Raw genomic sequence first — 57,671 nt, 5'->3', positions numbered from 1 at the left:
GGCCAAAGCAGTGTAGACCAGGCAGGATTGCAGCAGGAGTTTCCCTTAGAAAGGATAGTTGAGCGGTTCAAAACCCTGCCGTTCCGTTTCAGCCCCGGAGAACAATCTGAACCGAACAGCATGGGCTACTATCTGCTGGGTATCATCATAGGCAGGGTAACCGGCATCCCGTACGCCTATTACCTGGAGCAGGAATTGCTGCAACCCTTGGGCTTAAGCCATACCAGATACGAGTATGACCAACGCATCATTCCTGACCGGGCCAAGGGATACACGTTCAGTGGAAACCAGTTGCTGAATGCTCCCTATGCCAGTGCGCAGGCAGAAGGCGCGGCAGGCGCTCTTTGCTCTACCGCTGAGGATCTGGTTAGGTGGACATACCTCTTACACAGCGGGCAGGTAGTTTCCCAGGCTTCGCTGCAGCAGATGATGGCTCCCACCGTGCTGATTACGGGAGACACAGTGGGGTATGGTTACGGGATTTACCTGGATGAACTAGCCCGCCACCCCAAAGTGTACCAGGAAGGGTCAAGTGCTGGTTTCGGGGCGTACCTGTCGCACTATCCCGCAGACGGTCTCACCATTGCCATTCTTACCAATTCTGGGCTGGGGAAGGAAAAGGCCGCCGAGATAGAGGAGTTGCTCGCCTGTGAAATACTCCGGGTGCCTGCGCCTTCCCAGCAACTCACGGTCCAGACGATGAACCTGACGGAACAAGCTGCTTACGCCAATCCTGCCTCTCCTGAATGCACAGAGTTAAGCGAGCTCCAGAGAGCAACCTTTCTGATTGAATCCGGGGACAACGGCAGAAAAGTCCGGCCTCGGTATTGAGGCAACGGCTGTGGGCCATATCGGCTAATTTGCCCTACAAACTTCTTTTACCTGAATTCAATGCTTATAAATCTTTAGTTTTAATCGGTTCTAACCCTATCAAATATGTCAACAGAACCTCTCGTATCGCTTGGTTTAAATCGTTTCTACATGAAAGAATTGGTACATACGCCTTCAAATCTGAACAAAGCAGAATTCTGGGCTGCTACTTTCATCTATATAACCGCCGTCTTTTACCTGAATATAGATGCTCCGGGGTCAAATGAGCACCTGTTTGATGAGGCCGGTATCACCTTCCATTATTATTCAGATTACTTTTTCCCGCAACTCATCAAATACACCTGCGTGTACCTGGCGTTTCTGCTGCTCAATTTCAAGGTGGTGCCCAAACTGCTGACCAAAGAAGAGCTGTTCAAAAACATCTCTATTCTAACAGCTACTTTCCTCTTTATCTGGCTTGTTTTTGGGGTACTAGACACCTATGCCAAGAATTACCTGTTCAACCGGTTTGAGACCGAGGACGAGACCTATGACTACATTTTCACGGAGAGCGCGGTGGCCACTTTCCGGCTCCTGCTCATAATGGGTTTCTACACGTTCATCAAGTACACGGCCCTGTACCTGCTCACCAATACAGAAGCCATCCAGTCCAGGTACAGGATCATTACCAAAGACGCAGTGTCGGCTTTTGTGCTGTGGATGGTGAGTATGTTCCTGCTCATGATCATAGACGCCGAGGGGGAGTTGATCATTGGCTGGGGAGTGGTGGCCCCGTTTGGAATACTCCTATACTGCTTTTGCTTTTATTACCTGATTCCGCTATCGTTAGGAAACCAGAAACCTTTGCGGGCTTTCCTTTTAAGGGTATTTCTGGTGCTGTTGGTAAGCATTGTACCGGTGGCGTTTGTGGGCATCCTGATCACGCATGATCCTGAGTACGGCATGGGCCTGAGTACCTTCAACTCCTCGTTCCATTTCCTTATCACGGTGCCCTTGGTGTGGGCGCTGTATAAACGCCAGATGAAGGGCAAAGCCGAAATCCATACCCTTAAAAAAGAACTAGGCCACTCCACCGCCAGCTTTGATTTCCTGCGCTCGCAGATCAATCCGCACTTCCTGTTCAACGCCCTGAATACCATCTACGGCACCGCCATCCAGGAAAACGCCGAACGCACCAGCGAGGGCATTGAAAAACTGGGCAACATGATGCGGTTTATGCTCCAGGAAAACATGCAGGAACGCATTTCCCTGGTCCGCGAGATTGAGTACCTGGAGAACTACATCAGTTTCCAGCGGCTGCGCACTGATCCTAACCCCATTGTAGAGATCAAGTCGCAGATTGAACAGCCGGTAGCCGCGGTGCAGATCTCGCCCATGTTATTGATCCCGTTTGTGGAAAATGCCTTCAAACACGGGATTAGCCTGCGGGAGCCCTCGCACATTTACATCACCCTGGAAGTGAAAGACAAAACGCTCTATTTTGACGTGCACAACAGCAAACACGAGAAGCAGGGCACTGACCCCGAGCGGGACAAAAGCGGCATTGGCCTGATCAATGTAAGACAGCGTCTGCAATTGCTGTACCCCAACAAACATGAACTCATCATCAGAGAAACCGGGAGAGAATTTTTCATCCACCTCACAATCCAGTTAACTTAGGGAAGCCAAACAGCAAGCAGTACCATGTCCCTGATGAAAGCCATAGCCATAGACGATGAACCCATAGCCCTGGAGATAGTGCGCTCCCATGCCTCCAAAGTGCCCTACCTGGACCTCAAAGCCGAGTTCTCAGATGCCTTTAAAGCGTTGGAGTACCTGCAGAAAGAGAGCGTGGACCTTATTTTCCTGGACATCAAAATGCCGGACATTTCTGGGATAGATTTCTTCAACAGCTTAAGCAAAAAGCCATTGCTCATTTTTACCACGGCGTATTCTGAGCACGCCGTGACCAGTTTTGAGATGGATGCCGTGGATTATCTCCTGAAGCCATTTTCTCTGGCCCGGTTTATCAAAGGTTGCAACAAAGCATTTGAGCTGTTCAATTTCAGGAATACCTCTGAGACCATAGATCACCTGTACGTGAAGACCGGGTATGAGCAGTTCAAGGTGCTGTTTGAGGATATTCTGTACCTGGAGGCCACCGGCAACTACGTAACCTTTGCCCTGAAGGACAAAAACCTGCTTTCGCGCAGTACCTTCAACGAGGCTATCAACCTGGTACCCGCTGATAAGTTTGTGCGGGTGCATCGGTCTTACGTGGTGGCTTTGAATAAAATCGATAAAATTGAGCGACACCAGGTCACCATCCAGAAAAAGGAAATCCCGTTAAGCGAGGCGTACCGCCAGAACCTGACCGCGGCTCTTAGCCGATAAGCAGGCTACGGCATTGGAAAGGCAATACCTGTCAAACGGGCACACTCTTCCAGAAAACGCTCCTGAATCTGTTCATCTTTGGCAGCGGGTAAAGGCGCTCTCAGCTTTTGGTGGTAGAAGTATTTTCCTGAGACCAGCGCCGCGGGATCATTGCTAACCGTCAGCCAAGCCTGCGTTATGGGGCCTTCCTCCAGGCTGTCTGGCGCACCGGAGCCGCCCATCTTAGTGGCTACCCAGCCCGGTTCCACAGCATTGGAGAGAACATCGGGCCACTTGCGGGCCACGGCAAAGGCCAGCAGGGCATTGTGCAGTTTAGAATCTGCGTAGGCGTTGAACCCGTTCCAGGGCCGGTTGCTCCAGGTCAGGTCTTTCAGGCTCACATCCCCGCTCTGGTGCAGGCTGGAGCTCAGGTACACCAATCTTTCTGGTTTCTGAATCAGGCAGGTGAGGATGTAGGGCGCCAGGCTGTTCACCGCAAAAACGTGCGGAAACCCTTCTACCGTGGCAATCCGGCGGGGTTCCCGGTACCCAACGGCCGCATTGTGAATCACGGCATCAAACGTACCCAATTGGTTGACCTGCTCGGCTACCTGTATGGTTTCTGCCTTGCTGGATAGGTCTCCAATGATTACGGTCTGGGCGTTGGGCACAGCCGCCAGGGCTTCTTTGCCTCTCTGTTTGTTGCGGGCGTGCAGTACCACCTCATGTTCTTCTTCTACCAACAACTGAGCCGCCATTCTGCCCAACCCGTCTGCCGAGCCGGTGATAAAAACCCGTGCCATTCTGTTTCTATATAACTCTTGGTTCCTGTTGTTAGCAAATACGCAGAAACGGAGGTTTAGACCGAAAGTAGGGTATCAACTTGCCTGAAATCAGGAGAAAGAATTTCTTTGAGATACGTTGAAATCCGTTTTTAGCTTGTTTTACCTAAAGCAGCCATAAAACGGATAGTTCAACGTTTGAAGCCCACACACTGGCCGAGGGCTATTAAGTTTATCAAGGTAAAGAATCACTTATGAAACAGAAAACCCTGCAGATTTCATGACCTGCAGGGCTTTCTGTTTTGCTTGCTTTTTGGTGAATTCAGGCAGAAAACAAATGTGTATTCAGTTCTCAGCCTACAAAGTACAGGCTAGTGCTTCACCATTTTATAGGCTTTGACCTGATCCCGCTGGCTTACTTTCAGGACATACATACCAGGAGTAAGTTTTTCCCCGAACGCAACTTTGTCAGTAGCCGATCCAGATTCTACCAGGGTGCCGGTACTGCTGTATACCTGGTAGCTGAATTTACCCGCCAGCTCAAAGGTGAAGGAGCGGTTAGATGGGTTTGGATAAACCGGAGTAGCAGTCTGGAAGATTTCATCCTCTATGCCTGTTACGGTTGATTCCTGCGTGCAGAAAGGATAACCAACATCGGGGCGGCCGGAGATGTACTGTCTCAGCCAGGTCATGGCCGGACGGTCCTGCCCCGAGGCGTTCAGTAGGTTGGTGTTGGCTTTCCAGGTTTTGCCGGCCTCATAGCCCCACAGCGTGATCCCGGCCACGGCGGGGTGCTCCCAATACACCGGAAACACCGTCTGGTAGCGGGTTCTCTGGATATTGTCGTCTCCGGAGATGTCCAGCTCAGTTACGTAGATGGGCACCCCGGCATTGTCCATCAAGTCCAGGGCATTTTTCACCTGGGTGGCTGTAAGCGTGTTGATGTTGAATTCGTGCGCCTGTGTCCCAAATCCGTCAATGAGGTTGCGGTCGCGCAAGACTTTGATCACCAGCAACTGCTCGTTGATGGCGGGAAGGTCGTTCTCCAGGCCGTAGTCGTTCAAGATCAACTTTGAGTTGGGGAAGTACTGGCGGGCCTTGGTGAAGAGCCACACAATCCAGTCATAACCTGTGGCGCCGGCTCCGCCCAACCCAGTTCGGAATGCTTGCGTGGCAACTGCGTGGGTTCTCAGGTTCTCGTTGAGCACGTCTATCTGGTCAATGCCGTTGGGGTATTTGGCTGCCACTGCGGCCATGTATTCCTCCATCTCGGCCTGGAATTCTGCTGGACTGAGCAGCAGGTTGTTGCTGGAGCTGATGGCCCAGTTAGGAAACTGGCTGCCCCAGGCAAACACGTGGTAGCGGAACGGCAGGTAGTTGTTATTGGCGTGGTTGTAGGAAATGTCGGCCCCGGACCAGTTCATGACGTCGCGGGTTTGCTCCACCACGCCCCATTTGGTGTTGTTTTCGGCGGTTACGCCGTTCCAGAGGGACAAGAAGTTGGATGGTACGTTACCGGCGATGATGTTGGCCAGGTATTTCCCTTTGCAGGCGCTCAGGCCGCGGCTAACGGCCGGGGATGTTCCTACGGTCACCACCACGCCCGCTGAGGTACTGACGGTGTTCTGGTTGTCGGTGGCTTTGGCGATGAGGGTATAGGTACCCTCGGCCAGGGGAGCCCACACAAAAGAATAGGTGTTGTTGGTGGCGGTGGTTGCCTCTCCCAGTTTAGAGGTGCCGTTGAAGAACTCCACTTTGCTCACGGTACCATTAAAGCTTCCGCCTATATCAGTGGCGTACACCCGAATGGTCATGGCCTTGCCCGCCTGGAAGTAGGCGTTGTTATGGGGAGCGGTGATCACGCACGAAGGAGGCGTGTTGTTCTGACCCTGCGCCTGCAAAGACACCAGGGTGAGCACAAAAAGGAAAAGAGAGAGTAAAGGTTTTGTCATGTGAAAAGGCTGGAGATTAAAAGCTAGTTTAGCTTGAAGATACGCAAAAGGAAAGTTCAGTGGGTAGTCTCATGCCAACGTTTGCATAAAAATTTTTCTGGAATAGTGCTCAGTAGCTGGTAAAGGAAAAAACCAGAAAGTCATGGGGTTAGCCAATAACTTTCTGGTTTCTGGTATAGCTTATTGAATCACCAGTTGCTGCTTGGCCAGCACCTTTGAGTTGTCTTTTACTTGCAGGAAGTAAGTGCCGGGTTTCAGGCGGCTAGTTACCTGGAGTTCTGCGGCTGCATTTTCTATTTTGCTGTAAACCGTTCTGCCCAAAAGATCGGTTACCTGTATGAGCAAGTCGCCCTCGGTTTCCTGATTTTCCAACCTGATTCTGAACTGCCCGTTAGCAGCCGGGTTGGGGAATACCACCGACCGGGAAGTTGCTAATTCTGAGGCCGAGGCAGCAGAAGTGGCAGCGATGGCTAAGGGAGCCACGCTGATTTGGAACTCAGAAGCCTTTAACCGGTCCACAATCACTTTGCCTCCCTCAGTAGGAATGCTCACGCGGCTGTACAGGTTACCCACGCTGCTGTAGGAGTACTGCACCATGGCGGGTTTGGTCACTTTGGCGTTGGATACCTCCACAGTGTTCCCTACAATCACTGCTGTGGCGGTTTGGAAACGGCCGCTGGCATCGGCTACCTTAAATTCTCCGGGAGCCAGGCCGTTGTCTGTAAACAAGCCATTGCCAAGGTGTTTCCACTTCAGGATGACCTTGTTGCCTGAGACGTAAGAATTTGGGATATCCCGGATGGGAGCAGAGTAGGGGATGTTATCGCCATACACTAGTCCTCTGGCGCCAATAGCGGTACGGATGCCTACCGGTTTTTTCTCAGTGGGGTGCAGGGCGCCGCCGGGCAGGTCTCTGATCACCACCAAAAAGCAGCTGGGCTCAGTGTCTGCCACCTCTAACTGCGCGTTGCGGGCTCCGTTCCAGCCAGAGCGGTAAGCCAATTGGATAATCCCGAAGGGCAGGCTGGCCTGTCCCCAGTCAGAGCGCCACTCCCGGATCATGTTGGTGAGTTTGGTGCGGTAATCGGTATCGCCGCCGTTGCTTTCGCCCTGGTACCAGGCCACGCCTTTCACCGCAAAAGGCTGAATGGATTTCACCATGGCGTCATAGTCAGTTCCTACGCCGCCGCTGGTGTGCTGCCATTGGTCAATGGCGGTTCCGTCGTGCGTGGCCTGAATCAACCCGATGGGCACATTCACCATCCACTGAGACAACTCAAGGCCCATCCAGTAACCCACCGCCGAGAAATTTGCCACATTGGTAGAATTAGACACTTTCCAGGTAGTGGTGCTTGGGCCGTTGCCCGCCGTCATTCTGAACAGGCGGATGTTGTGGTTCCCGGCATCGGCAATGGCAGAAGCGCTGTTGTTAGCCTCTGATAAAGACCAACCCATGTTGGACTGCCCGCTGCACAACCATACTTCACCCACCTGTACGCCGGTTAGCGTCACCGTCTGGGCACCGGAGGTGATGGTCATGCTGCTGGGGGCGGCACTCGCGGTCATACTGGCCAGGTCTATGCGCCATTTGCCGGCGGCATCGGCTACGCCGGATTTGTTCTGACCCAGGAACTGCACCATGACGGTAGCTCCCGCAGTGGCAGTCCCGAATACCGGCACCGTGGTACCGCGCTGCAAGACCATGTCTGACCCGAAGATAGGAGACAGCGACAAGGCCGCGAAAGCCGATGGCACACCCAGTAAAGTGACTACAAGAAAAGCTAAAATCTTAGATAGAATTCTATTCATATACAATGTCTTGTTTAGGTTTGATGATATGTTCAGAGAGTTTCTGGGGTGAGTTGAAAAGGGCTATGGAGGTTTTCTAAGGCACATTTCATGAAAGGGGTTTAAGTGAAACAAAAAGGTGAAAAGCTGCTGCCAACTTGGGAGCAGGTCTGTTTTGGGCCTTTTTTGCGAAAAGCAGCCTCTAAACAGACCTGCTGGCTTCCAGTTGGCACTACAGGAAGGGGAAAGTGCTGTTACTTCTGGTTGCGGCTGTTAATCTCTGATCACCAGCTTCTGCTGCGAGACTATCTTCTGGCTGCTGCTGAGGCGTACCAGGTAAAGACCGCCGGGCAACCTGGTATTCACGTGCAGTTCCCGCTGATTGGCCACCCGCTGGCTAAATACCGTTCTGCCCTGGCCGTCTATGATGTACAGGATCTGGTTTTCTTCCGGAGCAATACTTCCCAGATCCACCTTAATGGAGCCAGAACTAGATGGGTTAGGATAGATTCTGAGTCCTGCAGAGGTCTCTTTAACCGGGAGGGAAGTCGCTTTGGCTAGGGTTGAGGCACCAGCCACCGGAGTGGCTCCGCTTATTTTGATGTAGTCAATGTCTCCGCCTGCCGTGCCGCCGCGTTCCATGTAAATCCGGATGGTGTTTTTACCCGCCACGAAATTGGTGGTGAACTGAAGGTTGGTGAAAGTGCTGGAGGCCGGGAAGCTCAGGTTCTTCTTCACTACGCTGCCGTTTACCCGAACTGAGCGGGCAATGGAAACATCAGACGCATACCTGATGACCAGGGGGAAACTGCCGCCCGTAGCCAGGTTCGCGTTCATTTCCACATAGTCGCCGGAGGCATCAAAACCAGTGGCATACCCAGTGGCGCTAAAGCCGGTTCGGGTGCTGGCAACAGTGGTGCCTCCCAGCAGCCCGGCTTCGGCCTCGGCCAGCACCTCAGAAGTTACGCCATCGTTGGCATTAAAGTATTCGTTCTTCAGCCATTTGAAAGCGGCCCGCTCCGTGGTATCATCAATGAGGCGGACCTCCATGGTCTCTGAGCCGGTGGTGCCCCGGGCCCGAACGGTAATGGTGCCGGTACCGGCCGGAAACTCAATGTAGCCATCGCAATGCAGTAGCTGGCTGTAAGATCCGCCGCATTTACCGGTCCAGACACCGGTGTTCACGGCCATTTCCTCAGCCTGGTAAGTAACGCCGTTTACGGTGAGGTAGTCAATCTCCAGGTCGCGGGCATTGTCCAGGTGGTCGTTGGTGAGGTGTACCTGTATCTTGCCGGACCCGCTGAAGGTATAGTCCTGAAACGTGGTGGAAAGGGTAGCAGTACCCACCGTGGTGGTTTTGCCCAGCAGATAGGCGTTGGGTTTCCAGATTTCGCCGGCCAGGTAGCCCCACAATGTCACGGCCGTTACACCAGGGTGCTCATACAGGAGCGGAAACACCCGTTGGTACATGCTGAGCTGGGTGGCATCGTCGGCGTGTTCCAGGTCCAGTTCTGTCACATAGATGGGCACGCCGGTCTGTTGCAGGCTGTTCAAACTGCTGGTGATCTTGGTGGATTGGGCGTATTCCAGCCCGTGGCCCTGCACCCCGATGCCGTCAATCAGGTTTCTGGCTTTGAGCAGGTTGATGATCTTGAGGTAGTTGGTGGTATTGGTGGTGTTGCCCAGGATGCTGTAATCGTTCAGGATCAGCTTGGCGTTGGGGAAATACTGCCGCGCTTTCTGGAACGACCAGATAACCCAATCCCAGCCCGTTGCACCCGTGCCACCGATGGCATTGGCAAAGGAAGGGATCACGTGCAAAGGCTCATTCACCACGTCAATCAGCTGGGTGTTAGGGTACCGTTGGCTGAATAACTGGAACCATTCCTCCAGTTCGGCGGCTTGCTCGGCGGGGGTAAGGCTGGCGACCCAGGCGGGTTCCTGCATTCCCCACACCAGCGTGTGCGCTTTGAAGGGGATGTTCTTAGACTGGGCGTAGTTGTAGACCACGTCCAGATCGGCCCAATTCATGACCCCGCGGGTACCTTCCACGGAGCCCCACTTGCCAGCATTGCCGGGTGTTACCTGGTTCCAGTAGGTACTGAAACTGCTGGGCACAAACCGGTCAATCACGTTGCCCACGAACTTAGGTTTCCCCTTGGCCAACTGGGCAACGGAAACCAGCGGAGTCCATAGAATGAAGAGAAAGGACAGGAAGGCCGTCCTATAAAGGGTAGAGATTTTCTGCATACTTTATTTTTTATGGGTGAATAAAAAACAAGGGCAACCTTCCTGTTTCCAGGCCGGGAAATGAAAATCAAAGCGGTAAGGGTAAATGGCCAACCAACGCTCCTTTGGGAAAGCACTGCAGAGTATTGGTAGGAAAGGGTACTCGTAGGAAAAAATTAGGTGTCTGGAAGCGCTGAGAACCTTCTTCAGAAGGAAGGGGGAAATCCTTCATGAATACTAATCCGGGAGGCTTCTGTAAAAGTGCCCCAAAAAGAATGTTTTACGCCTTTCTTATGGAGCTAGAGCCTTTTACGATAAAAATATAAAAACGACGGTGAAATTGAGAGTTGTTTTATCGAAATGATAAAAATAAAACCCAAGATGATTTCCGGGGAGTCAGTCAATACTTCAAAACGCAGCGGCTTGGCTCTCTGAACTTTTTTGAGGTAAAAACCCGAGGTTCTGTTTCAAGGCTGATTTCTGTAAAGTAGGGCAGAAACCAGAACCTGAGAAGCTCTATTGCCGCCAAGTCGTTTTAAGGACGTTTCCCTGAAACAAGGCTAAAAACAGCGGACTCATTCTTCCTCCAGCAAGTGGAGATAGTGTTTTCAGGAGGGTAAGCATAGCCACAGGCGAAATAGCTCAGATTTGCCTTTGGATATAATTAATAGTAACTTAAATTAAATCCACTTTAAAGGGGTTTTCAGTGAGGAAAGGCACCTGTCTTACCGGCCTTCCCTGATCTTAAGTTTGGCAATCCCTGCCAAAAAATGTCTTTCCGGGCTACACGCATCAGTCGTGTCATGTAAGTTTCTTTTCCTGCCCATCCTTCTTTACCTGAAAAGTCATGAAAAAGTCCGTTTTACTCTTTCTCCTCTATCGGTGTCTGGCCGCAGGATTCCTGTTTCTGCTGTGCTTCCCTGCGCTGGCCAGGCAAGAAGGAACAAATGAGATTCCCATCACCACCAAATCAGCCGAGGCCCGCCAATACTTTCTGAAAGGCCGGGAGCACATGGGCAACATCAAGTTTGAGCAGGCCACCGTGGCCCTGGACAAAGCCCTGCAGCTGGACCCAGATTTCGCCTTCGCCCATTTGCTCAGGGCCCAAGCCTCAAGGCAAGACCGGAAAAGTTTTTTCGACCATTACAACAAAGCCCTCGCCCTGAAAGGAAACACCTCTGAAGGCGAGCAGCTGATGATCAGCCTCATGCAGGCAAATGTGGAGAACAGACCCACCGATGCCGTGAGTACCCTGAATAAACTGGCGCAGCGCTACCCCAATGACAAGTACGTGCACCTGATCAATGGGCAGTACGCCTATACCCAACACAACACCGACAAGGCCATTGAGCATTTCAACAAGGCCGTGGCTTTGGACCCCAACTTTGGAGCAGCCTATAATCTTTTGGGCTACGCCTACACCGAGAAAGAAGACTACGCCAAAGCCGAGGAGGCGTTCAGGAACTACATAAAAGCCGCCCCAGAGGAAGCCAACCCGTATGATTCCATGGGCGATCTGCTCACCAAGCGGGGCAAACACCAGGAAGCCATCCAGAACTACAAAAAAGCGGCCTTGCTGGACCCTGGTTTTAACGTTTCCCTGACCAAAGTGGGACATAATTACCTGCTCATGGGCCAGCCCGAGGAAAGTCGTAAGGCCTACCAACTGGCCGAAAGCAAAGCCACCAACTATATTGACAAAGTGGACAATATGATGGCCATGGCCGAGTCTTACCTCTACGAAGGCCGGTACAAAGAAGCCCTGCAAGCCGCTGACCGGGGCATCAGGCTCCTGCAACAGAACAAGAACAACAATTACCTGGCTTGGGTCTATCTGCAACAAGGCGAAGTGTACACCCAGATGAATGACCTGCCCAAAGCGAAAAGCAGTCTGGCTCACCTCAGCACCCTTAAAAACAGTGCTGACCTTACCCCTTACCAAAAAGCCAACCTGCAGAACCGGCAGTTGTTCGTGGAAGGCCTGATGGCCCTCAAAGCCAAGGATTTTGCGCAGGCCTCGGCCAAAGCTGAGCAAATGAAGACGAACGCCAACATGGATCAGCTGCTGGAGTACCACAAACTGATGGGCATGATCGCCTACAAACAGGGAGACATCCAAAAGGCCCTTACCCACCTGGCCCAAGCCGACCAGAACAGTCCGCGCGTGCTGTGCTATCAGTCCCTGGCCGAAGCCAAAGCCGGTAACGCTGAGAAAGCCGCCCAACTGGAGCAGAAACTGAACAACCTGAATGAGCCCGGCCCAGAGTTCGCGTTGGTCAAAGGTTCCATGGCCAAAGCAAAATTGGCGTCCACTAAATAACGATAGTTGAAGGTCAAGGTAGTATTTGTTCCCCATTCCTGTGAAAGAATAGGAGTGGGGCTGCTGCCTTTTGTTACTTGAAAAGTAGGGTTCAGAAATGGCAGGGGAAAAATACTAGAATCTTAAAGTTTTAGTTTGCTGCTACTCTCCCGCAACCCGTGCCTGGATCTCAGGAATACCTTTTTTTACCTTTTTACCACCAAAAATTCCCCTTCTGTATTTACGTGCGCCACGCTAGGTAGTACCACCTGGAAGATGTTCTGACTTGGTTTCACCCACTCTCATCTTAACCAAAAGAAGTATGCTTCAAATACCTACATTCCAACGTAAAGCAGTTGGTTTTGCCCTGAAATGGATAAAAGGGATTCTAATCGCGTTTGCTCTGCTGCTCTTCTCCTGCGAAGAAGAAATTCAGCCCGATCCGCTTCCTGATCTGCAAGCCGAAGGGCTGTCAGAAGTGAGAGGCGGGCCCTTTACCATTGTGAAACCGGGCAGGTCCATTCAGAAAACCGTGGACAATGCCTCGGCGGGAGATATCATCCTGATTCTGCCCGGCCTTTACCGCGAAGCCATCACCGTGAACACTCCCAAACTCACTTTGATTGGCAGCGGGAAAGTGGTGATAGAGAACCCAGGGGAGGAGGAGAACGGCATCACGGTGCAGGCGAACGGCGACGGGTTCAGGTTGTACAACGTGACTCTCCGTAATTTCGAAAGCAACGGAGTCTTCATGATCCGGGCCGATGATTATGTATTGAGTTATGTCACCACCGTCAACTGCGGGGATTACGGGTTGTTTCCGCTTCTGTCTAACCATGGCCGCATTGAATATTGCGTAGCTAAAGGCCACACCGACAGCGGCATTTACATTGGGTTGAGCGAGGACACGGAACTGCGCTTCAACAAAACTTACGAGAACGTGATCGGGCTGGAGATTGAGAACTGCACCCGGGTAGTGGCCCAGCATAATTCAAGCTATAACAATACCGCCGGTATTTTGGTGGTTTTGCTCCCCGGGTTCAGCGTTACCAGTGCGTCAGACATCCTGCTCCGGTACAATCGCGTGGTAGACAACAACTTGCCTAACTTCTCCGTGCCGGGCGGAGGGTTTGAGAACTTTGTGCCCACCGGAGCAGGCATTCTGGTGGTGGGCACAGATAATACCACCCTGGAACGGAACCTGGTGATGAACAACAATTTTCTGGGCATTGCGGTGGCAAGCACCCGCTTACTGGGCGGTTTGGCCGGATTACCGCCTGAAGCCTTTGACCTGATTGACCCCGACCCCGACGGAACCCGCATCCGCTACAACGTGGTCCTCAAGAACGGCGCTTCCCCGCCCACGCTGCCCCTGCCCATTCCCGGGGTAGACCTGTTCTGGGACGGCTCCGGATCCAATAACTGCTGGTACGGGAATCAATACGACACCAGTTATCCGGCCTCGTTGCCCAGTTGCCAGGGAATTTGAAAGCCTGCGAGATGTTCAGCCCCTTCGTGAGACACTTGCCGAAAGTGCAGCGCGAAGGGGCAATAATTCTATGACTTCCTTCCTATCCGGCAGACGTACAAAAAACGGCAACGAGGCAGTAGCCCTGTCTTGGCTATCGCCTGGTCTCAGATAAGTTAAGGCCGCAGGTCATCTGGGGGAGAGTACAAGTGTAAAAGGTACAGGATAGGATCTTGTGTCACCGAAGTGGCCCTTCTTAGAGTAAAAAAGAATTTTATTAAAATATAATAGGATATAATCTTGTATTTTGATAGAAAGTATTAAATTAGTCCTGTAGAATATAGCTTTTCACAATATTTCTGGCCGGAAATATTGTGCCAGTACCCGTTTGCGCCGAAAGGTGCAGAAAAGAAATAATTATATTCCTTTCGGCAAAATACCAGGTGTAAGCAGTGAGCAATTTCTCTGCTTCGGGATTGTTTTGCCGTTGAGTTGAACTTCTCCTTCCGTTCTCACCGGAAGATCCGCCCCGCCTCCTCCACCCGGAGGAACGCTCCTTTCAGACTTTCCTTCGTGTATGACTTTCTTTCGCTGCGCTCCTTATTGAAGAGAATGGGCTTTATGTCGTTCCGGTTCATAGTGTTTTTAGGCTGTTTTGGGTAAAAGAGCCTAAAAACGTTCTCGGGGTAGTACAAGGTCAAACGCAGTACCTGATCCCTGCCCAGAAAAGGCCACCCCATCAGAAGGAGAGGGGCTTTCTGGAGGCTTATAGCATGAAAACGATTCACTTGTCCGGTTCCTTAACCTTTGCCGTCTGTGATTTCCCACGCCCTCAAGATTCTGGTTTCTGAGCTCAATACCTTCTTTGAGGGCATACAACCGGCCGTGGAAGACACCGTGGTGCTGGGCAACATCGCTACCATGGAATCGCCCACGGGCACAGACAATGCCGAGATACGAGACAAGGTAGTAGTTACTTTGGTAAACCTGCGGGAGGAGAAAACCCTGAAGAATTCGCCTTACTCCTTCGCCAACAGCGCCACCTTGAAGACCGAGTATTTCAACCCGCCGGTATTCGTGAACCTGTTCGTACTTTTCTCGGTCACGGCCAGCAAATACGAAAAGGCTTTGACGTACCTGTCGCGGCTCATCCGGTTTTTCCAGACCAAGAACATTTTCACCCACCTCAACAGCAATATTGGCGTGAACGGTGAATTCATTGACTATGACCGCCTGAGTGAGTTCAAGCTGATTGTGGACCTGTACTCGCCCACCTTTGAGGAGCTGAACCACCTTTGGGGCACCTTGGGTGGGAAGCAGTACCCCTCGGTATTATACCTGATGCGCCTGCTGGAACTGAAACAGGAAACCGTGACCGAAGGCGGCTCCCTGATTTTGGAGACAAATGAGAAAATCGGCTATAAAACGCACTAACCTGAACGCCCGTGGAGACCTCTAGCCGCCGCTTCCAGAAACTCCTGGCCATGGATATCTTCCACCACTTCTTCCTGGACGAGGGCGGAAAAGTGTTTGACGGAACCCAACCCCTGCCGCCGGTGCGCCTGGCGCAGAAACTGAAGGTCTATGACGTGCGGGAGTGGCTGCAGATAGAGCCCGACGAGGCCACCCGCAAAACCCTGCAAACCCATGGCCTTCTGCTCAAACCCACCAAAACCGGCTTCCAGGTACTGGCCCAACTGGCCGATGTGCTGCCCGGGACCCGCAAACCCCAGGTGAAACTGGAGAAAGTGACGCTGGGCTTCTGGCTGAAGTGGAGTAACCCCAACGTGCCGGCCCAAACGGCCCTGGCGTACCGGACCAAGCCGACGGGAGAGAGGGGTTTTTACCTTTTCGGGAACCAATGGGCCCGGGTCTTGGGGGGAGCTTACCCCAACCTCGGTTTGCCTTTGCCCACTTACCGGGCCGAGGAGGAATACCTGCCCGGCGACCTGGTGCGGAAAGATGGGAAACATTACCTGTCCATTGCCAAAAGCAAGGGTGCTGCCGTTACTGATGCCGCTTTCTGGAAACCCACCGATGCCAAAATCAGCTACGCCAGTCGGCAGAGCCTGCGCACCCCGGCCGATGCCCTGCCGCAAGACGTGTGGGGCAAAATTGAGATTTCGGGCCAGCCCGGCCTGAGCAACTACAGCCTCCTCACTGGCACCGGCGACCTGAAGAACTCCCAGGTGTACAAACTCCATTTGGACAAGATGTGAAACTGCACGAACTCTAAAACCAGTCCTTAACCCAACCCAGCCATGTTGAACCTTTCTACCCTGCGGGTGCCCGGTGTTTACATTGATGAGGTCCCCAAATTCCCGCCCTCTATTGCGGCCGTAGACACGGCGGTGCCGGCGTTCATTGGCTATACCCAACGCACCACCTTCACGGGCAAGGACTACGCGCTCACCCCGGTGCGCCTGGAGTCTCTGGTGGAGTTTGAGGAAATGTTCGGGGGCAGTCCGCCCTTGAATGTGGCGGGCGTGGACCTGAGCGTGAACAACACTGTGAAAACGGCTACTGTTGAGAGCACTTATTACCTGTATGACAGCCTCCGGATGTATTTCCGTAACGGAGGCGGCAAGTGCTACATCGTCTCGCTGGGGAAATTCCTTGATCCGTTCGTGGCCGCTGACCTGGCCACCGGCGTAGAAAGCGCTCTGGCCGAGCTGCGGAAAGAAGACGAACCCACCCTGATACTGTACCCAGATGGCATCAAACTAGCCCCGGACAAACTGGGCGATCTGCACAAGGTCACGCTGGAACAGTGTTTCAACCTGAAAGACCGGTTCCTGATTGCTGATGTGAAGATCGCGAACCCCTCAGACGAAAAATACCGCAAAACCGACATTGACACCTTCCGCACCAACATTGGCATGGGCAATCTGCAGTTTGGGGCCGCGTACTATCCGTATCTGCGGGTGAATTTGCCCCGCCAGGTGCGCTACCGCGACGTAAAAGGGAAAGTTACCAAGTTTGGAGCCACAGTTGACTGGGCTGCTGAATTTGTGGACCCCGCGGATGGTACCACCAAGAATAACCTCACAGAATTAGATAACATTGTCACCAGTTCTCAAAAACTAAACAGTGCCTTAACCACCTTCCTGGGTACCAATTCCTCGCTGGAGGAGATGTACCAGGTGCGCAAAGCAGACTTTTACAGCGCCATTACCGCGCTGGCCGGCAACTACGCAGACATCACGGCGGTGAAAACGACCTACACTGCCGTCTGGGACTTTACGTACCAGATCATTGACCGATTCATTGACCAAAGCCTAAGAACCGACGCATCGGCTTTGCTATCTGGCTCATTGAAGACAGATTTATTATCCCGTGTGATCTCGGTTACCAATACGCTCCCGCTGTACATACAGCAACTGTTAGGGGTGGAAGTGCTTTCGCGGGATAAAAAAATAGTCGGAAACCCAGGTATAGCTAGCATAAATGACCAGGGTGGCCGCGCCTGGGACACAGTTACCTTGAAAACTGCCATTACCACTGGTTTAGCAAACCCAACCGACTCCACTGGGTTCACCTTCACCGCCGATGCCTCAGGCAACACAAACGTAGACCGCGAAGACGCCGTGAAAAACCTACGGGAAATCATAGAAAAACGAGGCGATTCCATTTTTAACGGCCTGTACACGCTGCTCACCAACCTGCTGCGTGATGCCCAAACCTCAGAAGAAGCCGCTGAGGCAGACATTCTGCGCCGGATTCCGGTATTAGGCAACGTGATAACTTACCTGAAGGAACAAACCGCCCTGTTGCCACCCTCCGGGGCTATTGCCGGCTTGTACGCCCGTGTAGATGCCGCCCGGGGTGTCTGGAAAGCACCCGCCAACGAGAGCCTAGTCAACGTGGTGGGACCATCTGTGAAGCTGGAGGAGTTGCAGAACGGGGAGCTGAACGTGGATGTGAACTTCGGGAAGTCCATCAACGTGATCAAGGCCTTCACCGGTAAAGGCACGCTGGTGTGGGGCGCCCGCACGATGGCCGGTAACAACAACGAGTGGCGATACGTGAGCGTGCGCCGCTTCTTCAACATGGTCACCGAGTCCAGCAAGAAAGCCACTGAGCAGTTTGTCTTCGAACCAAACGATGCCGGTACCTGGGTGAAGGTGCAGGCCATGATCGAGAACTTCCTGACCACGCTCTGGCGGCAGGGAGCCTTGCAGGGCGCCATCACCGAGCACGCCTTCTACGTGGCCGTGGGCCTGGGCAAAACCATGACTCCGCTTGACATTCTGGAAGGCCGTATGATAGTGGAGATTGGCCTGGCGGTGCTGCGACCCGCCGAGTTCATCATCCTGCGGTTCTCCCATAAAATGCCAGAAAGTTGATCTCCTGTGCCTCAGCACTAAGTTCCGGTAAAGGTCTTTACTACTTACCCTTTATTTTTTAAGCAGAAATGAGTGAATGTGAAGGCAGGTTTCGGGGCTGTTTGCAGGAAAATAGCCCCAAAACGGCTTCTCCCCAATTTCGGCAGTTACCTCAGAAAATGCCCTGCGGCGCACTGTCAAGGCAATGGCCGAAGCTCCAGATTCGAAATGCAGTCTGAGGCTGTTTTGAGGAAATCGGCCCAGAAACGTGAGTACTAACAGATTTTCCCGCTGATCACCAAACGTAAACCAAGAGAAAGAGATGGCCGAGTATCCATTACCCAAGTTCCACTTTGAGGTTGAGTGGGGCGGGACCAAAATTGGCTTCACCGAAGTCACGGGCCTCACCACGCAGTTAGACCCCATAGATTACCGCGAGGGGCACAGCCGCTCGTACGGCAAAATTTCCCAGCCGGGCTTGCCCAAAAACGAGAAGATCACCCTCAAGCGGGGCACCTTCCAGGGCAAAACCGATTTCTACGACTGGTTCAACAAAACCAGCCTGCTAGGCAAAGTAGAGCGGCGCGACATCACCATCAAGCTGCTGAACGAAACCCACGAGCCCGTCTTTGTCTGGAAAGCCCTCAACGCGTTCCCCACCAAAGTGCAGGCCAGCGACCTCAAAGCCGACGGCAACGAGGTCGCCATTGAGACCATTGAAATCGCCCACGAAGGCCTGAGTCTGGTGAAATAACAAGTTGCCATGGAAGGGTACTATCCGCCGGTAGGGTTCCATTTCAAGGTGGAGTTCACCAACGTGAGCAACGTAGACAACGACACACGTTTCCAGTCGGTGACGGGTTTGTCGGTGGAGTTTGACACTGAGGCCTTCAAGGAAGGCGGCGAGAACCGGTTTGAGCACGTGCTGCCCGTCCGGACCAAGTACCCCGATCTGGTGCTCAAGCGCGGCTTCCTCACCAAGGATTCCAAGATCTTTGCCTGGTGCCAGGACGCTTTCCAGCGGCAGACGTTTATGGGCGCCACGCTTTTAATCACCCTGCTCAACGAACAGCATGAGCCGCTCAAGAGCTGGAACGTGGTGAATGCCTGGCCCCGCCGGTGGTCCGTCACCGATTTCAACGCCGAGAACAACAGCCTGGTCATTGAGACCCTGGAACTGCGCTACAACTACTTCACCGTTAACTAACCCGCCCATGCCGGTAGAGATAAGAGAACTGCACATCAAAGTGGTGGTGACAGAAGGCGCCTCGGGGAGCACGGGTGCTGGATCTTCCGGGGCGGCGGGCATGGCTACTTCGGCCATGGGAGGGGAGGACCGCGAGGCCTTGATCGCCGAGTGCGTGGAGCAGGTGATGCATTTGTTACAGGAACGGGAGGAACGCTAACGTTTGGCACCTATGGCAGACACCGGCAAACTGGAGAAACTCAAAATCATCGCCTACCGCGACGCGGACCTCAACGACGGCTCCAAAGTAGGCGAGTACAATGCCTTGGTGAACCCCGAGACTTACCAGCTGGACTACAAGATTGAGTACAACGACGGCCAGGGGCAGGGGACCAGTGGCGCGCAGCCCAAGTACAAGCACACCAAACCCGAGGAGTTCTCCTTTGAATTCCTGTTTGATGCCACTGGCCTCATCGAGGGCAGCCCCTCCGGCGACATCTGGGGTGAGCTGAAGAACTTCAAACAGCTGCTGGTAGATTATGACGGCGCCATCCATCAGCCGCGCCACTTCAAGCTGGTGTGGGGCGTGAGTTTGTTTAAGTGCCGCCTGACCTCGCTGCAGATCACGTTCAAGCTCTTCAAACCCGACGGGACGCCCATCCGGGCTGTGGCCAAAACTCAGTTCAAGGGCAGCGTAGAGGAGAACCTGCGGGTGGCCAAGGAGAACAGCCAGTCCCCGGACCTCACCCACGAACGCCAGGTACTGGCCGGCGATACGCTGCCGCTGCTGTGTTTCCGACTCTACGATGATCCCCGCCGCTACCTGCAGGTAGCCAAAGCCAACGGCCTCACCAATTTCCGGCGGCTTGCCGTCGGGCAGACCCTGTTCTTTCCGCCCGTAGCCAAATGACCAGCCCCCGAACCTTGCCCACCTCAGCCTCGCCCGATGTCTGCACCTTCCAGATTTTCTCCGAAGGCACACAGGTATCGGAGACCGTGCACATGGTGTCCATCGTGGTGAGCAAGGAAGTGAACCGCATTTCCACGGCCACCCTGGTGATGCTGGACGGGGAGGCCGCCGCCGAAACATTCGCCCTCAGTGACCAGGACCTGTTTGTGCCGGGCAAAAAAATTGAGATCAAGGCCGGGTACCGGGGGAAGGACGACACCATTTTCAAAGGAATTGTGATCCGCCACAGCATCAAGGTACGTAAAAACGGTTCTTTCCTGACGGTGGAGTGCAAAGACGAAGCCGTGAAAATGACCGTGGCCCCGCGCAGCCAGTACTACCATGACCAGAAAGACAGCCGGTTGGCAGAAGATTTGCTCAAAAAGCACCGTTTGGCCAGAGAGGTGGAGGAAACCAAATTCACCCATCCGCAACTGGTGCAGTACCACGCCACCGACTGGGACTTCCTGCTCTCCCGCCTGGACCAGAACGGCCTGATCTGCCTGGTAAGCGACGGCAAGGTAAAAATTGAAAAGCCGAAATTAGAGCAGGAACCGGCAGTGACCTTGCAGTTCGGCGCTACCTTGTTGGAACTGGATGCCGAGATAGACACGCGAGTTCAGCCTACGGGGCTCAAGGTGCAGGCTTGGGACCCAGCTTCGCAGGAAATGAAGCAGGCGGAAGGCATGGAGCCTAAAAGCAAGTTGAACGGCAATCTTACTTCAAGCCAGTTGGCCAAAGTGGTGAAAGCCGAGCTGCAACCCGAGCCGCAGAGTGGTCATTTGCCGGAGCCGGTTTTGCGCGACCTGGCCAACGCCAAACTGCTGAAACACCGGCTGGCCAAGATCCGGGGACGGGCGCGGTGTCAAGGTTTGGCGCAGTTGCTGCCGGGCCAAGTGGTGGAGCTGAAAGGAGTGGGTGATCGGTTCAAGGGGCCGGCTTTCGTGTCGGGGGTGCGGCACCAGATCTCCAACGGCAACTGGGAAACCGATGTACAATTGGGCCTGAATCCCGAGTGGTTTGCCCAGACCGCCCACCCGGCAAACGCGGCGCAGCCATACCTGGGTATCACAGGCTTGCAGGTGGGCGTGGTGACCCAACTGGAGAAAGACCCGACTGGTCAGGACCGAATCAAAGTCCGTTTGCCGGTGATCAGCCAGAAAGACGAAGGCATCTGGGCCCGATTGGTCACCCTGGATGCCGGGGAAAACCGTGGCACCTTTTTCCGTCCGGACCTCAGGGATGAAGTGGTGGTAGGTTTTTTCAACGGCGATCCCAACCAGGTGGTGGTGCTGGGCATGTGCCACAGCAGCGCCAAACCGGCCCCGCTCCCCCCCGCGGATCTGAACCACGAGAAAGGCTACGTTTCCCGCAGCAAGATGAAAGTGCTGTTCCATGACAAGGACAAGACGCTCACCATTCAGACACCGGAGGGCAATTCCTTGCTTTTGAGCGAGAAGGAAAAGCGGGTGCAGTTGCATGACCAACACGGAAACCAACTGGTGCTGGACAAAAACGGCATCACCCTCAGCAGCATCAAGGACATCATGCTCAAAGCCACCGCCGACGTGAAACTGGAAGGAATCAATATCTCGGCCAAAGGAAAATCGGCCTTCAAGGCTGAGGGCGGGAGCGGCAACGAACTCTCGGCGGGCAACGGCATGGCCATCGTGAAAGGAGGTACGGTCATGATCAACTGAAAAAAATAGCCAGGTTAAAGACTTGAAATGGACCCACCCATTTTTCCCCTGTTTTCCGGAAAATGGCCCGGAAACGACTGCTTTGCTTTGAATAACCTCACAGACCAACCCTTGAAATATGCCACCTGCCGCCCGAGTCTCTGATCTGCACGTCTGCCCGATGTCCGATGGACCTAAGCCCCACGTGGGCGGTCCCATTTTGCCGGCCGGGGCGCCTACGGTCCTCATCGGGGGAATGCCCGCAGCCCGGTTGGGGGATCTGGCCACCTGCGCCGGTCCGCCCGATGCTATCATCAAAGGCTCAGGTTCGGTCTTGATCGGGGGCATGCCCGCGGCCCGCATGGGTGATTCCACGGCCCACGGCGGCACCATCACCATGGGGTTCGTCTCGGTGCTGATCGGCGGCTGAGAGGAACCTGAAATCGACCTACTTTCTCGAAAACAGCTTAAAAACCGAACTGCCTGAGATAGACCTCTAGACCAATGCGCTGAGAACCTATGGCCTTCACACCAACCCAAAACTTTCTGGGCCGCGGCTGGAGCTTTCCACCCACCTTTGACCACCTCAGCGGCCAGGTGGACATGCTGGAAGGCGTAGCCGATATCCAGAGCAGCCTCCACATCCTGCTCACCACCATGGTGGGGGAGCGGCTTATGCAGCCTCGGTTTGGGTGCAACCTGGAGGAGATGATCTTTGAGTCGCTGGACACCACGCTCAAAACCCAACTCACAGACAAGATCGAGACAGCCATTCTCTACTTTGAGCCCCGCATTGACCTGGAACGGGTATTCCTCAACACCACCCGCGAGCTGGAGGGACTGCTGCTTATTGAGGTAGACTACCGGGTGCGCACCACCAACTCAAGGTTCAACTTCGTGTTCCCCTTCTACAAAACAGAGGGTACCGAATTGCTGCATTTCCTCACCAACCCGCTCCAAACCGATAACGCCCTATGAGCTCGCCCTGCGCCCATATCGTCCATCCGCAGATGGTCTCCCGCGAGGGCACGGATCAACCCGGCCGGACCAGCGCGGCGCTTGCGCCTTCCTCGGTGCCGGTGGAGGAACACGGGGTGGCGGAATGGCTGGTCTACGCGCAGAACCTAAGCGAGCACCTGCGGTTTTACGGACCCGATAACCAATACCGTAACCAGAACTGGAAAGCGTTTCTGGGGAATGATGTCTCAGCGGTTCTGGCTTTGGCGGCGGTCCAGAACGTGGATGCCTACCGGAATCAGCTCAACGGTTTGTTGAACAAAGGAATCCGGCAGGAATTGGGAAAACAGCCCGTAAACGAAGACAACCTGAAAAAAGCCTTTGCCCAGGTCTTCAGCTACGTAGCCACGCTGGCCTGGAGTCTAGATAAATTGTGGCAGCGGTTGCCTGCCTCGGTACCGTTGAAAGCCACGCTGCAAAACCTCATCCAGAGCAAACTGGCCCTGGAACTGCAGAAACTCAAAGCCTTCCATGTCGCCGCCGAAGCGGAGGATTTGTTCGATGAGACCGAGGTGCCGCAGTGGATGATTCTGGGCGAGCAGCTGGCCCCGGCTTCCCAGACGCTGGCCCAGCCTTTCTCCGTGCTCTGGACTTCCGCGGCCGTGGTAGATGCCCAGATTTTCGGACCTACGGCTCCCGGCGAGACGGCCCGCAAGATCTACTTCGCCATCAATCATTCTTTTTTCGCGGCCACGCTGGACCAGTTCCTGCGGGTCTATGCGCGGGTGGTTTCTGATGCCCAGCAGCAATTCCAGGCTTCCCTCACGTCCCGCGAGGACCATGCCCCGCAGATGACGCTGCTGCTGGCGTTCCTGCAGTTGCTGCTCTATAACCGGGAGCACCTGAACACGCTTTCGGCGCGGCACCTGGATTTCTATTACCAGGAAGTACTGCAACTCACGCGCAAACCCGCCCAGCCCAGCCAAGCGCACGTGGTGGTGGAAATGGCGCGGCACGTCACACACGAGATCCTGCCCAAAGGCACTCTGTTCCAGGCCGGGAAAGACAGTAGGGGGCAGGAAGTGGTGTTTGCCTTGACGGAAGACTTCGTCCCGAACCAGGCCCGGCTGACTTCATTCATATCCATGTACCAGGCCACCGAGGAAGATGAGCAGAAGAAAGGAACCGGGGTAAACTTGCAGAAAGGTTGGCTGTATGCTTCCCCAGCCGCCCATTCTCTGGACGGGACGAGCAAGGAACCCGTGCCGCCGGAGCAGGGCTGGCCTTTTTTCGGGAACAAACAGTACCGCCACGGCAAACTCACCCAATTGGCCATGCCGCCGGCTACCATCGGGTTTGCCGTGGCCTCGCCGCTGCTGTACCTCACCGAGGGAACCCGCACGATCACCCTCAAGCTGTTTCTCACGGGCGCCGCACTCAGTCTGGAGGATTATTCCGCCGCCATCAAGGCCCAGGTGACCACGGCCGAGGGGTGGCACCCGCTCTCGCTCATCAGTCCGTACTTCTGTTTTCAGGAGGAATGCGGGAACAAGCTGCTGGTGTTGAAGGCGAAGTTGCAGCCCGATGAACCCGCCACCGCTCCCTTCCACCCCGAAATCCATCAGGCGGCTTATGACACGGCGCACCCCGTGTTGAGTGTCCATATCCAGCCCCAACCTGGGAAGGAGTACCTGTACGAACTGGTGAAAGATGCCACGTTGACCAAAATAGAACTCACGGTGGAAGGGCAGGGGCTGCGGAACCTGCAGCTGTACAATGATTTCGGGATGCTGGACCCGGCGCAGCCGTTCATGCCATTCGGGCCACTGCCCCAGAAAGACGCCTCGCTCATCATCGGGCACCCCGATGTGTTTCTGAAAAGGAACGCCACCATTTCGGCACTCAGCATCAACTGGAAAGACAAACCCAGTGCGGTCTCCACCAAGCCCATCACCATCCAGAGTCTGCAGCAGGGACAGTGGCAAACCAAAACTGCCTCGGCGGACCTGTTTGAGCTGCCGGCCATTTCGCTCTCGGCTGAGGACCAGTTGCCGCTGGAGTACGGTCTTCGGCCCGACTACACTGCCGCCAGCGTGAAGGGATTTCTGCGCCTGAAACTGAACGAGGACTTCGGCCACAGGAAATACCAGAAAGACCTCACCGATTACCTCATTGACAAAGCCGGGGGCGAGGCCAAAGCCAAGAAAGACGCCATTCAGGCCATTCTCAGTTCCAGCGCCGAGGCCGCCGACAAGGTCAGCCAGATCCAGACCAGCCTCAACACCATGGCCCCGGCCCCCACAGAACCTTACACACCGGTTATCGAGCAAATCGCCCTGGATTACTCCGCCACCGCTACCGTGGATCTGACTTCCAAGGACAGCTTCCTTGGGCGGCAGGTGCAGTTTCTCCATGTGTATCCGTACGGGCAGAAAGAGGAGCATCCCGCCTTGAAGCGGATTGATCTGCGCGAGTCTTCCGTTTTGGGGCTGGTTCCCGTATTTCAGCGCAAAAATGTGGAAGATCCTTTCTTCAAGGTGGAAGAGGAAGACGGTTCCGTTAAGGACTGGCTCACGCACGAAGGGGAGTTTTACCTGGGCGTGGAAGGGGCTACGCCGCCGCAGACGCTCTCGGTGCTATTCCAGCTGGTGGAAGGCTCGGCCAATCCGCAGGTGAAAAAACCCGATCAGCACGTGCATTGGAGCTACCTGGCGGGCAATCATTGGGTGTCGTTCCAGAAGGAGCAGGTGAGTGATTTCACCGGGCAGCTGACCCGCTCAGGCATCATCCGGTTCCAATTACCCAAAGCAGCGAACCACGAACACAGCCTATTGCCCTCCGGACAGGTATGGCTGCGGGCGGCCGTGCATACGGCTAGTGAGGCAGTCTGCAGGGCGGTGGCGGTGCTGCCCCAGGCGGCGTTGGTGGTGTTCCAGGACCAGGGCAACGCCCCTGATTTTCTGGCCCGGCACCTGCCGGCGGGCAGCATCAGTAAACTGGTGGAGCCGCTGGCCGGGGTGAAGAAAGTGGAGCAGCCCTTCGCGTCGTTTGGGGGAGCCCTGGCCGAGACGCCGCCCCATTTTTACCGCCGGGTGAGCGAGCACCTGCGGCACAAGGACCGGGCCATCACCCTCTGGGACTACGAACACCTGGTGCTGGAGGCGTTTCCGCGCATCTACAAGGTGAAATGCCTGCCGCACACCCGCTACGAGCCCACCGGCACCACCGGAATTTACAATGAAAAGGCGCCGGGGCACGTGACGGTGGTTTCCATCCCGGATCTGCGGCAGCGCAACGCCGTGGACCCGTTGCAGCCGCTCACCAGCGTGGGCGAGTTGGAGGAAATCAAAGCGTTCCTGCGCCAGCGGCTGTCTTGTTTTGTCACGCTGCACGTGCGCAACCCCATTTTTGAGCAGGTGAAGGTGAAGCTGGAGGTGAGTTTTTTCCCGCAGTATGATGTCTCGGCCTACTCCCAATTGCTGCGGCAGGAGATCACCCGGTTCCTGTCGCCGTGGGCGTACGGCCAGGGGCAGGATCTCCGTTTCGGGGGCAAAATCTACAAATCTACCTTAATCGATTTTGTGGAGGAGCGTCCCTATGTGGACTTCATCACCCAATTCCAGTTGTACCATTTGCCGGGGCAGGGGCTGCCGGAACAGGAAGTGGAGGAAGTCAGGGCCACCAAGGCGTGCTCGGTACTGGTGTCGGTGCCGGAGGAAGAGCACGGGATCACCGTTCTGGAAGAGGAACCCGAGGAACTGGAGAAAGAAAAGTGCGGCTGCTGAGAAAATACTCCACTTATCACACCCCACCGAAAATCCGCAGCAGGATTTCAAACCACCCGCAGGATGCAAGAGCCCATCACCATACCGCAAAACCCCCAACTGCTTCCCAGCGAAGATTATTACTTCCTGCGGCAGAAAGGGCTGGAGTTTATTGAGCGATTGGGAAGCCAGCACTGGACAGATTACAATATTCATGACCCCGGCATCACCATCCTGGAACTGGTCTGCTACGCCAAAACGGACCTGGGCTACCGCACCAGTTTTGATATCAAAGACCTGCTGGCCGAGCCGCTGGCCACCGGCGGCCACGATCAGGCTTTTTTCACCGCCGCCGAGATCCTGACTAACAGTCCCTGGACCGTGAAGGATTACCGGAAAGTGCTCATTGATTTGCCCGACGTGCGCAATGCCTGGTTGTTCTGCAAAGAGTGTCCCTGCGAGGTGCCGGTGTACGCCAACTGTAAGGTCGGCACGCTCACCTACGCGGCCACCGACCAACCGGTGGTTCCGAAGGGAACGTATGACGTGCTGCTGGAAATGGAGGAAGACGCCCAACTAGGCGATTTCAACAACGGCAAACTGAAGCAAACATTCTCAGTGTTCCTGGCTTCGCAAAGCCGGTTTGTGACCACGCTGCTGGAGGTGCGGTTTCCGGCCTGGGCGCAGGTCTTAGAAGAATATCCGCGCTACAGGAATTTCCTGGCCGAGAAAAGCGCCCTGGTGGAGAACGGCGTCACGGTGACCAAAATTGCGAAAATGACTGCGCCCGATACAGACTTGTTGGGCGGCACCGTTTCTGCCCGCGATCTGCGCCTGCCGCTGCTGGTTTCCCTGGCAGTCCGTTTCTTACCCGATCAGGACGTGCCCGCCAATGAGGAAACGCTGGTCCTGGAGAACGTGCCGTTCACCGTTTTCCCCGACAGGGAAGATCCGCGCCGGAGTTTTTCGGTGGCTGATTTCAGGGCAGAATTCGAAAATACGGCCCAAAACAGCCTGCTGCGCAACTACCACCGCAAACTGGCTCGACTCCAAAACCTGATTCAGGAAGCCAAAGCCACACTGCACGCCCAACGCAACCTCTCGGAGGATTTTTGCCGCGTGACCACGGTGGCGGTAGAGGACATTGCCGTCTGCGCCGATGTAGAACTCACGCCCGAAGCCGATATCGAGAAGGTGCTGGCCTCCATCTATTTCGAGATAGAGCAGTATTTCAACCCGGCGCTCCGGTTCTATGGCTTGCAGGAACTACTGGACAAAGGTATGCGCGTGGAGGAGATCTTCAACGGTCCCACGCTGCAGCACGGCTTTCTCAAAACCAAGGAAGTAGCGGCGGCCCAGCTCCGGAAAAACCTGGACACCTCAGACATCATCAACCGCCTGATGGAGATCGAGGGCGTGGTGGCCATCCGCAACCTGGTGCTGGCCCGCTACGACGCGCAGGGCCGGGCCGTGATGCCCAGCGAGCCCTGGAAGCTGGCTTTGACGTTCCGGCACCAGCCGCGGCTGTACCTGGAGCAATCCAAAATCCTGTTCTTCAAAAACGAACTCCCGTTCCTGCCCGCCAACTGGCAGGAGGTCTGGGCCACCCTGCAGCAGTTGCGCAGTACCGCAGACACTGAAAAATGGAACCACGGCCCCCTGGACCTTCCCGTACCCACCGGCACCTTCCACGATTTGCAGGACTATTTCCCGGTACAGTACTCGTTTCCGCTGGCCTACGGCATTGGTTACGAGGGCCTACCTGAGCAAGCGACTCCTTTGCGGAAGGCCCAGGCCAAGCAGCTCAAAGCGTACCTGTTGTTTTTTGAGCAACTGCTGGTGAACTATCTGGCCCAACTGGCCAACAGCTACCGACTTTTCAGCCTGGACCCCACCCAGAAACGGAGCTACTTCAGCCGGTTCCTGGACAATTCTGTCATCCAGAACATAGAAGGAGGCGAGGGTTTGTACGAAGGACTGGACCTAAACCGATTGAACCAACTATCTGAGACCGAGGAGGAGGGCCTGCGCCGCAGAAACCGGTTCCTCAGCCACCAACTGGCCCGTTTCGGGGAGCAGTTCTCTGAGTATGCCCTCTTGCTTTACACCTTTGACACCAACAGCGGGAATGGCGGCGGACCCATGGCCTGGGAGCGGCAGGTGCAGGAAAAACTGCTCTCCGTTAAAGCCTTGTTTTTGCAAAAACTGCCCCAAATCAGCGCCAACCGGGCCCGCGCCAGTGACTACTACAATCCGCCGGGCTTGGGAGCCGCTGACAATGCCTCGGGCCTGGCACAGCGGTTGGTGCTCCTGTTGGGCCTGCCCGAAGACACCGTGCTGTTTGTGGTGGAGCATCTGCTGCTGCGGCCGCGCCACTATGGGCAGGTGCTGCTGCCCGTCTGCCTGGACCCTAACTGCGTTACCTGCGGCGAAGAAGACCCCTATTCGTTCCAACTCACGCTAGTGATGCCGGGCTGGCTGCCACTGTTCCGGCACCTGGATTTCCGGAGGTTCGCCGAGCGGCAGATCCAACTGGAAACCCCGGCCCACCTGATGCTCAAGATCTGCTGGGTGGGCAACGAGGTGTGCCGGGGCGAGGGCGACGAAGCCATCCTCTGCCAATTGCGCCGCAGCCTGGAAGATCACCTGACCGATCCTTCTAAATTGGAGGAATTGGAACTGCCGCTTTGCCGCTACGCCGAAGCGTGGCTGGAGGCCTACAACGAAGCCTTCCGGCAGGAATACGTCATCGGTAATTACCAACCCCTGACGATGGAGGTGCTGGAACGGCTGTTTGACGAATTGCTGCCCACCCACGGCCCTGACAAGGAGCTGGAACCGGAGCTGAAAGACACCTTCGCGCAGGCGCTGAAGACCACGTTGGCCACCTATTTCCTAGGCAAGGAAAGCTGTTTTAAGTTCAACCTGTTCCGGAAAAACTGGGCCGCTTGGGGCGCCGAGTTCCTGCTGCTGGACCCCAACGAACCTGCCTTGGAGAAACAGGTGGAAGCCCTTTTAACGACTCATTTCCTGGAAACAGGCGAAAAGCAGAAGCCCGAGACCCTCTGTCACTGTGCCGTGGCCTTAGCCTCCGCCTACGGCGATGCCCTGCGCGTCTGGCTCGAAGTAGAGGAAAACCAAAATACCGTGCTCAAAGCCGCTGATTGGCGCAAGCAGATCGCTGACCTGTTCACCCTTTCGTCCACAAACAAGCCTGAAATCTGCCCCGCCTTGCCCGGCACCTTCTTCACCAAACTGAAGCACCTGCTGGTGGACTACTACCGCAACAAGCTGAACTTCCTGCAGACCCACGCCCGGCTGGTGCGCCAGTTGGGGGAACTGAAGAGCATCTACCCACCCGCCACCCTCCACGATTGCGAAGACGGAAATGATGACAATCCCGTTCGGCTGGATGCCACCTTTCTGGGTTAAGAGTTTTAAGTCTGTTTCGGGGCGGTTTCAGGGAAATCGGCCTTAAAACAGAATGAGCACAAAGATCAGGTTTGAGCGGAGAGCTTCGGGAATAGATCAAAATCGAAAGGTGGGGAGGTTTGTTTGGGGGCTGTTTTCCTGTAAAAGGGCTTGAAACAGAAACAGACCAAAAGAAGGCTCCAGGGAACGAACCGGAAGGATAAATGGAAAAAACAGGAAAAGCAGGAACGGAGGCTTTGAAGCTACATCGGACATGAGAAATACCCGCCGTCGCGGAGGACATTTTTTTAATACCCATTGCCATGGAACCCACCCAACTCACCTATCCGCAGTTTGTCGCCAACCAGGTGCTGAAAAAAGACCACCTGAACGACTTGTTCCACTACCTGGATGAGCAAAATCGGCTCACCCGAACGAACCTGATCGGGATAGGCGTGGTGTGCGGGCTGGAGGTGAAACCCAACGAGGCGCTCACCCAGATCACCATTCCCCAGGGCTGCGGGGTGACCTCGGCGGGGTACCTGGTCGCCTTGCCCGAGGTTGTTCTGAAGCGGTCCCAACCCTATGAACTACCTGAGCAGCTGGACTATCCGCCGTTCTACACCAGCGCCGTGCCTCGCCAGCCGTTTCCGCTGTGGGAATTGTTGCCCTCGGGCGGGACCCAGGACCTCTCGGCGGCTTTCCTGCGCGACAAAGTGGTGGTCATTTTCGTGGAATTGCAGGAAGAGAACCTCAAAAACTGCTCTCCCTATTCCTGCGATGACCGCGGCTCGGTGATTGAGGTAACCTACCGCTACCTGTTGCTGGATAAATCCAACGCCGATCTTTTGAGGGAAGCAGAGCAGGCCAATGGACCCAGTCTGGAGCAGTTGCAGAACTTGCAGCAGGCGCAAGACCTCCTGGCGGAGTTCAAGCTCAAGCGTTTTGACGTACCGGTCCAGAACCCGGGTATTTTCACCACGCAGGAAGTCATCGACCGTTTCCGGGATCTGCTCACCAAAGCCACCGTGGAGCGGATCAAGGAGCTGCTGCTCAAAGCTTACTCGTTGTACCAGCCGCTTTTGTCAGGGGTTTCGGATACGGCCTTGCAGCAGTTGGGGAACTCCTACACCTACGCCGGGGACAAGCTTTCGCTCACCAATCCGCTGCTCTATTCCTATTATTATGATTTCTTCTCGGATTTACTGGAGGCCTACAACGAGATCAGAACCCGAGGGCTGGACATCACCAGTATCTGCTGTCCGGAGGAGGACTTGTTTCCCCGCCACCTGTTCCTGGGCCTCGCCACCGAAGACACCACCCAGACCTACAGCCAGTATCGGCACTACTTCATTCCCTCGCCGATATTCAGCCACCAGCAGCACCTGGGCACCGAGCTGCGGCAGTTGTTCCAACGCCTGATCCGAATGGTGGAAACTTTCAGCGTGCCGTTCGCCGCCAGGGAAAGACGCGGAACGGGCATCCGGATCACGCCCAGCTTTCTAGGCAAAACCGATCTCTCGCAGAAAGCCATTCCTTTTTACTTCAAGGTTCTGGACGGAAACCCGCCGCTGTACCAGCTTTGGAGCCCGCAGAAGACGCGCCAGAACAAAGCCAAACACAACCTGTCGTACCATGCCGCCAGTTACCCCACCCCGGTGGAGGATTTTGTGCTGAATCCGCTGGAGTATGATCTGGAACCATACAATTTCTTCCGGGTAGAGGGGCACGTGGGCCAGCCCTGGCTCTATGCTTTGGGTCGGGTGCTTCAGCTTCGCCACCGGTATCGGCTGCCCTTTGACGTGCTGGTCCTGAAAACGGGCCGAAATCACAAAAACGTGCAGGATTGGCGCACCCACGCCTGTTCCTACCAGGATCTGGAAGCCCTTTACCTGACCCTGCGGGAAGAACTGCGCTGCCTGCTGCAACGGGAAGTCGCCTATTTCTACAAGCTCCGGCCTGATAAGCGCACCGTTTCCACCGTGACCGATGTCACCGGCACCCGCCCAGCCGCGGTAGTCTCCACCTTACTGAACTCCAAGTTGTCCTTTTTTGGCAACAGAGCCAATGGCCTGCTGTATGACGAAAACTCGCTGGGGGCTTTGTACGAGCATGCTTTTCTGGTGAACAACCCGGCTGCCACCTACAGCCGGGTGCTGGCGCTGGGGCAGGAACCCAAGGTGCAGGCCGTGTTGCTTCTGATCCAGTACCTGGCGGAAATGGCCGAGTTTCTGGAGCTAGCGCCCAACCTCCTACAGTTCAACCTGAAGGCGTTCCAGAAGCTGAACCAGAACCTGGTGGCCTACGTGTCTTCGCTCATCCGGCAACTGAAAGAAATGCTGGCCCAGCCCGCAAGCCGAAATCAAGAGAACCTGTGGGAACTGGAAGACATCATTGACCACCTGGATGTGCTCTTCAGCGCCTGCAAGAAAGAGGCGTTCAGTGCCCTGCTGGAAACGTACCGCAAACGTCTGGAGGAAATTCAGAAGCAGCTCCTGTATGGCAATTACATCAGGAAGCACCCGGGCATCAACCATAAAGCGGGCGTACCTGTGGGCGGCACCTTTATTCTGGTTTACGCCGGCGAAGATGGGGAAGAGGAGCCTAAACCAAGGCAGGGCCGTTTCCTGGTGCGCGGCCAGGTGGTGGATGCAAACCAAAATCCGCTGTCCGGGGCAACGGCGCTGGTGAAGGATACCACCTTCGGGGCCACCTCCAACGCCAGGGGGCACTTTCTGTTGTACGCCCAGATGCTGCCCACTACGCTCACCGTCAGTTTTGCGGGATTTCCCACCCGGGAGATTGTGGTGAAAGAGCCAGATATGCCTTTGCTGGTGATCTTAGGGGAGGAGCCTGACCCAGAAGAAACCGCCGAGGTTCCGTTGGGGCACGTGTTCGTGGATTTTTACCTGCCGTATCTCTGCTGCTCAGACTGTCCGCCGGTGCAGTTTACCCTGGAGGCGCCGCCGCAGGAAGAACCAGCTGATCTTTCAGTAGACGTGTCTGAACCCGAGTGTGACCATACCGGCCGGTTCTTTACGGTGACCCTGCAGATCAGCGGCGGCACCGCGCCTTACAAAGTAGATGACAAACCCGCTAACCCCATGCCGTATCCGGTGCAGATTCCCAGCGGCGAGGGCAAAACGGTTACCGTGCGCGACAGTGCCGGTCAGGAAAAAGCGGTGCAGATTCCCGCCCATGCATGCGAGCCTGAAGTAGAACGCCTGCGCGTGGAGGTGAGCGAACCGGAGTGCAATGAAAGTGGCCAGCAGTTCTCCGTGATACTCACCATTTCGGGCGGGCAGACCCCATACACCGTCAACGGTCAGCCAGTGACGGGAACGGAGCACGTGGAGACAGTCCCTAGCGGCCAGGGAAAAGACCTGGAGGTGAAAGATGCGAGCGGCCAGGCGCTGAACGTGCAGGTGAATGCCCACCAGTGTCTGCCCGCCGAGGAACCTTGTGACCTGCCCTGCGACGGCAAAGCCGAATTGTGTTGGTATCCGCTGTGGTTCCCCATGCCGGCCCGCGGTCAGGTGCTCTCCATAGAGGCCTCGGCAGGGCTGTTGAAAGTGGTGGACACTGAGAACAACCAAACCCATGAGGTAGACTTCGCCAGCATTCTGAGGGAGATCTTCAACCAGGTTCCACAGGAGGAATTCCAAGAACGCGTGCAGAAACTGGTGGACGTGCTGAACGACCAGATGGCCCAGAAAATCGGCAACGCCGAGACCTTTATCCTGCGCTACAAGCCCGATGAGCGCGTGCTGGGCGTGGAGCACTACGTCTGCCACACCTTTGAACTCACCACCAAGCAAACCCTGAGGTTGGGCGGCGACGCCTTCTCGCTGGAAACCCGCTACAATGATCAGGAGTGGCAGATCAGCGATCTCAGAAGGAATGCCCCGGCCACGGGCAAGAAGTTTGGCTGCGAGGAAATAAACAAATGCCGCCACACCCACAAGGTCCTCTGCGAGCAGGAAATCCCTGGAGACGCGGTGAACCTGGTGGTGGAACGGCAGGCGGACGGTATTGTCTACAAGGTGGAAACGCAGGAAGATTTTGAGCAGGTGCTGTGGCTCTTCGGGAGCGGCACGCCACTTTTCTCACAGGATCCCAGCGGCCGGTTCACCACCCACACCGATGAAAGTCCGGTATGGTTCCTGGGCGTGCGCGGAGACTGCTACGTGGTGAAGGAAGGGTCTTTGCTGAACGGGTAAGATGATGGGCACGCACCTGATCCGGAAGCAGACCGTGGAGGTGGAGCTCCCCTCCCTGGAACCCGCCCTGGACCTCCAGCAGCGGGTGAGCCGGCTTGTGCAGGAACACCTGAATCCGGCCTTGAGCAAGCAGTTTGACCAGCTCTCGGGCCCAAACCAGATTCTGCGCCTGGACCAAATTTCCGTCACGGTGCAAATCCCCAGCATTTCCGCCTTGGAGGACCAGTTGGTAGAGCAGGTGCTTCAATCGCTGGAAAAAGTGTTGTCTGATTCGGAACTGAAGAAAGGAAAAGGGCTGACGTTAACGTTGGAAGAAACAAACTTTTCTACTTCTGGAAAACCGCAGATCGACGAAGAACCAACACCGCTTACTAAAATTTCTGAGGAAGAGTTGCTTTGGGAAGCATTCGTGTTTTTCCTGCGGAAAGGGTATTTGCCGTGGTGGTCGTTTTCGGGCCATTTTGAGGAATTCACTGCTAAAACGCAACACCTGCTGCAGACAGAATCCGGGCCACTTCTTCGGAAATCGCTGGCGCCGCTTCTCCAAACGAAGGGAGCGGTAGTGCGATTGGCGTATCAGTTTCCGAAGGAGTTTCTGCAGGCGGTACTTCGGAGCTGTGAAGAAGAATCTGGACTTTCTCAGAATTTAGGGCAGGTCGTTTCCTCGCTTCCTCCGCCGGTACAAGCGGCTTGGGAAAAAGCTGAGTTAGTTCTGCCTCCCAAATCCAAAGCGGCTAAATCAGGAGAGCCAACGCCTCAGGAGGATTCTTCCACCAGTCCCTCAAAAACGGACGAAAAAGAAGGGCTCTACCTACAGAATGCGGGATTGGTGCTGCTCGCACCGTTTCTGGAGACGTACCTGCACACCGGAGGCTTGGTGCAGAACCACCTTGTAACCAAGCCGTTGGACGCGGTGCATTGGCTGCAGTTCCTGGTGACGGGGCAGAACCGGACCCCCGAGCCGGAGTTGTTGCTCAACAAACTGCTGTGCGGAATTCCGTTGGATACCCCGGTGCCCGCCGAAGTGGTTTTGCCCCCGGTATGCGAAAAAGAGGCCCAAAACGTACTGGAGGCGGTGATCCGGTACTGGGTCGTGCTGAAGAACACCAGTCCCGCCGGGCTGCGCGAAGGGTTCCTGCAGCGGTCCGGGCGACTCTCTCGCAAACCCGACGGCGACTGGCTTCTCCAGGTGGAGCAGAAAAGCTACGACATGCTGCTTAGTTCGCTGCCCTGGAGTTACTCGCTTATCAAACTTCCCTGGATGTCCCAAATCCTTTGGGTGGATTGGGCTTAGTTTTTAAAAAACGGCATGAAAACGGGTTCTGAGAAATCTTCCTCGTCCGCGCTGCTGCAACGGAGCCAGCAATCGCCTTTCTTCAGTAAGAGAGGAGAGGACAGCTTCTTCGCAGCCTCTGGGGTGCAGCGCAGCATTGAGGTGGGCCAGCCCGGCGACCGCTACGAGCAGGAAGCCGATGCCATGGCCGAGAAGGTGTTGCAGGAAACCCCGGCCGGATCAGCGGAAAAACAGGAGCAGGAGAAACTCCAGACCAAACCGCTCGCGCAAGGCATTTCCCCGGTTCCCCATCGGGTGAACCAGGACGGTGAGGAAATCAAACATCAGGCGGAACCCCAACCGGAAATCAGCCGGAAGGAAAGCCCTTTTTCCGGAGAACCTGCCACCGTGACTCCCGCGGTGGAAGGGCAACTACACAGTTCCAAGGGTTTGGGTGCTCCGCTGCCCACCAAAACCCGGCAGGAAATGGAAGAAGGCTTCGGAGCGGATTTCTCCGGGGTACGCACGCACACCGGGGCCGAGGCCGCGCAGATGAGCCAGGATCTAGGTGCCCAGGCCTTCACGCACGGGCAGGACATTTACTTCAATTCCGGGAAATACGCCCCCGAAACGCAGGCCGGCAAAAAACTGCTCGCCCACGAACTCACCCACACCGTGCAGCAAACCGGTGGGGGCATTCACCGAAAATCTATGGTACAGAAAGCCAATGACCCGGATAAAAAGAAATCCTTAGGGGAGGCTACTCAGGAGGAATTGGATGAGGTGAAACCCAAGCAGGGCTACATTAAGAAAGGGCCCAAAAACAAAATTGAATTCCACATCAAAAAACTGAAAACCGAGAAATACTACATCACCCAGCAGGAGGCCGCCTGGCTCAAGGACTATGAACGCATCCAAATTCCGAAGGGAGAAAGGAGCACCAGCCAGGCCGCGGTTTGGAAGAAGAATGTCAAAGCCGGGGTGGAGGCAAAACTGAAGAAATTAGCGGGGGCCAAAGAGGGGGAAGAAGACAAACTACTCAAGCTCACCCTGAGCCAGAGCAAGCAGAAAGGTGTGGTGGGCACGCTGGAGCAGATTGTGAACGAAGTGCTCATTCCCTTCTGGGATTACAAAGGCAAGCCCACCCTGTATGACATTGAGCACATGATAGATTGGCAACTCCTGGGAAAGGAAGCCGACCGCATAGACAACCTCATTCTGCTGGACCGCAAAGTGAACCGAAAACTGGGAACGGTGGTGCGCACCGCTTTGGAGGCAGACCTGACTGAAATTGCGGGCAAGTACAGCCTAAAATTCCTTCGGGTACCCACCAGTGGCGCCAACGTCAAAAACAAGTATGACACTTTTATCGATAGTTTCGACCTGAGCGGGAAGAACCTCAATTTTGAGAACTATTACTATGACAAGGAGCTGTCTACCGAAGCAGGCGAGGGAAACCCCTTTGACAAGAAATTCATTACCCTCAAGGAAGAGAAAATCCCGGATAATCATTTCCTGCTTTCCACCAGTGACAAAAGGGCCTCCTATATTCTTCCTTATGACGCAAACAAGAAAGTGATAGGTGCTTTCATTTTGGAGGTGGATTATGATAAAAAGAACAAAAAACTCAAGTCTCTGGAATTGACTTACAATACTCCGGGTGCCCAGCCCTTGCTGAAAGTGGAGAAATTCCAAAAGCAGAAAGTGGAGGTAGACGAGCAGGCGCAGGATCGCTACATCATCAAGGGGCAGGGGCCCAAAGCCGTGCTGGCGCCTGTACTGAAAGCCTTTACTATTGATAAAATGAGCCCCATTGTGATCAATGAGGAAGACGTGGTATTCAATGGGCTGGATATCAGCGTAAAAGGAAAAGTAGATCCGTCTCTTTCTGTCTTGAAGGGGGTGGACATTTCCTTTGAACTTGAAAATAATGAGTTCACAGTGCGGGCTGAGGTGCCCTTGGATAAAATAGCGAAAAATATCCCCAAACCTTTTCAGATAGATTACTGCTCCATTGTACTTGCGGCCAGTACCAAAAGCGGCTTATCCGTGGCCGGCGGGCTGGGCTTCAGCATTGAGAATCTGGGTCGGGGCGACATTTTCGCCAAGGTGGGCAAAACCGTGGGCTTTGACGGCACCTTCAGCTTTGATTCCCGCTGGTTCAGTAAAGCTGACATAAAAATAAGCTACGACAACGGCGACTGGAGCATTGGCGGAGACCTGGAGGTAAAACCCGATGCTGTCAAAGGTATCAAGAGCGCTGGCCTGAAGGTGACGTACACTAAAGAGGTGTTCTCCGCGGAGGGTGATGCCAAACTGACTGTCCCCGGAGTAGACACGGTCACGCTGAAGGCTCAATTTAATGACACCGGCGAGTTCAAGTTTCTGGCTAATGTGAGCCTGAAAGCCCTGCCCGGTCTCAAAAGCGGCTCCGTGGAAGTTACGGTGATGGCCAAAAAGGGCGAGGACCTGAAACTTGGGGTAACGGGTAAGGCTGAGCCAGACCTGCCCAATGTACCTAACCTGAACGCGAAGTTGGAGATTTCTTACGTGGACGGCGTCTTTGATGTGCGCACCAAAGTCGGTTACACAAAAGGCCGCTTTGACGGAACTCTGGAAGTAGGTGTCACCAACAAAACCGTCAACGAGAAAGGGAAGCCGGAAGGGGAGCCAGATCAGGCGGGGGCGGTGGTGGTATTTGGATACGGCGAGCTCAAGGTAAAACTGTTTAAGGACATCACCGGCACCGTTTGCGTGCGCCTCACCCCTGAAAAACAAGTTCTGGTAGCTGGTGAAATTGTGGTAAATGACCTTAAACCCTTTGGGGATGGCTACCATTACAAAAAGGACCTTTTCACCTTTCCGCAGATCAAGGTTCCGTTGGTGGGCATTCCGGGTATGAGCGTATCGGCATTCATTGACGGCGGTGTGCACTTCAAATTTGACTGGGAGCCGCTGGTTTTGAAAGAGCTGAAGGTGGGCTTCAAAGAAACCAATATCAATGAGCTGGAGAAAGTCTCTCTGGATATCAAAGGTTCTATAGGTTCTAAAGCAAGTGCGGAGTTGTATATGTCCATCAACGCGGGCCTGAAGGCCGAAGTGCTCATTGCCTCCCTCAGCGGGAAGATTGGCGGACAGGCAGGCTTGGGCCTGGATGCCGAGGCCGGCGGGGCAGTAGATGCGGGCTGGAGCATGGAAAAAGGGCTGCTGTTCAAAGAAATCAGGGCGTATCTGAACGTCACCCCTAAAGCCATTTTCAGACTCACCGGCAGCGTGAGCGTGGACCTGGACCTATGGGTCACCACTGTGAACCTATATTACCATGAATGGGTGCTGGCCGAGAAACAATTAGATATGGGAGCCCTTACCCTCAAACTTGATTTCCCCATCAAGTTCAAGGAAGACAACTCCCTCATTCTGCCCGAAGAAAAAGACTTCAACATGCAAAAACCCGATTTCTCCGGCGATCAGGGGAAAGAAATCCTGAACAGCGCCCTCAACGGCGAAGCCGAGAAAAAGCTGGAGGAGAAAAAGCGGCAGATCAGGGAAACCATCAAAAGCGACCTTCGCAACCCCGAGACCCAGAAGGAAATGACGCCCACGCAGTACACAAACAAAATGAAGAAAAAGTACGATAAGGCGCCGGAGTTGCAGGAGTTTGTGGTGAAGACCATTCAGGAGGAATCACGGGCCCTGGAGTACGAGCAGTTTGAGCGGGAGAAGGCCACCATCCGGGGATTCCAAACGCCGCTGGCCAACAAGCTTTCGTTCGTGGATCTGTTCACCATGTGGCATCAGTATGTCACCCAAGCCGATGTGGATGCGTTCAAAGCCGAACTGACCAAGGAGGATCAGGAGAAAAAAGCCCAGGCGAGTTTGCCCGCCTCCAACGCCTCCACCAGCAGCGCCCCTCCCCCGAACCAAACCTCAACCCCGGTGAACACCAAACTCAAAAGCCTCTACCGGAAACAGAAACCCAAAGATGAAGAACCCGAAAGCGAAAGCGCCTATTTTACGCCCATTTTCGCCAAAATACCCCAAAAACAATCCCCCGAAATCATTAGTTTAGAGGAAGATTATTCTAACCTTGAAGTACACGAAACTGCCTGGCTCATCCCTCCACTCCGGGATGCTAGTGAAGCGAAAATTCTTGGTTCAGAGGAAGAGCCTTTGGACCTAGGCCGTGAACTGATGCCGGTGCTTGATGAGGCGGATGATGCAGATAACGTCTTTTCTGATTCCTTCGGAGGGGATATATCGACTCGTTCTGGATCTCCCTTTGGTTTCCCAAGCGGTTCCGCGGGAAGCTTGCCTAATGTGCAGAGCCGTATTGCCCCATCCTTCATTTCAGACGATATGAGAGTTTATTCGCGGCGGGCCAAGCCCAACCTCAAAGACCAGCAGCCCTTTTTCGGGGGCAAGGGAAAGTCCCTTCAGGACAGCGCGCATCCGTTTGTGACCAAATCTGGCATCCAGCGGAAAAAGGAAACAGTGCGGAAAGCCGCCGAGGAAGAGAAGAAAAACCAGATGCCGCCGGAAAGCACCAAGCAGGAGGAAGACACCGTGCAAACCAAGGGCAAAGAGGACGAGCAAAAGCTGCAGGAAAAAACCAAACCCGAGGCTGTGCAGAAAGCGGAGCAGCCCGAGAAGGAAAAAGAGAAACCCGTGCAGAAGCAAACCATTCGGCGGAAAGAGAAATCCGTTTTGCGGCAGATTCAGGCAAAAGAGCCTGAAAACGGGAAGGAGACCTCGCCGGAGGTGGAGCAAAAGCTGCTGGCCTCCAAAGAGAAAGGGTTCGCCCTGCCGCCCGCTCTGTTGCAGGAACTGAACCAAAAGATGCGGTTTGACTTTTCGGCGGTGCGCCTCCACACCGATGCTGAGGCGGCCGCCCTGGCCGAGGAGCTGAACGCCCTGGCTTTCACCCACGGGCAGGACATTTACTTCAACCAGGGCCAATATGCTCCCCAAACCGATTCCGGCCGCCAACTGCTGGTGCATGAACTGACCCACGTGATGCAGCAATCTCAGGAATAAAAGCTGCTTTTTCGCAAAACAGACTCTCTCTTACCTGTGACCTAAACCAACCGCTACCTGTGGGATTTCACCAACAGCTCCTGGATTTCACGTCCCTGGTCATTGATCACCGGCTGCGCCACTTCACCGGCAGCGTCAACGGCGAAATCCTGTATGACAAAGCCCAACTGCGGGCTCTGTTGCAAGCCGATTATTTTCAGCGTGTTTTCAGGAAAATTGCCCCGAAAGACGAGGAGCTCCTGATAGTGCTGCTGGCTCTGGCACCGCACCTGAACCCCGGGTTCTACACCAACATCATCCTGAATTTTCTGCCCGACGGTGGCGATTTCCCCGAGTTTGGGGGCGTGAAAGGCACCAACCACCGCGGCATCCTGCCCACCGGCGAAACGGCCTTGTTTGTATTAGCCGGCGAAATCGTGGAAAAACGCCTGAAAGTGCAGGAGCTCCTAAGCCATACCGGGCCACTGGGGCAGAACGGTTTTCTGAGGCTGGAGGCGGTGAAACCCGGCGAACCGGCCATGAGCGGCCGCCTGCTGCTGGACGAGGAAGTGGTGGAACAACTCACCCTGGGCAAAGTTTCTCCGCCCCGGTTCTCCACCGAGTTTGCCGCCGAACTCCTCACCACCGAGCAAGATTGGACCGACCTCATCCTGAACGACCATACCCGTTGCCAAATCCAGGAAATCCTAACGTGGCTGCAGCACAATGACACTTTGCTGTACACCTGGGGCATGCGCAAAAAGATCAAACCCGGTTACCGCACGCTCTTCTATGGTCCGCCCGGCACTGGCAAAACGCTCACCGCCACCTTACTGGGGAAACATACCGGGCTGGACGTCTTCCGGATAGACCTATCGCAGATGGTGTCCAAGTATATTGGCGAGACGGAGAAAAACCTGGCCCGCATCTTTGATAAAGCCCAGCACAAAAAATGGATTCTGTTCTTTGACGAAGCCGATGCCCTCTTTGGCAAACGCACCAACGTGCGCGACGCGCATGACAAGTACGCCAACCAGGAAGTCTCCTACCTGTTACAGCGCATTGAGACGTACGCCGGCGTGGTGATCCTGGCCTCCAACATGAAAAGCAACCTGGACGAGGCCTTTCTGCGGCGCTTCCATTCGGTGATCCATTTCCCAAAACCCTCGGCGGCAGAGCGGTTGGTCCTCTGGAGGAAATCCTTGCCTAAACAACTTAAACTGTCTAAGCAGGTAGAACTGGAAAGCATTGCACAACGGTATGAACTCACTGGGGCCGGAATTATCAACGTGGTACAGCGGGTTTGCCTAGAAGCTTTGGCCCAGAAACAGAATACCCTTACTCCTGAGTGCCTCTTAAGCGGCATCAAGAAAGAGTTGGAAAAAGAAGGCAAAATGGGGTAACTCCACACCAGAACTCTTCCAGTAATAGGCTCGAATAATTCTAAATATGGTGTATATTTAAGAAAGCTGGTTTGATCTCCCTCTCCAACCCAGGCCTTCTTTTTCGGGGCTTTTTACAAACTAACCCCTGAAATGCCCTGCTTCTTGTACGCCTAACCTTGTTACACCTATGATCACCCATTGGGAAGTAATTCAGCAAGTGGCCCGCCGGTTTGGCGACAAAGAGCAAAAGTTTGAGGCCTCGGCCCGCAAACTGGCAATGGTGAAGGAAGGCAGGATTCCGCTGGTGAGCATGGAAGATGACCTGACCCGCGTGCAGTACCGCATTGCGCGCGAAGGCGAACCCATGCCGCAGGCAGTGGAGCGGGTGATGGAGCACGCCAACTTTCAGGACAAGTACGTGCTGGACAAGCTATCAGTGATGGCGCGGGCGGTGTGCCGGATTCTGCAGCGGGGCAATCCCGTGGGCACCGGGTTCCTGGTGGCCGAGGACATCCTGCTTACGAACCAGCACGTGATTGAAGACGCAGGGGCCGCATCCAACATGCTGGCCGAGTTCAATTATGAGCTGGACTCAAACCAGGTGCCCAAAGACTCGGCCTGTTTTCGGCTGAACCCCGATAAATTCTTCCTTTCCTCCACCTTAACCGAGCGGGCCGGAGAACCCCACTCCGGGTTGGATTTTACGCTTATTGGAGTGGAACGCGTGGGCGAGGCGGGGGAGGACTTGCTCAAGTATCCGCCGGTTTTCCTGGACGGGAACATCGGGAAAATTATCAAAGGCGAAGGTTGCGTGATCATCCAGCACCCGCGCGGTCTGCCTAAGAAAATTGTCTTGAAAGACATTGCCTTTTTCTCGGAAACGGGTACGCGGCTGGTGTATGAATCAGACACGTTGCCGGGTTCATCGGGCTCAATGGTGGTAGGGTTGGGCACCTGCGAGGTAATTGCCTTGCACCACTCCGGCCTGCCCCGCACCGATGACGGAAACCGGGTCCTGACCAAAGCCGGCACCCTGGCTACGGCCAGCACCCCCGATGGCGAAATTGCCTGGATCGGGAACGAGGGAATCAAGATCAGCCGAATTGTGAAAGCCATTGAAGAGGCGGTTTTGCCCCCATCTATGGAAAACGGCCGGGAAACGCTGCTGACCAAAACCCGCTCCGTAGCCAGGGAGATCAGAAAATCGCCGGTACTGGCTAGGCCTATGGATCTGCCCATGCCTCTCACGCCAACTACAGTGAATAAGGCTAATCTGGATGTAAGCACCGCTGCCTCAGGTCAGGAGGTACCTTCCAATGAAGTCTTTGCAGCAGAAGAAAGCACGGACTTCCTCCTCACGGCCGTGAACAAGCCCGAGGTAATTACCCAAATAGAGAAGTTCTTAACCCAACGGTATGGCAAAGAGGTGCACCTGAAATTGGCTATGCCCGCTTCGGCGGTAGAAGGAGAGGTGGAGCTGTTCCGGTTTCGGGTTCAAGTCAAAGGCGATGCCCGGGAGGAGGTGCAGCAATTAGTAACTATCCCTGAGATTCTCACCGCTGAACTGGATACCTCACTTCGGTTGAACGCAGATCCTGGTCTGGTGGCCAGTGCTTCTGGGCATGAAACACTGTTGGAGTCCTCAGGGCTAAAAGACCTCAAGTCTGATGCGAAAGACGAGCGGGAGTTTCTGAAGGATAACCGCAAAAGTGCCTACGTGAAAGACAAACTGCCGGAGTTTTACCGGAAATGGAACTGGGCGGCTACGGGTTTTGACCGAGCTATCAACCTGCAGAATGTTCGGTTGCCGCAGGAGAAAGGCATCAGGGTAGTGCAGTTTGATACGGGTTATTCCAACCACAGGAAGGTTGCCGGTGGGTTTGATTTGAATGACGATGTCAATTTTGTGGAAGCCCACCAGGAAACCGATGCGCTGGATAAACTCACCCAGGGTCTGGGCAAGTTTCCCGGGCACGGCACCCGTACCGGTAGTCTGTTGATTGGGCGGGAAAACACCTTGATTCCCCAGGAGGGCAACCTGGGTTTGCTAACCCGCTCGGGTTCCAAACTGGTGCCCTACCGCATCGCCGACTCAGTCATTATCCTAGACCGGCAGCAGCAGCTGGCTTCGGCCCTGGACAGGGCACTTCACCAGGGGTTTGACATCATTACCATGAGCATGGGTTTGCCACCCACCATTGCCACCGCCCAGATGGCGAAAAAAGCCTATGACAAGGGCGTGATCTGGTGCTGCGCCGCGGGCAACGTGGTGCAGGCCGTGGTAGCCCCGGCGGTTTTCCCGGGAGCTATCTCGGTGGCGGCCTCTAACCCGTTGGACCGCGATTGGGCAGGCTCCAGCCGGGGAGACCGGGTAGACATCACCGCCCCGGGGGAGGACGTTTACGTGCCCATCTGGAAAGGAGCCAGACTGGGAGACCCGCGGCAGGAAGCATTCGCCTACGGCAATGGTACCAGTTACGCTGCCCCGCATGTGGCCGCCGCCGCCGCGTACTGGCTAGCCGCTTACCAGGACTCGCTCAGCGCCCCAGCCTACGCCGGTTGGAGAAGGGTAGAAGCCTTTCGGCAGGCCCTGAAACGTTCGGCCCGAAAACAAAACCGGTTGCCCAGAAAAGGATTCGGAGCCGGAATCCTGGACATGGAAGCCCTGTTGGAGACTGCCCCGCTGCCGCCGGAGCAATTGGAGTATGCCTATAATAACTGGAACGAACATGCCTTTTTCGCCTCCTTGCAGGGCTACCAGGAACTGGTCAAAACCTACTGGAACCGGGTGCACGGGCTGATTTTTGGGTTACGCCTGGGAAACCAGGAAGCACTTATGGCCGGGGAAGCCGCTTTGTCTCCGTTCTCTAGCCATCTGGAGCAGACTCTATTTCCCTCAGGGGAACAGGCGTTGGAATCAGACGAGTCCACGGCTAAAGCCTCTGCGCTGGAGCGCTACCAGACCCTGCATGAACTGGTTTTCTCATCCGCAAAATAGAGCCCCATGGAGAAGCTGTTTGATTTCCATTTCCACCTGCTGTTTAAGCACTACATTGGCGTAGATGCGCAAAAAGGGGTGTTGGCTTTAGACGAAGACCTGAAAACCTCCGGCGTGGCCAATCTCCTGAACGATTTGCTGGGTGGTCCTTTCGATAGCCAGTCTTCTCCTTCCAAGGTAAAGCGCAGCTTGCTTTCTTTAGGGGTAACGGGTATTTTAAGCGTGGAACATGCCTTCGCCAACCGTATTCTGCAGGTAGTAGGGCTTGATTTTTCTTCTATTCTTCCGCTTAAGACTTCTGTTTTTGAAGAAGTTAGAGCCGGTAAAACCTCTTACTACCAGCAATTCAAAGACCAGGTGGGCTTCCACTTGCAGAAGGAAACCGAACTGCGGAACTCCTTTCAGATTGGGTTTCTGAAGAGGTCTGATTGGGCAGGGAAATCAAGCCAGGAAATTGCGGCTGAGTTAGGAGCGGAGAATATTACGTGGCTGGCTTTTTCCATAGAGGGCGGGCACAACCTGTCTGATGCTCCCATCCGGAAAGGCATTCCTTCCCGCAACCCGGAACGGCAACTTCTGGAAATCCAGGACCGCGAAGACATTGATTTCATCAGCATCAACCTATGCCACCTGAGCTTTATTCCGGAGCAGCCGTTGGGAGGCTTTGCCCAGGGCATGACCAGGATAGCTCAGATCGCTTTTAAAAGCGAAGATTTCATGCCGAAGTTTGGGCTTGGGCTAACTGAGCTAGGCAAAAAGGTCATCGCCCAGGCCCTGACGCATACCACCAAGCCCGTGCTCATTGACGTGAAGCACATGAGCCTGTACACCCGGCTGGATTTTTACCAATACCGCGAGCAGTTGATACTGCAGCACCCCGAGGTGGAAAGACTGCCGATCATTTCTTCCCATACCGGCTTTACGTTTACCTCGGCCGCTGAGTACCTGGAGCAGCAGCGGTTCCGGTCTTCCACGGCGTTGGCCTCGGGGCTTCCCGTGAGCAAGGTGGAACCAGAAAACCGCAGGATCGGCCGAACCAATGACCTGGTAAACCGGGGCCTCTTCGCCAATCCGTGGACCATTAACCTGTTTGACGAAGAGATTGCTGAGATCATGCAGTCGGGTGGGATGATAGGGCTCAGCCTGGATCAACGGATTCTGGGAGCCACCAACCCTGCGGCCGACAGCCTGCGCGACAGGTATTATGAGGGAGAATACGTGGCTTACCCAGAGTGGGAACGGCTGTTCAGGGACGGCAAATTGCCCGGGGAGGAAAAAGAGGAGGCCCGCCGGAGCTTGGTCCCGTCTAAGCAGGAGCGGCATAGCATGTTGCTGTGTCTGCACCTGGTCCACGCCGCCCGGGTAGGTTACGCCAACCAGAATTGGCTGGAAGGCACTTCTCCCTGGGACCATCTGTGCATAGGGTCTGATTTTGACGGCCTGATCAATCCCATCAACGGGTTTGAGGATGTGACCCGGTTGGGCAGGCTGCGAAGCCAATTGATGACCTACCTTCCCCAAGCCGATAAGTACCTGCTTCCCCATGCCCACCTGAAAGTTCTGCGCTACAACCCCGATGGTACCGTGAACCGCGCTTTTCTGGAGCAGGTAATAGATGCTTTCTTATACCAAAACGGCCATCGGTTTATAATCAGGTACTTGCTGAACTGGAAAAGTGCGGGTTTGCCTGTTTAGGACCGGATCGGTCTTTAGGTGCTTTTCTGGAAAACAGGGCGAAAATAAGAGTTCTTGGCCTAGTGTAATCTAGTAGACCCTGAGCAGGATACAAGACCAGGTGTTTGGAAAGGAATACTTGACCTGAGAACTAGTTAGCCTACCTCGCACAGGGTTCAGGTAAATGATGGCGAGTCAGATGTTCAGGCTGATGATGTTCACGACACCAGTTGGCAGCACGTACGTGAAGAAAATAGCAATCAGCCAAGTGCTTTTCAGGGCAGATCTCCAAAAGAACTCCAAGGTGGGATCGGTCTTTACTTTGTCGCGGTAGTAGGTATGTACCTGGCGTTGGAGCAGTAAGCCGAAGATTCCTATAATGATGTTGATGGTAGCGCCTAGCGTTTCAAGGAACAGTTCTGCACTCATGCGTTTTGCGTATTGGTCACCCGGTCACTATGACCGTGTCAAGGATAGCTAGTCTGGGAACAGTTGGCAGCCAGTTGACTTCCCATGATGCCTGGGCGCTGGTAGTGCGCAGAAGGAAAGTTGTATTCAATCTTAAAATGCCCTGATTCCGGAAGATAACGAAGTTTCTTGAAGCCGGTAAATTAAATCCAGGAAAAACACCACACCTATATATAATAGGTGTGGTGTTTTGAAGCTGGTTTCCGTAAGAGTGGCCGAAAATCAGGATTTATTGAAATGCCTTCTCACCTGGATAGTGAACCCTACTGAATATGGCCTCAACCCAATAGGCTCCCGTTTCTTGAACGTAGAGCCCAGAAAGTAATTGAGGGAAGGCATCAGCATCAGTTCAAAGGAGTTGCGCACCCGTAGGTTGTAGCCGCCGCCAATCAGGAAGTTGTAATTAGATTGCTCCAGAATGTTGTTCTTGGAGGGGAAGATGATGGTCTCGGTCCAGACGCCATCCAGATATTCCTGGGTACGGCCTCTTACCAGTAAATTCATGCCGCCCGCCAGAGTGAGGTTGAAGCGGCTGCGGGGTCTTTCCAGGAAGAAATAATTCAGGCCAACCCGTAAACCGCCATAGGCATAGGAACTCTTCAACTGGCGTTCGCCTATGGCGTACACCGGGGTTAACTGAATGGTACCATCATTGCCCATGCGCTGCAGGACCGTGTCAATGACTCCATTGGAGTAGGTGTAGGCAATGTTCTCCCTGAGCAGCATCAAAGAAAGGCTGGTTTCCAGATACAGGTTCTTTTTGACCTGTTTCCCGAAATTCAGCCCGAATTCATACCCCATCCGGTCCATGTCCAGACCTTTGCGGCTGGTAATTTTGCTGATGTACACGTCATCTTCCTGCACTGGTTTAACCGAGCGGAAAGCGTAGCGCGGTGCAAACGTCACGCCCAGGTACCAGGGCTTTCCGGTTTTCTTTTGGGTCTTCTCCTCGGTTGCCTCTTTGGCGGGTAGTTCCTCCTGGTCTTTTGCCGCCTGAGGGGTTGTGGCAGCGGAGTCTACTGGAGATATGGGCTGAGTTTGTTTTTCAACGGAATCTCTGGCTGGCACCGCCGTTACCGGAGCATCAATAGAGATCGTAGTTACCTTATCCGCAGAGCGTTCGCTGGTAGGTTTGGCTTGGTTGGGTTTGTCTTGCGTTACAGAATCTCTGCTGCTTACCAGTACAGGCGTTTTTCCTTTGCCACTTCTGGTTTGGAAAGCAATTGCCCCGGGCTTTCTGGTGTTTGGGATCCCTGCAGGTTTCTCAGGTTCGTTGAGTTGAGATTTGGTGTTAGACTCAGTAGTAGGGACCTCTTGGCTGATGTTGGCGGTGCTGTTTTCCTCTGCGGCTACCTCCGTATCTTTTTGGTGGGATGGTGTAGGGGTAGTAGCCAGGGGAGCTGGTCTTTTATCCAAACCAGGAGTTTCTGCACCTGCATCAGGCTGACTTTTGTAGCCGGTCTCGGAGAACTGAGTTTCAGGAGTCTGGTTTATGACATAGTATACCCCGCCTGGAACCACCAGCAACAACAGGGCAGCCAGAAACAGCCAGCCCCAGGGACGCCGTTTCCTGGCAGGCCTGATCTGCGCCGATATCTTGCTCCAGCTATCAAGAGGGGGCTCTTCTTCCAGGCCCAGCAGTTTCTGCCTTATCTCTTCTTGTTCTTTATCAGTCAGCATTTTCAGAGATTGAATGTTTTTGGAGCATTTTCTTGAGATAACTTTTCGCCTTGGCCAGCTGTGACTTGGAGGTACCTTCGGCAATCTGCAGCATATCGGCGATCTCACGGTGGTTGAAGCCCTCCACAATGTACAGGTTAAACACCAGCCGGTAACCCTCGGGCAATTGGTTGATGATCCCCATCAGTTCCTGACCCGATAAGGTGCTGATGATGTCCTCGTCATTGGGCACTACCTCTTCTACCGTGCTGTAGTCAAGCTGTTCCTGGTACTTCTTGTTCTTGTGGTAGTGGTTAATGGCCGTGTTAATGAAGATCTGCCGCATCCATCCCTCAAAAGAGCCGCCGTGATAGCCGTTTATATTTTTGAAAACCTTCAAAAAGGCTTCCTGGAAAATATCTTCAGCCTCAAACCTGGATTTGGTATAGCGCACACATACTGCCATCATACGCCGGGAGTAAAGCTGAAAGAGCTTCTCCTGGAAAGCGGCTTTTTCCTGCTTACAACCCGCTATGATTTCTTCTTCTGTAGCCACCTAATTGCTTTTTGTTGGGAGAGATATGTAATCTTTTGATTTAATGGGTTCTATAAAATCTTGGTTTTAGGAAATATTTGAATTCTGACCAGGGGCTATCAGTTGGCTTTTACTTTCACTTTCACCACCATGTCTTCATTGAAGCCGGTACCCATATCGGCGCGGTAGGTGAAAGAATCATCGCCCACGTAATTTCTGTGGGGGGTGTAAATAAAGGTAACGCTTTTGTAGGAAGTGCCGCCGTAGTCATAGTACCGGAGGCTGCCATGTTGCGGCTGCACCACAATGGGCCCGTACGAGCTGCCGTCTGGGCAGAACAGGATATCATTGGCGAAGATCTTGATTTCCTTGGGGGTGTTCATGGTGGTTTCCAGAGAATCGGGTTTGAGTTCAGAGATGCACTCGCTGGCGGTTAAGGGTTCCTCGACATGAATCAGGATCTTCTCGGTTTTGCAGATCTTGTCGCTGCACACGGTATAGGTGAGGCTGTCATCGCCCACGTAATTTGGCTTGAACACGTAGCACATCTCTGGCTGCCCATTGCACCCGGCAGTAAGTTGCCCGTGCGCGGGTTGGCCGTAGGTGATGGTCACTTCGGTCTTAATGCTATCGTTCACCAGGGGTTGGAGCGTGAAATACCCCCATGTTCCACCGTTTTTTAAAGTGTAAATCTCGTCAGGAAAGGTCTTGAACTCCTGAAAAGAGATGGGAAGTTTATCACCGTCTTCCTGGTCGCAGCTTCCGGTGAGTAGCGCTACCCCCAGCATGAACAGGTATAGAAATTTAGCCGGATACGTTTTCATGAGGCAATGTTTTGCGGTTCTGAGGGTAAGACAGGGCCGTGCCGGGAAGCGTTGCCTGGCAAAAAATAATTTTTACTTTTTTTCTGCCCTTTTTTAGCGGCCAGAAACCCTTGCAATTTCCTTTCTCACCCCAGCCAGCTTTCGCCTCAGCACCAGAACCCCTAAATAAGGGCTGAACGCCTGTTTCAGGCTTGTTTTCCAGAAACAGAGCCTGAAACAGGCGTGCTTTTTTGAAGCTATTCAGGCAGGTTGGCAAGGTGTAAAAGAGCAGGCAGAAACGCTTAATTTTTAGGTTGTTTCTTCTGGATCATAAAAAAATTTAGGAAGGTAGGCGTAGGGTAGGAGGGCCCTTGGCCTGTCTAGTGCAAAAACAAACAAACAATGCACTATGAAAAAGTTACAATCTGCCGCTCATGTGCCAGCCCGCCAGAAGGCTTTCCAGGCAAGGCACTTCCCCTGGTAAAAAGAAATCAGAAAAAATAAATTACAGCCCGGGCAACCCTTCACCTTACCGTCTGGTCTTCCCACCAGAACCCCTTCACAGGTTATCGCAAGCCATTCAAAATTTTCAAACCCATTACATATCCCTCCAAAGGATTGTGACAGAACTCACCTAAAATTTATGAAAAATTTAAAGATTCCACAAAAAAATGTAACTCAGGTTGGGGTGCAGCCTTCCTTGGCCTCTCTTAGAGCAAAAGCCTTCTCGGCCAGTATCAAGGCACTGACGCTGCTAATGGTAGCACTTTCCACGCTGTTGGTAAGCTGCAAGGAAGACGAAGAAGACCCCGAACCAGACACCGCCTTTATCCTGGCAGATGCCGGGGCAGACCAGTCGGTTCATGTTGGGCAGACCGTTACCCTGGATGGTTCAAATTCAAAAAATACAAAAAATGAGCCGCTTACCTTTAGCTGGACTTACACCCTGAAGCCCGCCGGAAGCAATGCTGTCTTAACTGCTGCTACCCAAGCCAAACCCACCTTTGTGCCCGATGTAGCAGGAGAGTATGAACTGGAATTGACCGTCTCCAGCAAAAACGGCCAGAAAACCGATAAGGTGAAAGTAACGGCCGCTCCCGCAGGCGAAGATCTGCCCTATGGGATTCTAAGCGAGGATATTACTTCCAGTCTGCGGCTTACCAACAGGGTGGAAGACCCAACCAAACCCGATTACGTGGTGACTGGTTTCCTTTGGGTATCTGCCCCGGTAACGGTAGACCCCGGCGTAGTGATAGAGTTTGAGGCCGACAAAGGATTGCACATTGGCTACGGCGGCTATTTGAATGCCATAGGAAACGCTGCGCAAAAGATTGTTTTCACCGGTAGAAGCAAGACCCCCGGCTTCTGGAGAGGTATCCTGGTAGAATCCACGAGTGATTTGAATGCCTTTGATTATGTGGAAATGGCTTATGGTGGCAGCAGTAACCTTAGCACCCACATGAATGTGAAAACCAACATTGGTATTGCCGGCGGATTACACTCGGGTGCTTCGTTTAGGGTAACCAACTCTACCTTCAAACACGCCAATGGCTACGGTATGTCTGCCGGTAACCTTACCCAGTTCTCCAACAATACTTTCATTGATAACAGCGCCATGCCTATTACCGTGTCTGTTTCCGCTGCGCAAATGCTGGATGCCGCCTCTAACTTTGTGGCGCAAAACGACTCAAAAGGAGTTGCCCTTGCGGGTTCTGTGCCAGAGTATACCACTTCTCACCTGCCTGCCTTGAAAAACGGCGTGAAGTATATCGCCATCAGTGACATCAGAGTAGAAGGAGACCTGTCTGTTGCCCCCGGCGTTACCGTAGAATTCATGCGAGGCACTGGCCTGCAGGTAATGGGAATGGGTAACCTGAATGCGGTTGGTACCGCAGACAAGAAAATCACCTTTACCGGCTGGAGTAAATTGAAAGGCTCCTGGAAGGGTATTGTGTTCACCACCCAGAAGGTAACCAGCGAATTGACCCATACCGAAGTGTCTTACGGAGGAGAAACCAGTTACCGGGTAGGCAACAGAGACATCAAAGCCAATGTGCTGCTGTGGACTGATCCTAACCAGCCTGGCTCAAGAGGTGTCCTGAAACTGACACACTCCTCTATTACCAACAGCGCCGGGTACGGGATGGTAGTAGCCTCTACCGGAGGGTATATAGCAGATTTTGCTGCCAACAGCTTCAGCTTCAATACCGGTGCTGCCATGTATGTTGCTCCCAACCAGATCCACCGCTTGGATAGCGACTCCAGATTCTACGGAAACAACGGCTATAACGGCATTGAAACCGAAGGAGTGGTGAGTGAAGGAGGAATGCAGAACTGGCCTAATCCAATTGGGGGGTTGTATGTTCACGTTCTGACTGATTTATATATCAGAACAGGGGTGAAAATGGTCTCCCAACCAGCAAAACCTATTGTCTTGCAGTTTGAAGAGAACAGGGTGCTGCGGGTGCAAAACAACGGTTACCTGATTGCCAAAGGCTTGAAAGATTCTGAGGTCTTGTTTACTGGTTTCCACGCACAAAACCGTTTAGCCTACTGGCAGGGTATCATCTTTGAAAGCACTAGCCCGCTGAATGAGCTGAACGAGGTGAACGTGGGTTACGGAGGAGCCAACATCCCTGGGGAAATTGGGCCTACGGCTAACATCACCGTAAAAGGAGCAGCGAAATTGGTTGACTGCGAGATATTCAACAGTAAAGGGTGGGGAGTTTTTGCCCCTCCGTCTAGTATCCTCAATGCAGACGCCGAAACCGCCAACTGGTTTGGGAACAACGCCAAAGGCAGTATTTACCAGCCAAAATAAAAGTTGAACAGTTATAGGTTGTAGATTAAGCAGAAAGCCGCTCAAGTATCTTGAGCGGCTTTCTTTATGATTTAAGCGGTAAATTTTCTCCTATACACTTTATTCAAGCCAAAAAGCAGAAAGGTTATGGAAAGCTGATTTCTTTGTTCTACTGAATAGCCTTTTTGCTGAATCAGGTCATCGATTTTCTTCTGGAGTGAGGCTCCAAGGTGTTGCTGTTTTAGGGCAGATTTAACCAAAACAGGTCTAAAACAGGCTCAGAACCTAATTGTCATTGCATTTTGAACTGTACCATTTACTTCCGATTAACAGGAGCGGAAAGCTATAAAAACTGGTATACCAAAGCCTCTTGAAGTTGTGCAGGCTACTACAAAAGAACTATCTTCACCAGCAGAATGCCCGCTTTTCTTTCCTTATTTTAGGGCTGCTTTTCAGTAAACAGAGCGAAAACAGATACAAACCCCCGGCGACAATTGCTGGAAAAGAACTCCACTTCAGATTATGACCGGCAGGCCTCGGCCTATGGCGTTTGCCATGATTGATACCTGAGTTTTTGCAGAGATCAGATTCAGTAACATTGAGCTAAAGAATCATGGAAACCGATTACTTAGAAAGCGTAAGAAAGCAGTTTGAGTATTACAAAATGCTCGGTGACAAGACCTTCCCGCAAGTGCCGGACGAGAAACTGTTTTGGCAGTTTAACGAAGACAGCAACAGCATCGCCACCATCGTGAAACACCTCTGGGGAAACATGCTTTCCCGCTGGACCGATTTCCTGACCTCAGACGGAGAAAAAGAATGGCGCAACCGGGATGCCGAATTTGAAAATGACCTCCAGACCAGGGCAGAAGTTTTAGCCACATGGGAGGAAGGCTGGGCCTGCCTGTTTGCCGCGCTTGATTCTTTGACTACCCAAGACCTGGGTAAGATCATTTACATCAGAAACCAGGGGCATACGGTAATGGAAGCTATCAACAGGCAATTGGCCCATTACCCGTACCATGTGGGTCAGATTGTGTTTCTGGGAAAAATGCTCTCCGAAAAAGAGTGGACTTCGCTGTCAATTCCCAAAGGAAATTCGCAGATTTATAACCAGGAAAAGTTTTCTAAGCCCAAACAGAAAGAACACTTCACAGAGGAATTCTTAAACGGCAGCCAGGAACAAAACCGCTAAAATGAATCTTGCCTTCAAGATGCCTAAGGGTTTCAGACCTTCTTGAGGGCAATATTGAAATGACTTACCTACAATCTTGAACTAGTTAACAAACCAAAATAGAACCATGGAACAAACTAAAATCACGGTTGAAGCAACCATCTCAGCAAGCACAGACAAAGTTTGGGATTTCTATACCCAGCCTGAACACATCACCAACTGGAATTTCGCTACCGAAGACTGGCAATGCCCGGCGGCAGACAACGATCTGACGGTGGGCGGAAAGTATTTCGCCAGAATGGAAGCCAAGGACGGTAGCTTCGGGTTTGACTTTGAAGCCGTGTACGATGAAGTTATCCCTCAAAAGCGCCTCACCTACACCATGACCGACGGCAGACAGTCCACCACCGAGTTTGAAGACCTGGGCGGAACCACCAAAGTAACCACCACTTTTGACGCCGAGGGCGAACACGATGCCGAAATGCAAAGAGCCGGCTGGCAAGCCATCTTGAACAACTTCAAGAAGTATATAGAGGCCAACTAGTAGTTAGTAAGTATAACAATCCAGGCTCTGGATCCTTGCTAGTGGAAGAGATTTATTACCAGCAAGGACTCAGAGCCTGGATTGTTTTTAAGCTCTTTTACCAAAAGGTATTGAAAACAGAAGCTGAATAAAGAATGCTGGCCCAAACTAAAAAGCCTTGTAAACTCTAGTATACAAGGCTTTTTAGTACCCTCAAGCGTGCTCAAGTATAACTTTTGTAGAGGAACTGGCATGGATTACCAGATTCTGCGATGATCATAATCACTTTTCATCTTAAACTCTCAGGGAGTAATACTCTAGTCTGGAACTAAGAATTCAAATACCCTTCAGCATTTTATAAAAAGCATCGGCGTAGGTATCACTGATGGGGATGATTTGATCCCCGATGCTGATCCTGTTTTTCTCAATGTGGTCAATCTTGTCAATGGCCACCATAAACGACCGATGCACGCGGGCGAAATTTTGGGGCGGCAGCAGTTCTTCCAGTTTGGCGAAGCTGGTGAGGGTCATGATCTTTTCCTGGGCGGTATGCACCCGAAGGTAGTCCTTCATGCCTTCTATGAAAAGGATGTCCTTTGTGGCAACTTTCTGGATGCGGTGGCCCACCTTCAGGAAAAGGTACTCCTGCTCGCTTTTAGGCTCGGCAGTTACTTCTTTCTTCGCAGGTATCTGACTGGCGCTATGTTCCTGGTATAGCCGTAGCACCCCTTTGTAGAATCGTTCAAAGGAGAAAGGCTTCACCAGGTAGTCCTTCACCTCCAACTCAAAGGCTTTGAGCGCATACTGGGCATAGGCCGTGGTCAGGATGATCATGGGTTTGGGGTTCAGCAGGGGAATGAAGCTGAGCCCGTCCAGGTCTGGCATGGTAATGTCTAGGAAAAGCAAATCAGGTTTGTCCCTTTTCAGGTTCTCCGCCGCTTCCAAAGGACTCATGAACGTTCCTTTCAGCTCCAGGAAAGGGACTTTGGCAACGTATTCTTCCAGAATCTCCTGGGCCAAAGGCTCGTCATCAATGATGTAGCAGCTGAGTTTCTCTTTCATGGACGTGCGCGTGCGTACCGTTAATTTCAAGATTTACCCCAAACGTTTCTCCGGTGTTCTGAATTTCCAGGCGGTGCTGCTCTGGGTATTGTAATTGCAGCCGCTTCTGGACATTGGCCAATCCGATTCCACCGGGCTCCTCCACCTCCATCTTCTTCTGGTTACTCCCGATTGGGTTCTGAATCTGAAAGGTAAGCGAATTGGCTTTTATTTCCACCCTCACCTTTATCGCCCCGGGCTCCAACCGGGCGGGGCTGTGTTTGTACGCGTTTTCTAGGAGGTGAATGAACAGCAGGGGAGCAATCTCACAGGTTTCTGGCGAACCATGTATGGTCAGGTCCACTACCGGCGAGTTTTTATACCGGAGCTGCTGCAATCCAATATAATCCTGCAGGTAGTTGATCTCCCGGGTAAGCGGCACCGTGGGGGCATTGGATTCATAAATCATGTAGCGCATCAGGGATGCCAGGCGCAAAACGGCTTCTGGAGCCGTGGGGGCTTGCTTGTAGACCAGTGTGTGGATGTTGTTGAGGGTGTTGAACAGGAAGTGGGGGTTTATCTGCGATTTCAGGTAGTGCAGCTCTGTTTCCGCCGCCTGTTTCTCCAACTGCTCTTTTCTGATGGTATTCAGCACCAGCGTCTCCGTGACCCGGGCCAGCCAGCCGAGAAAGAGAAAAATGGGAACCATGGTCAACAGCGTTACAGGATAATATCCCAGGAACAGGTCCCATGTACCAGAAGTCTTAGGATGTAAAATCACGAATGGGAAAGGGCCGGTGAAGAAAATTGCTGCCAGCTTTAGAAAATATTCCTTCCTCTTTTTCTGGCCCGAGTACTTGGTCAGGAGATAGAAGTGGCTGTAAAAAACATACAAAGCCGTCAGCATAAACCCTGTTGTTAATGGAAGCCAGTAAGATTGGTCATCCGTCCGCAATTGCAGGCCCACCAAAAAGGTGAACAGCGTCCAGACGAAAAGGTGAATCAGCCGGAAGATTTTTTTGACTCTCTGCATAGAACAAAGATACCTTTTCCCCGCAGCCTCAGCACCTCTACTCGACCAGTTCCTTTTCTCCCTCTACGAAAGTCAAACCCTAACCTGCCAGTGCACTCAAGGATGAAAAGCCGCCCTTCGTCGATTGCTTCCCAGCGGTTGCATATCGGTTTTTGTGCTCTGTTAAGAAGACGGTTCTTTTGATCAAGAAAGGAGCGGGAAAGAATAGGCATACAGGTTCCTCCAAGGCAGTTCTTAGCTTAAAGTGCCCTCGCTTGCCTCTGGCGAGTGTGAGTCATCAGGAGGCGTCCCGCCGCTAAGGAAGGGATTGGATTTGCATGCAAGCAGCCAGAGGCCGCGGTTAACTCACACTCGCCAGAGGCGAGCGAGGGGGTACTAGCTCAATGAATCAAAGCCGCCTTTTAAATGGCTGTGAGCTACTTGAATTTGGCCTGATTCTACAAAAACAAGCCAAAATTAAATAATGAAATAATAGACCTACTTCTGAAAACATTCAACTGCACAAGCATGAAATATATGGACAACCACACCGAGAGCCTTCTGATTAGGAACGTCTCTAAAACCTATGCCAACGGCGTTCAGGCATTGACGAACATTTCACTGACCATTCCACCCGGCATGTACGGTTTGCTGGGACCTAACGGGGCCGGAAAATCAACGCTGATGCGCACCTTGGCTACGCTGCAGGAACCGGACCAGGGGCAGATTCACTTGGGGAATTTGGATGTGGTGAACCAAAAGGAGGAAGTGCGCCAGAGCCTCGGCTATTTGCCGCAGGATTTCGGGGTATATCCCAAAGCCACCGCAGAGGAACTGCTGGATTACTTTGCGGTGCTCAAAGGCTTTACTAATAGGGCCTCCCGCAAGGAAGTGACCGAAAGCCTGCTGAAACAAACCAACCTCTGGGACAAGCGCAATCAGAAATTGGGCGGTTATTCGGGCGGTATGCGGCAGCGTTTCGGGGTGGCGGTCGCGCTGCTGGGCAACCCCAAACTCTTGATTGTGGACGAACCCACGGCCGGACTAGACCCTGCCGAGCGCATCCGGTTTTTGAACCTGCTGAGTGAGTTGGGCGAGAACAGTGTGGTGATTCTCTCCAC

38 protein-coding genes (2 of these 38 cut by a window edge) are annotated in these 57,671 nt (G+C 53.7%); 27 read left to right on the top strand and 11 right to left on the bottom strand.

The window, feature by feature from the left end; genetic code table 11:
• The 3 genes from JT719_RS05195 to JT719_RS05185 form a co-directional block, all read left to right on the top strand.
• Window positions 1–831, top strand: the 3' portion of a protein-coding gene (locus JT719_RS05195; RefSeq protein WP_207431430.1) for a serine hydrolase domain-containing protein. Its footprint begins 537 nt before the window's first position; 831 of the gene's 1,368 nt are visible here — the last part of the coding sequence; its start codon lies beyond the left edge, outside the window; it ends in the stop codon at window positions 829–831.
• A 150-nt stretch (window positions 832–981) separates the two neighbouring features.
• Window positions 982–2,490 (top strand): sensor histidine kinase, encoded by a 1,509-nt coding sequence (locus JT719_RS05190; protein ID WP_207431429.1) that lies wholly within the window; start codon window positions 982–984, stop codon window positions 2,488–2,490.
• Between the two features lie 33 nt (window positions 2,491–2,523).
• Window positions 2,524–3,204 carry a LytR/AlgR family response regulator transcription factor gene (locus tag JT719_RS05185; RefSeq protein WP_207433271.1) on the top strand — a complete coding sequence of 227 codons (681 nt, stop codon included), beginning with the start codon at window positions 2,524–2,526 and terminating at the stop codon, window positions 3,202–3,204.
• Window positions 3,205–3,209: 5 nt separating this feature from the next.
• On the opposite strand, the gene JT719_RS05180 is transcribed toward JT719_RS05185, so the two are convergent.
• The 4 genes from JT719_RS05180 to JT719_RS05165 all read right to left on the bottom strand — a co-directional run bounded on the left by JT719_RS05180 (window position 3,210) and on the right by JT719_RS05165 (window position 9,955).
• Window positions 3,210–3,986, bottom strand: coding sequence for an SDR family NAD(P)-dependent oxidoreductase (locus tag JT719_RS05180; RefSeq protein WP_207431428.1), 777 nt, complete (start codon window positions 3,984–3,986; stop codon window positions 3,210–3,212).
• Between the two features lie 350 nt (window positions 3,987–4,336).
• Window positions 4,337–5,917 carry an endo-1,4-beta-xylanase gene (locus JT719_RS05175; RefSeq protein ID WP_207431427.1) on the bottom strand — a complete coding sequence of 527 codons (1,581 nt, stop codon included), beginning with the start codon at window positions 5,915–5,917 and terminating at the stop codon, window positions 4,337–4,339.
• Between the two features lie 180 nt (window positions 5,918–6,097).
• On the bottom strand, window positions 6,098–7,726 hold the full coding sequence (locus tag JT719_RS05170) for a T9SS type A sorting domain-containing protein (RefSeq protein WP_207431426.1): 1,629 nt from the start codon (window positions 7,724–7,726) through the stop codon (window positions 6,098–6,100).
• Window positions 7,727–7,978: 252 nt separating this feature from the next.
• Window positions 7,979–9,955, bottom strand: coding sequence for an endo-1,4-beta-xylanase (locus JT719_RS05165; RefSeq protein WP_207431425.1), 1,977 nt, complete (start codon window positions 9,953–9,955; stop codon window positions 7,979–7,981).
• 826 nt (window positions 9,956–10,781) lie between these two features.
• On the opposite strand from JT719_RS05165, the gene JT719_RS05160 reads away from it, so the two are divergent.
• The 20 genes from JT719_RS05160 (at window position 10,782) to JT719_RS05065 (ending at window position 46,556) form a co-directional block, all read left to right on the top strand.
• A complete protein-coding gene (locus JT719_RS05160) occupies window positions 10,782–12,254 on the top strand; it encodes a tetratricopeptide repeat protein (RefSeq protein WP_207431424.1) in 1,473 nt (490 codons plus the stop codon).
• Window positions 12,255–12,555: 301 nt separating this feature from the next.
• Window positions 12,556–13,722, top strand: coding sequence for a parallel beta-helix domain-containing protein (locus tag JT719_RS05155; protein ID WP_207431423.1), 1,167 nt, complete (start codon window positions 12,556–12,558; stop codon window positions 13,720–13,722).
• A gap of 795 nt (window positions 13,723–14,517) precedes the next feature.
• Complete coding sequence (locus JT719_RS05150) at window positions 14,518–15,135, top strand: Pvc16 family protein (RefSeq protein ID WP_207431422.1); 618 nt, start codon at window positions 14,518–14,520, stop codon at window positions 15,133–15,135.
• A gap of 11 nt (window positions 15,136–15,146) precedes the next feature.
• Entirely contained in the window at window positions 15,147–15,920 is a 774-nt protein-coding gene (locus JT719_RS05145; RefSeq protein WP_207431421.1) for a hypothetical protein, read from the top strand.
• Window positions 15,921–15,962: 42 nt separating this feature from the next.
• On the top strand, window positions 15,963–18,047 hold the full coding sequence (locus JT719_RS05140) for a phage tail sheath family protein (protein ID WP_242693076.1): 2,085 nt from the start codon (window positions 15,963–15,965) through the stop codon (window positions 18,045–18,047).
• A 301-nt stretch (window positions 18,048–18,348) separates the two neighbouring features.
• Window positions 18,349–18,780 carry a phage tail protein gene (locus JT719_RS05135; RefSeq protein WP_207431420.1) on the top strand — a complete coding sequence of 144 codons (432 nt, stop codon included), beginning with the start codon at window positions 18,349–18,351 and terminating at the stop codon, window positions 18,778–18,780.
• Window positions 18,781–18,789: 9 nt separating this feature from the next.
• A complete protein-coding gene (locus JT719_RS05130; protein WP_207431419.1) occupies window positions 18,790–19,233 on the top strand; it encodes a phage tail protein in 444 nt (147 codons plus the stop codon).
• 7 nt (window positions 19,234–19,240) lie between these two features.
• On the top strand, window positions 19,241–19,432 hold the full coding sequence (locus JT719_RS05125) for a DUF5908 family protein (protein ID WP_207431418.1): 192 nt from the start codon (window positions 19,241–19,243) through the stop codon (window positions 19,430–19,432).
• 12 nt (window positions 19,433–19,444) lie between these two features.
• On the top strand, window positions 19,445–20,122 hold the full coding sequence (locus JT719_RS05120; protein ID WP_207431417.1) for a CIS tube protein: 678 nt from the start codon (window positions 19,445–19,447) through the stop codon (window positions 20,120–20,122).
• The gene (gene vgrG / locus JT719_RS05115) at window positions 20,119–21,861 is read left to right on the top strand and encodes a type VI secretion system tip protein VgrG (RefSeq protein ID WP_207431416.1); all 1,743 of its coding nucleotides are present in this window, start codon (window positions 20,119–20,121) and stop codon (window positions 21,859–21,861) included. The genes JT719_RS05120 and vgrG overlap by 4 nt, the downstream gene beginning before the upstream one ends.
• Window positions 21,862–22,021: 160 nt before the next feature.
• A complete protein-coding gene (locus tag JT719_RS05110) occupies window positions 22,022–22,270 on the top strand; it encodes a PAAR domain-containing protein (RefSeq protein ID WP_242693075.1) in 249 nt (82 codons plus the stop codon).
• Between the two features lie 89 nt (window positions 22,271–22,359).
• A complete protein-coding gene (locus JT719_RS05105) occupies window positions 22,360–22,818 on the top strand; it encodes a GPW/gp25 family protein (RefSeq protein WP_242693074.1) in 459 nt (152 codons plus the stop codon).
• Window positions 22,815–26,582, top strand: coding sequence for a baseplate J/gp47 family protein (locus JT719_RS05100; RefSeq protein WP_207431414.1), 3,768 nt, complete (start codon window positions 22,815–22,817; stop codon window positions 26,580–26,582). Before JT719_RS05105 ends, JT719_RS05100 begins: the two co-directional genes overlap by 4 nt.
• 63 nt (window positions 26,583–26,645) lie before the next feature.
• Entirely contained in the window at window positions 26,646–29,993 is a 3,348-nt protein-coding gene (locus JT719_RS05095) for a hypothetical protein (protein WP_207431413.1), read from the top strand.
• A 302-nt stretch (window positions 29,994–30,295) separates the two neighbouring features.
• Window positions 30,296–34,192: a carboxypeptidase-like regulatory domain-containing protein gene (locus tag JT719_RS05090; protein WP_207431412.1), complete on the top strand. Its 3,897-nt coding sequence runs from the start codon at window positions 30,296–30,298 to the stop codon at window positions 34,190–34,192.
• A 1-nt stretch (window position 34,193) separates the two neighbouring features.
• Window positions 34,194–35,486, top strand: coding sequence for a contractile injection system tape measure protein (locus JT719_RS05085; protein WP_207431411.1), 1,293 nt, complete (start codon window positions 34,194–34,196; stop codon window positions 35,484–35,486).
• A 15-nt stretch (window positions 35,487–35,501) separates the two neighbouring features.
• On the top strand, window positions 35,502–40,499 hold the full coding sequence (locus JT719_RS05080; RefSeq protein WP_207431410.1) for an eCIS core domain-containing protein: 4,998 nt from the start codon (window positions 35,502–35,504) through the stop codon (window positions 40,497–40,499).
• A 59-nt stretch (window positions 40,500–40,558) separates the two neighbouring features.
• Entirely contained in the window at window positions 40,559–41,881 is a 1,323-nt protein-coding gene (locus tag JT719_RS05075; protein ID WP_207431409.1) for an AAA family ATPase, read from the top strand.
• Window positions 41,882–42,050: 169 nt separating this feature from the next.
• A complete protein-coding gene (locus JT719_RS05070) occupies window positions 42,051–44,861 on the top strand; it encodes a S8 family serine peptidase (RefSeq protein WP_207431408.1) in 2,811 nt (936 codons plus the stop codon).
• A 6-nt stretch (window positions 44,862–44,867) separates the two neighbouring features.
• Entirely contained in the window at window positions 44,868–46,556 is a 1,689-nt protein-coding gene (locus tag JT719_RS05065; RefSeq protein ID WP_207431407.1) for an amidohydrolase family protein, read from the top strand.
• 174 nt (window positions 46,557–46,730) lie between these two features.
• Here the strand turns inward: JT719_RS05065 and JT719_RS05060 are convergent, their stop codons facing one another.
• The 5 genes from JT719_RS05060 to JT719_RS05040 form a co-directional block, all read right to left on the bottom strand.
• The gene (locus tag JT719_RS05060; protein WP_207431406.1) at window positions 46,731–46,964 is read right to left on the bottom strand and encodes a hypothetical protein; all 234 of its coding nucleotides are present in this window, start codon (window positions 46,962–46,964) and stop codon (window positions 46,731–46,733) included.
• Between the two features lie 261 nt (window positions 46,965–47,225).
• The gene (locus tag JT719_RS05055; RefSeq protein WP_207431405.1) at window positions 47,226–48,683 is read right to left on the bottom strand and encodes a hypothetical protein; all 1,458 of its coding nucleotides are present in this window, start codon (window positions 48,681–48,683) and stop codon (window positions 47,226–47,228) included.
• Window positions 48,673–49,218 (bottom strand): sigma-70 family RNA polymerase sigma factor, encoded by a 546-nt coding sequence (locus JT719_RS05050; protein ID WP_207431404.1) that lies wholly within the window; start codon window positions 49,216–49,218, stop codon window positions 48,673–48,675. The genes JT719_RS05055 and JT719_RS05050 overlap by 11 nt, the downstream gene beginning before the upstream one ends.
• A gap of 98 nt (window positions 49,219–49,316) precedes the next feature.
• Window positions 49,317–50,021 (bottom strand): Ig-like domain-containing protein, encoded by a 705-nt coding sequence (locus JT719_RS05045; protein ID WP_207431403.1) that lies wholly within the window; start codon window positions 50,019–50,021, stop codon window positions 49,317–49,319.
• Window positions 50,002–50,277, bottom strand: coding sequence for a hypothetical protein (locus tag JT719_RS05040; protein ID WP_207431402.1), 276 nt, complete (start codon window positions 50,275–50,277; stop codon window positions 50,002–50,004). The genes JT719_RS05045 and JT719_RS05040 overlap by 20 nt, the downstream gene beginning before the upstream one ends.
• A gap of 366 nt (window positions 50,278–50,643) precedes the next feature.
• On the opposite strand from JT719_RS05040, the gene JT719_RS05035 reads away from it, so the two are divergent.
• From JT719_RS05035 to JT719_RS05025, 3 genes are all read left to right on the top strand, one after another.
• The gene (locus tag JT719_RS05035) at window positions 50,644–52,821 is read left to right on the top strand and encodes a PKD domain-containing protein (RefSeq protein ID WP_207431401.1); all 2,178 of its coding nucleotides are present in this window, start codon (window positions 50,644–50,646) and stop codon (window positions 52,819–52,821) included.
• Between the two features lie 592 nt (window positions 52,822–53,413).
• Window positions 53,414–53,995: a DUF1572 domain-containing protein gene (locus tag JT719_RS05030; protein ID WP_207431400.1), complete on the top strand. Its 582-nt coding sequence runs from the start codon at window positions 53,414–53,416 to the stop codon at window positions 53,993–53,995.
• 106 nt (window positions 53,996–54,101) lie between these two features.
• Window positions 54,102–54,518: an SRPBCC family protein gene (locus JT719_RS05025; protein ID WP_207431399.1), complete on the top strand. Its 417-nt coding sequence runs from the start codon at window positions 54,102–54,104 to the stop codon at window positions 54,516–54,518.
• A 315-nt stretch (window positions 54,519–54,833) separates the two neighbouring features.
• Here JT719_RS05025 and JT719_RS05020 read toward each other — a convergent pair whose 3' ends face one another.
• Together JT719_RS05020 and JT719_RS05015 are read right to left on the bottom strand one after the other, a co-directional pair.
• Entirely contained in the window at window positions 54,834–55,559 is a 726-nt protein-coding gene (locus JT719_RS05020; RefSeq protein ID WP_207431398.1) for a LytR/AlgR family response regulator transcription factor, read from the bottom strand.
• On the bottom strand, window positions 55,528–56,571 hold the full coding sequence (locus JT719_RS05015) for a sensor histidine kinase (protein ID WP_207431397.1): 1,044 nt from the start codon (window positions 56,569–56,571) through the stop codon (window positions 55,528–55,530). Before JT719_RS05015 ends, JT719_RS05020 begins: the two co-directional genes overlap by 32 nt.
• 516 nt (window positions 56,572–57,087) lie before the next feature.
• On the opposite strand from JT719_RS05015, the gene JT719_RS05010 reads away from it, so the two are divergent.
• Window positions 57,088–57,671, top strand: the 5' portion of a protein-coding gene (locus JT719_RS05010; RefSeq protein WP_207433268.1) for an ABC transporter ATP-binding protein. 346 nt of this gene lie beyond the right edge of the window; 584 of the gene's 930 nt are visible here — the first part of the coding sequence; the start codon lies at window positions 57,088–57,090; its stop codon lies off the right edge, out of view.

Origin of the sequence: Sabulibacter ruber (assembly GCF_017355955.1) — a bacterium.
GTDB lineage: Bacteria > Bacteroidota > Bacteroidia > Cytophagales > Hymenobacteraceae > Nibribacter > Nibribacter ruber_A.
The sequence above is the reverse complement of the archived record's forward strand: the minus strand, read 5'-3'. Positions and strand labels throughout refer to the sequence as shown.

What these genes read in the sequence shown, in the direction of transcription:
- JT719_RS05035 (WP_207431401.1), top strand. Translation starts at nt 50,644, where the DNA reads ATGAAAAATTTAAAGATTCCACAAAAAAATGTAACTCAGGTTGGGGTG.
- JT719_RS05055 (WP_207431405.1), bottom strand. Translation starts at nt 48,683, where the DNA reads ATGCTGACTGATAAAGAACAAGAAGAGATAAGGCAGAAACTGCTGGGC.
- JT719_RS05125 (WP_207431418.1), top strand. Translation starts at nt 19,241, where the DNA reads ATGCCGGTAGAGATAAGAGAACTGCACATCAAAGTGGTGGTGACAGAA.
- JT719_RS05080 (WP_207431410.1), top strand. Translation starts at nt 35,502, where the DNA reads ATGAAAACGGGTTCTGAGAAATCTTCCTCGTCCGCGCTGCTGCAACGG.
- JT719_RS05100 (WP_207431414.1), top strand. Translation starts at nt 22,815, where the DNA reads ATGAGCTCGCCCTGCGCCCATATCGTCCATCCGCAGATGGTCTCCCGC.
- JT719_RS05130 (WP_207431419.1), top strand. Translation starts at nt 18,790, where the DNA reads ATGGAAGGGTACTATCCGCCGGTAGGGTTCCATTTCAAGGTGGAGTTC.
- JT719_RS05045 (WP_207431403.1), bottom strand. Translation starts at nt 50,021, where the DNA reads ATGAAAACGTATCCGGCTAAATTTCTATACCTGTTCATGCTGGGGGTA.
- JT719_RS05085 (WP_207431411.1), top strand. Translation starts at nt 34,194, where the DNA reads ATGATGGGCACGCACCTGATCCGGAAGCAGACCGTGGAGGTGGAGCTC.
- JT719_RS05060 (WP_207431406.1), bottom strand. Translation starts at nt 46,964, where the DNA reads ATGAGTGCAGAACTGTTCCTTGAAACGCTAGGCGCTACCATCAACATC.
- JT719_RS05135 (WP_207431420.1), top strand. Translation starts at nt 18,349, where the DNA reads ATGGCCGAGTATCCATTACCCAAGTTCCACTTTGAGGTTGAGTGGGGC.
- JT719_RS05090 (WP_207431412.1), top strand. Translation starts at nt 30,296, where the DNA reads ATGGAACCCACCCAACTCACCTATCCGCAGTTTGTCGCCAACCAGGTG.
- JT719_RS05105 (WP_242693074.1), top strand. Translation starts at nt 22,360, where the DNA reads ATGGCCTTCACACCAACCCAAAACTTTCTGGGCCGCGGCTGGAGCTTT.
- JT719_RS05185 (WP_207433271.1), top strand. Translation starts at nt 2,524, where the DNA reads ATGAAAGCCATAGCCATAGACGATGAACCCATAGCCCTGGAGATAGTG.
- JT719_RS05165 (WP_207431425.1), bottom strand. Translation starts at nt 9,955, where the DNA reads ATGCAGAAAATCTCTACCCTTTATAGGACGGCCTTCCTGTCCTTTCTC.
- JT719_RS05160 (WP_207431424.1), top strand. Translation starts at nt 10,782, where the DNA reads ATGAAAAAGTCCGTTTTACTCTTTCTCCTCTATCGGTGTCTGGCCGCA.
- JT719_RS05170 (WP_207431426.1), bottom strand. Translation starts at nt 7,726, where the DNA reads ATGAATAGAATTCTATCTAAGATTTTAGCTTTTCTTGTAGTCACTTTA.
- JT719_RS05180 (WP_207431428.1), bottom strand. Translation starts at nt 3,986, where the DNA reads ATGGCACGGGTTTTTATCACCGGCTCGGCAGACGGGTTGGGCAGAATG.
- JT719_RS05155 (WP_207431423.1), top strand. Translation starts at nt 12,556, where the DNA reads ATGCTTCAAATACCTACATTCCAACGTAAAGCAGTTGGTTTTGCCCTG.
- JT719_RS05190 (WP_207431429.1), top strand. Translation starts at nt 982, where the DNA reads ATGAAAGAATTGGTACATACGCCTTCAAATCTGAACAAAGCAGAATTC.
- JT719_RS05175 (WP_207431427.1), bottom strand. Translation starts at nt 5,917, where the DNA reads ATGACAAAACCTTTACTCTCTCTTTTCCTTTTTGTGCTCACCCTGGTG.
- JT719_RS05095 (WP_207431413.1), top strand. Translation starts at nt 26,646, where the DNA reads ATGCAAGAGCCCATCACCATACCGCAAAACCCCCAACTGCTTCCCAGC.
- JT719_RS05140 (WP_242693076.1), top strand. Translation starts at nt 15,963, where the DNA reads ATGTTGAACCTTTCTACCCTGCGGGTGCCCGGTGTTTACATTGATGAG.
- JT719_RS05015 (WP_207431397.1), bottom strand. Translation starts at nt 56,571, where the DNA reads ATGCAGAGAGTCAAAAAAATCTTCCGGCTGATTCACCTTTTCGTCTGG.
- vgrG (WP_207431416.1), top strand. Translation starts at nt 20,119, where the DNA reads ATGACCAGCCCCCGAACCTTGCCCACCTCAGCCTCGCCCGATGTCTGC.
- JT719_RS05025 (WP_207431399.1), top strand. Translation starts at nt 54,102, where the DNA reads ATGGAACAAACTAAAATCACGGTTGAAGCAACCATCTCAGCAAGCACA.
- JT719_RS05120 (WP_207431417.1), top strand. Translation starts at nt 19,445, where the DNA reads ATGGCAGACACCGGCAAACTGGAGAAACTCAAAATCATCGCCTACCGC.
- JT719_RS05110 (WP_242693075.1), top strand. Translation starts at nt 22,022, where the DNA reads ATGTCCGATGGACCTAAGCCCCACGTGGGCGGTCCCATTTTGCCGGCC.
- JT719_RS05020 (WP_207431398.1), bottom strand. Translation starts at nt 55,559, where the DNA reads ATGAAAGAGAAACTCAGCTGCTACATCATTGATGACGAGCCTTTGGCC.
- JT719_RS05070 (WP_207431408.1), top strand. Translation starts at nt 42,051, where the DNA reads ATGATCACCCATTGGGAAGTAATTCAGCAAGTGGCCCGCCGGTTTGGC.
- JT719_RS05065 (WP_207431407.1), top strand. Translation starts at nt 44,868, where the DNA reads ATGGAGAAGCTGTTTGATTTCCATTTCCACCTGCTGTTTAAGCACTAC.
- JT719_RS05030 (WP_207431400.1), top strand. Translation starts at nt 53,414, where the DNA reads ATGGAAACCGATTACTTAGAAAGCGTAAGAAAGCAGTTTGAGTATTAC.